General features: G+C 67.1%; 52 protein-coding genes, 2 tRNA genes and 1 other RNA gene (1 of these 55 cut by a window edge). 17 read left to right on the top strand and 38 right to left on the bottom strand.

Going from position 1 to position 55,285, the window contains the following annotated elements; all coding sequences use genetic code 11:
• From dnaK to hrcA, 3 genes are all read right to left on the bottom strand, one after another.
• Positions 1–394 carry the start of a molecular chaperone DnaK gene (gene dnaK, locus AC1Q5A_RS11810; protein ID WP_492700911.1) on the bottom strand. The gene continues 1,523 nt to the left of window position 1, outside the view, so only the first 394 of its 1,917 coding nucleotides appear in the window; the start codon lies at positions 392–394; its stop codon lies beyond the left edge, outside the window.
• A gap of 137 nt (positions 395–531) precedes the next feature.
• Positions 532–1,065, bottom strand: a complete 534-nt coding sequence (gene grpE / locus AC1Q5A_RS11805) for a nucleotide exchange factor GrpE (protein WP_492700910.1) — start codon at positions 1,063–1,065, stop codon at positions 532–534.
• A gap of 79 nt (positions 1,066–1,144) precedes the next feature.
• Complete coding sequence (hrcA, locus tag AC1Q5A_RS11800; RefSeq protein ID WP_492700909.1) at positions 1,145–2,215, bottom strand: heat-inducible transcriptional repressor HrcA; 1,071 nt, start codon at positions 2,213–2,215, stop codon at positions 1,145–1,147.
• Between the two features lie 127 nt (positions 2,216–2,342).
• Here hrcA and recN point away from each other — a divergent pair, with 127 nt between their 5' ends.
• The gene (gene recN, locus AC1Q5A_RS11795; RefSeq protein WP_492700908.1) at positions 2,343–4,016 is read left to right on the top strand and encodes a DNA repair protein RecN; all 1,674 of its coding nucleotides are present in this window, start codon (positions 2,343–2,345) and stop codon (positions 4,014–4,016) included.
• 24 nt (positions 4,017–4,040) lie between these two features.
• Here recN and AC1Q5A_RS11790 read toward each other — a convergent pair whose 3' ends face one another.
• Positions 4,041–4,676: a response regulator gene (locus AC1Q5A_RS11790; RefSeq protein WP_492700907.1), complete on the bottom strand. Its 636-nt coding sequence runs from the start codon at positions 4,674–4,676 to the stop codon at positions 4,041–4,043.
• Positions 4,677–4,770: 94 nt separating this feature from the next.
• Between AC1Q5A_RS11790 and AC1Q5A_RS11785 the strand changes: the two genes are divergently transcribed.
• Positions 4,771–6,366, top strand: coding sequence for an MASE1 domain-containing sensor histidine kinase (locus AC1Q5A_RS11785; RefSeq protein WP_492701004.1), 1,596 nt, complete (start codon positions 4,771–4,773; stop codon positions 6,364–6,366).
• Positions 6,367–6,659: 293 nt separating this feature from the next.
• Here AC1Q5A_RS11785 and fur read toward each other — a convergent pair whose 3' ends face one another.
• Positions 6,660–7,082, bottom strand: a complete 423-nt coding sequence (fur, locus tag AC1Q5A_RS11780) for a ferric iron uptake transcriptional regulator (RefSeq protein WP_068090404.1) — start codon at positions 7,080–7,082, stop codon at positions 6,660–6,662.
• A 77-nt stretch (positions 7,083–7,159) separates the two neighbouring features.
• Between fur and AC1Q5A_RS11775 the strand changes: the two genes are divergently transcribed.
• Entirely contained in the window at positions 7,160–7,618 is a 459-nt protein-coding gene (locus AC1Q5A_RS11775; RefSeq protein WP_492700906.1) for an outer membrane protein assembly factor BamE, read from the top strand.
• 29 nt (positions 7,619–7,647) lie between these two features.
• Here the strand turns inward: AC1Q5A_RS11775 and AC1Q5A_RS11770 are convergent, their stop codons facing one another.
• Together AC1Q5A_RS11770 and AC1Q5A_RS11765 are read right to left on the bottom strand one after the other, a co-directional pair.
• The gene (locus AC1Q5A_RS11770) at positions 7,648–7,926 is read right to left on the bottom strand and encodes an RnfH family protein (RefSeq protein WP_492700905.1); all 279 of its coding nucleotides are present in this window, start codon (positions 7,924–7,926) and stop codon (positions 7,648–7,650) included.
• The gene (locus AC1Q5A_RS11765) at positions 7,919–8,350 is read right to left on the bottom strand and encodes a type II toxin-antitoxin system RatA family toxin (RefSeq protein ID WP_492700904.1); all 432 of its coding nucleotides are present in this window, start codon (positions 8,348–8,350) and stop codon (positions 7,919–7,921) included. Before AC1Q5A_RS11765 ends, AC1Q5A_RS11770 begins: the two co-directional genes overlap by 8 nt.
• Positions 8,351–8,492: 142 nt before the next feature.
• On the opposite strand from AC1Q5A_RS11765, the gene smpB reads away from it, so the two are divergent.
• Both smpB and AC1Q5A_RS11755 read left to right on the top strand, forming a co-directional pair.
• The gene (gene smpB, locus AC1Q5A_RS11760; protein WP_492700903.1) at positions 8,493–8,978 is read left to right on the top strand and encodes an SsrA-binding protein SmpB; all 486 of its coding nucleotides are present in this window, start codon (positions 8,493–8,495) and stop codon (positions 8,976–8,978) included.
• A 209-nt stretch (positions 8,979–9,187) separates the two neighbouring features.
• Positions 9,188–9,760, top strand: a complete 573-nt coding sequence (locus tag AC1Q5A_RS11755; protein ID WP_492700902.1) for a hypothetical protein — start codon at positions 9,188–9,190, stop codon at positions 9,758–9,760.
• Here AC1Q5A_RS11755 and AC1Q5A_RS11750 read toward each other — a convergent pair.
• From AC1Q5A_RS11750 to AC1Q5A_RS11740, 3 genes are all read right to left on the bottom strand, one after another.
• A complete protein-coding gene (locus tag AC1Q5A_RS11750; protein ID WP_492701002.1) occupies positions 9,757–11,406 on the bottom strand; it encodes a type 4 pilus major pilin in 1,650 nt (549 codons plus the stop codon). The genes AC1Q5A_RS11755 and AC1Q5A_RS11750 overlap by 4 nt on opposite strands.
• Before the next feature lie 200 nt (positions 11,407–11,606).
• Positions 11,607–11,843 carry a hypothetical protein gene (locus tag AC1Q5A_RS11745; RefSeq protein WP_492700901.1) on the bottom strand — a complete coding sequence of 79 codons (237 nt, stop codon included), beginning with the start codon at positions 11,841–11,843 and terminating at the stop codon, positions 11,607–11,609.
• A gap of 1 nt (position 11,844) precedes the next feature.
• Positions 11,845–12,171, bottom strand: a complete 327-nt coding sequence (locus AC1Q5A_RS11740) for a conjugal transfer protein TraD (protein ID WP_492700900.1) — start codon at positions 12,169–12,171, stop codon at positions 11,845–11,847.
• A gap of 273 nt (positions 12,172–12,444) precedes the next feature.
• Between AC1Q5A_RS11740 and mobQ the strand changes: the two genes are divergently transcribed.
• Positions 12,445–14,265: a MobQ family relaxase gene (gene mobQ / locus AC1Q5A_RS11735; RefSeq protein WP_492700899.1), complete on the top strand. Its 1,821-nt coding sequence runs from the start codon at positions 12,445–12,447 to the stop codon at positions 14,263–14,265.
• 67 nt (positions 14,266–14,332) lie between these two features.
• Here the strand turns inward: mobQ and AC1Q5A_RS11730 are convergent, their stop codons facing one another.
• The 4 genes from AC1Q5A_RS11730 to ssrA all read right to left on the bottom strand — a co-directional run bounded on the left by AC1Q5A_RS11730 (position 14,333) and on the right by ssrA (position 18,367).
• On the bottom strand, positions 14,333–14,521 hold the full coding sequence (locus tag AC1Q5A_RS11730; protein WP_492700898.1) for a hypothetical protein: 189 nt from the start codon (positions 14,519–14,521) through the stop codon (positions 14,333–14,335).
• A 186-nt stretch (positions 14,522–14,707) separates the two neighbouring features.
• Entirely contained in the window at positions 14,708–15,580 is an 873-nt protein-coding gene (locus AC1Q5A_RS11725; RefSeq protein WP_492700897.1) for a hypothetical protein, read from the bottom strand.
• A 544-nt stretch (positions 15,581–16,124) separates the two neighbouring features.
• Positions 16,125–17,984 (bottom strand): site-specific integrase, encoded by a 1,860-nt coding sequence (locus tag AC1Q5A_RS11720; protein ID WP_492700896.1) that lies wholly within the window; start codon positions 17,982–17,984, stop codon positions 16,125–16,127.
• A gap of 28 nt (positions 17,985–18,012) precedes the next feature.
• Positions 18,013–18,367: a transfer-messenger RNA gene (gene ssrA / locus AC1Q5A_RS11715) on the bottom strand.
• Positions 18,368–18,567: 200 nt separating this feature from the next.
• Here ssrA and AC1Q5A_RS11710 point away from each other — a divergent pair.
• Both AC1Q5A_RS11710 and AC1Q5A_RS11705 read left to right on the top strand, forming a co-directional pair.
• A complete protein-coding gene (locus AC1Q5A_RS11710) occupies positions 18,568–18,891 on the top strand; it encodes a c-type cytochrome (RefSeq protein WP_492700895.1) in 324 nt (107 codons plus the stop codon).
• Between the two features lie 19 nt (positions 18,892–18,910).
• A complete protein-coding gene (locus AC1Q5A_RS11705) occupies positions 18,911–19,264 on the top strand; it encodes a c-type cytochrome (protein WP_492700894.1) in 354 nt (117 codons plus the stop codon).
• Positions 19,265–19,330: 66 nt separating this feature from the next.
• On the opposite strand, the gene AC1Q5A_RS11700 is transcribed toward AC1Q5A_RS11705, so the two are convergent.
• Entirely contained in the window at positions 19,331–19,939 is a 609-nt protein-coding gene (locus AC1Q5A_RS11700) for an NfuA family Fe-S biogenesis protein (protein WP_492700893.1), read from the bottom strand.
• A 150-nt stretch (positions 19,940–20,089) separates the two neighbouring features.
• On the opposite strand from AC1Q5A_RS11700, the gene AC1Q5A_RS11695 reads away from it, so the two are divergent.
• A complete protein-coding gene (locus AC1Q5A_RS11695) occupies positions 20,090–20,431 on the top strand; it encodes a 4a-hydroxytetrahydrobiopterin dehydratase (protein ID WP_492700892.1) in 342 nt (113 codons plus the stop codon).
• Here AC1Q5A_RS11695 and AC1Q5A_RS11690 read toward each other — a convergent pair whose 3' ends face one another.
• On the bottom strand, positions 20,432–21,430 hold the full coding sequence (locus AC1Q5A_RS11690) for an RluA family pseudouridine synthase (protein WP_189339666.1): 999 nt from the start codon (positions 21,428–21,430) through the stop codon (positions 20,432–20,434). It lies immediately after the preceding gene.
• A 336-nt stretch (positions 21,431–21,766) separates the two neighbouring features.
• On the opposite strand from AC1Q5A_RS11690, the gene AC1Q5A_RS11685 reads away from it, so the two are divergent.
• On the top strand, positions 21,767–24,892 hold the full coding sequence (locus AC1Q5A_RS11685; protein WP_492700891.1) for a ribonuclease E/G: 3,126 nt from the start codon (positions 21,767–21,769) through the stop codon (positions 24,890–24,892).
• 96 nt (positions 24,893–24,988) lie between these two features.
• Here AC1Q5A_RS11685 and AC1Q5A_RS11680 read toward each other — a convergent pair whose 3' ends face one another.
• From AC1Q5A_RS11680 to tpiA, 5 genes are all read right to left on the bottom strand, one after another.
• On the bottom strand, positions 24,989–25,642 hold the full coding sequence (locus AC1Q5A_RS11680) for a response regulator (protein WP_492700890.1): 654 nt from the start codon (positions 25,640–25,642) through the stop codon (positions 24,989–24,991).
• 178 nt (positions 25,643–25,820) lie between these two features.
• Entirely contained in the window at positions 25,821–26,057 is a 237-nt protein-coding gene (locus tag AC1Q5A_RS11675) for a hypothetical protein (RefSeq protein ID WP_492700889.1), read from the bottom strand.
• Positions 26,058–26,322: 265 nt separating this feature from the next.
• Positions 26,323–26,407, bottom strand: a tRNA-Leu gene (locus AC1Q5A_RS11670).
• Positions 26,408–26,418: 11 nt separating this feature from the next.
• Positions 26,419–26,880 carry a preprotein translocase subunit SecG gene (gene secG / locus AC1Q5A_RS11665; RefSeq protein WP_492700888.1) on the bottom strand — a complete coding sequence of 154 codons (462 nt, stop codon included), beginning with the start codon at positions 26,878–26,880 and terminating at the stop codon, positions 26,419–26,421.
• A gap of 7 nt (positions 26,881–26,887) precedes the next feature.
• Positions 26,888–27,655: a triose-phosphate isomerase gene (gene tpiA / locus AC1Q5A_RS11660; RefSeq protein ID WP_492700887.1), complete on the bottom strand. Its 768-nt coding sequence runs from the start codon at positions 27,653–27,655 to the stop codon at positions 26,888–26,890.
• Between the two features lie 125 nt (positions 27,656–27,780).
• Here tpiA and AC1Q5A_RS11655 point away from each other — a divergent pair, with 125 nt between their 5' ends.
• Positions 27,781–28,590, top strand: a complete 810-nt coding sequence (locus AC1Q5A_RS11655) for an SDR family NAD(P)-dependent oxidoreductase (RefSeq protein WP_492700886.1) — start codon at positions 27,781–27,783, stop codon at positions 28,588–28,590.
• A 304-nt stretch (positions 28,591–28,894) separates the two neighbouring features.
• On the opposite strand, the gene AC1Q5A_RS11650 is transcribed toward AC1Q5A_RS11655, so the two are convergent.
• The 4 genes from AC1Q5A_RS11650 to orn all read right to left on the bottom strand — a co-directional run bounded on the left by AC1Q5A_RS11650 (position 28,895) and on the right by orn (position 32,841).
• On the bottom strand, positions 28,895–29,830 hold the full coding sequence (locus AC1Q5A_RS11650) for an isopenicillin N synthase family dioxygenase (protein ID WP_492700885.1): 936 nt from the start codon (positions 29,828–29,830) through the stop codon (positions 28,895–28,897).
• A gap of 100 nt (positions 29,831–29,930) precedes the next feature.
• Positions 29,931–31,283 carry a phosphoglucosamine mutase gene (gene glmM / locus AC1Q5A_RS11645; RefSeq protein ID WP_492700884.1) on the bottom strand — a complete coding sequence of 451 codons (1,353 nt, stop codon included), beginning with the start codon at positions 31,281–31,283 and terminating at the stop codon, positions 29,931–29,933.
• Positions 31,284–31,332: 49 nt separating this feature from the next.
• A complete protein-coding gene (gene folP, locus AC1Q5A_RS11640) occupies positions 31,333–32,247 on the bottom strand; it encodes a dihydropteroate synthase (RefSeq protein ID WP_492700883.1) in 915 nt (304 codons plus the stop codon).
• Positions 32,248–32,274: 27 nt separating this feature from the next.
• Positions 32,275–32,841, bottom strand: a complete 567-nt coding sequence (gene orn, locus AC1Q5A_RS11635; protein ID WP_492700882.1) for an oligoribonuclease — start codon at positions 32,839–32,841, stop codon at positions 32,275–32,277.
• Positions 32,842–32,898: 57 nt separating this feature from the next.
• Between orn and sbcB the strand changes: the two genes are divergently transcribed.
• Both sbcB and AC1Q5A_RS11625 read left to right on the top strand, forming a co-directional pair.
• Positions 32,899–34,353: an exodeoxyribonuclease I gene (gene sbcB, locus AC1Q5A_RS11630; protein WP_492700881.1), complete on the top strand. Its 1,455-nt coding sequence runs from the start codon at positions 32,899–32,901 to the stop codon at positions 34,351–34,353.
• Between the two features lie 80 nt (positions 34,354–34,433).
• Entirely contained in the window at positions 34,434–35,120 is a 687-nt protein-coding gene (locus tag AC1Q5A_RS11625; RefSeq protein ID WP_492700880.1) for a DUF2461 domain-containing protein, read from the top strand.
• On the opposite strand, the gene AC1Q5A_RS11620 is transcribed toward AC1Q5A_RS11625, so the two are convergent.
• A complete protein-coding gene (locus AC1Q5A_RS11620; protein ID WP_492700879.1) occupies positions 35,117–36,418 on the bottom strand; it encodes an MFS transporter in 1,302 nt (433 codons plus the stop codon). The genes AC1Q5A_RS11625 and AC1Q5A_RS11620 overlap by 4 nt on opposite strands.
• A gap of 179 nt (positions 36,419–36,597) precedes the next feature.
• On the opposite strand from AC1Q5A_RS11620, the gene aqpZ reads away from it, so the two are divergent.
• Complete coding sequence (gene aqpZ, locus AC1Q5A_RS11615) at positions 36,598–37,299, top strand: aquaporin Z (RefSeq protein ID WP_492700878.1); 702 nt, start codon at positions 36,598–36,600, stop codon at positions 37,297–37,299.
• A gap of 38 nt (positions 37,300–37,337) precedes the next feature.
• Here aqpZ and epmA read toward each other — a convergent pair whose 3' ends face one another.
• Genes epmA through rnk form a run of 3 tightly spaced genes read right to left on the bottom strand, consistent with a single transcriptional unit; the run spans position 37,338 to position 41,182 of the window.
• Positions 37,338–38,294 (bottom strand): EF-P lysine aminoacylase EpmA, encoded by a 957-nt coding sequence (epmA, locus tag AC1Q5A_RS11610; protein ID WP_492700877.1) that lies wholly within the window; start codon positions 38,292–38,294, stop codon positions 37,338–37,340.
• Entirely contained in the window at positions 38,294–40,720 is a 2,427-nt protein-coding gene (gene ligA / locus AC1Q5A_RS11605) for an NAD-dependent DNA ligase LigA (RefSeq protein WP_492700876.1), read from the bottom strand. Before ligA ends, epmA begins: the two co-directional genes overlap by 1 nt.
• A gap of 54 nt (positions 40,721–40,774) precedes the next feature.
• Positions 40,775–41,182 (bottom strand): nucleoside diphosphate kinase regulator, encoded by a 408-nt coding sequence (gene rnk / locus AC1Q5A_RS11600; protein WP_492700875.1) that lies wholly within the window; start codon positions 41,180–41,182, stop codon positions 40,775–40,777.
• A gap of 183 nt (positions 41,183–41,365) precedes the next feature.
• Between rnk and AC1Q5A_RS11595 the strand changes: the two genes are divergently transcribed.
• Both AC1Q5A_RS11595 and AC1Q5A_RS11590 read left to right on the top strand, forming a co-directional pair.
• On the top strand, positions 41,366–42,835 hold the full coding sequence (locus tag AC1Q5A_RS11595; protein WP_492700874.1) for an MFS transporter: 1,470 nt from the start codon (positions 41,366–41,368) through the stop codon (positions 42,833–42,835).
• Between the two features lie 80 nt (positions 42,836–42,915).
• Complete coding sequence (locus tag AC1Q5A_RS11590) at positions 42,916–44,103, top strand: cation:proton antiporter (protein ID WP_492700873.1); 1,188 nt, start codon at positions 42,916–42,918, stop codon at positions 44,101–44,103.
• A gap of 64 nt (positions 44,104–44,167) precedes the next feature.
• Here the strand turns inward: AC1Q5A_RS11590 and AC1Q5A_RS11585 are convergent, their stop codons facing one another.
• Positions 44,168–46,837, bottom strand: coding sequence for a TonB-dependent receptor plug domain-containing protein (locus AC1Q5A_RS11585; RefSeq protein WP_492700872.1), 2,670 nt, complete (start codon positions 46,835–46,837; stop codon positions 44,168–44,170).
• Between the two features lie 408 nt (positions 46,838–47,245).
• Here AC1Q5A_RS11585 and AC1Q5A_RS11580 point away from each other — a divergent pair, with 408 nt between their 5' ends.
• Positions 47,246–48,532 (top strand): NRAMP family divalent metal transporter, encoded by a 1,287-nt coding sequence (locus AC1Q5A_RS11580; RefSeq protein WP_492700871.1) that lies wholly within the window; start codon positions 47,246–47,248, stop codon positions 48,530–48,532.
• Between the two features lie 117 nt (positions 48,533–48,649).
• Here the strand turns inward: AC1Q5A_RS11580 and AC1Q5A_RS11575 are convergent, their stop codons facing one another.
• The 8 genes from AC1Q5A_RS11575 to lolA form a co-directional block, all read right to left on the bottom strand.
• Positions 48,650–49,354, bottom strand: coding sequence for an aspartate/glutamate racemase family protein (locus tag AC1Q5A_RS11575; RefSeq protein WP_492700870.1), 705 nt, complete (start codon positions 49,352–49,354; stop codon positions 48,650–48,652).
• A 112-nt stretch (positions 49,355–49,466) separates the two neighbouring features.
• Positions 49,467–49,556, bottom strand: a tRNA-Ser gene (locus AC1Q5A_RS11570).
• Between the two features lie 214 nt (positions 49,557–49,770).
• Positions 49,771–50,154 (bottom strand): LrgA, encoded by a 384-nt coding sequence (locus tag AC1Q5A_RS11565; RefSeq protein WP_492700869.1) that lies wholly within the window; start codon positions 50,152–50,154, stop codon positions 49,771–49,773.
• A complete protein-coding gene (gene serS, locus AC1Q5A_RS11560) occupies positions 50,151–51,431 on the bottom strand; it encodes a serine--tRNA ligase (RefSeq protein ID WP_492700868.1) in 1,281 nt (426 codons plus the stop codon). Before serS ends, AC1Q5A_RS11565 begins: the two co-directional genes overlap by 4 nt.
• A gap of 164 nt (positions 51,432–51,595) precedes the next feature.
• Entirely contained in the window at positions 51,596–52,174 is a 579-nt protein-coding gene (locus tag AC1Q5A_RS11555; protein ID WP_492700867.1) for a hypothetical protein, read from the bottom strand.
• Between the two features lie 108 nt (positions 52,175–52,282).
• On the bottom strand, positions 52,283–53,620 hold the full coding sequence (locus tag AC1Q5A_RS11550) for a replication-associated recombination protein A (protein WP_492700866.1): 1,338 nt from the start codon (positions 53,618–53,620) through the stop codon (positions 52,283–52,285).
• 108 nt (positions 53,621–53,728) lie between these two features.
• Positions 53,729–54,421 (bottom strand): YoaK family protein, encoded by a 693-nt coding sequence (locus tag AC1Q5A_RS11545; protein ID WP_492700865.1) that lies wholly within the window; start codon positions 54,419–54,421, stop codon positions 53,729–53,731.
• A 7-nt stretch (positions 54,422–54,428) separates the two neighbouring features.
• Complete coding sequence (gene lolA / locus AC1Q5A_RS11540; protein ID WP_492700864.1) at positions 54,429–55,094, bottom strand: outer membrane lipoprotein periplasmic chaperone LolA; 666 nt, start codon at positions 55,092–55,094, stop codon at positions 54,429–54,431.
• Between the last annotated feature and the right edge of the window lie 191 nt (positions 55,095–55,285).

Genomic DNA, 55,285 nt, shown 5'->3' with positions numbered 1-55,285 from the left:
GATAGTCCTCGGCGGTCTTCTTCATCTTCATCAGCACCTTGGCGGAAATCTCCTGCGGCGCCATCTTCTTGCCGTCGGAGGTCTGCACCCAGGCGTCGCCGTTGTCGTGGGCGATCACGCCATAGGGAACGATGTGCAGGTCTTTCTGCACCTCGGCATCGGTGAACTTGCGGCCGATCAGGCGCTTCACCGCATAGAAGGTGTTCTTCGGGTTGGTCACGCTCTGGCGCTTGGCCGAGGCGCCCACCAGCACTTCGCCGTCCTTGGTGAAGGCGACGATGGACGGCGTGGTGCGATCGCCTTCCGAGTTCTCGATGACCTTGGTCGTGCTGCCGTCCATCACGGCCACGCAGGAGTTGGTGGTGCCCAGGTCGATGCCGATGATCTTGCCCATGTGTGTGCTCTCCGAATTTTTCTTGCGGCCCCCGCGGCCGCGATGGTTTCCAGATGGGGGTCTGCCCGGACGATTCAATGCCGGCAAGGCCTCCCTATGCGATTTCCTGCGCTGAACCGGCGCGCCGGTTCGGCGCTTCAGTCCTTGGCTACCGCGACCAGCGCCGGACGCAGCAGGCGGTCATTCAGCACGTAGCCTTTCTGCAGCACATTGACCACGGTACCCGGTGCCTGGCCTGGCGCCTCGACCATGCTCACGGCGTGATGACGCTCCGGATCCAGCGGCTGGCCCAGCGGATCGACCTGCGACATGCCATGGCTCTCGGCTACCTTCAGCAACGCTTTCAGGGTAAGGCCAAGGCCCTCGCGGATCGACGCCACGTCGCCGCCTTCGATGTTCAGCCCGCTTTCCAGTCCGTCATATACCGGCAGCAGTTCGCTCAGCAGCTTCTCGTTGGCGAAGCGGCGGGCCTGCTCCAGGTCGCGATGCAGGCGGCGGCGCTGGTTCTCCAGCTCGGCCTTTTCGCGCAGCACGGTCTCGCGCAACTCGGCATTGCTCGTTTCCAGCTCGGCCATGCGCGCCCGCAGGTTCTCCAGCTCGGGAGTCGTCGACTCGGTGGACTGGTCCCGGACCGGCGCCTCGCCCGGCGACTGCGGATCGTTGTTCTGCATGCATCACTCCAAAAGAAAAGTTCATGGCCGGCAGCGAGTCCGACCGTCCCGATTTGCGAAAAACCGCCTCCCGCTGCGGTTATAGGGTCGTGGCGGCGCGATTCAAGGCGTCGCTGAGCAATCCGGCGGTGGCCTGCACCACCGGGATCACCCGCTCGTAGGCCATCCGGGTCGGGCCGATCACGCCGACCGCGCCGAGTACGCGACCCTGCGCGCCGTAACTGGCGGTGACCACGCTGCAGCCGTCGAGGGCGGTGAAGCCGGATTCCTCGCCGATGAACAGCCGTACGCCCGGCGCCCGGGCGCAGACTTCCATCAACTGCAGTAGCTCGTTCTTCTGCTGGAACGCCTCGAACAGGTCGCGCAGGCGCTGCAGGTCGGCCAGCTCGGAGTAGCCCATCAGGTTGGTCTGCCCGCTGACCAGCACGTCCGCTCCGCCCGGGCCATTGGCCGATGGTGCGAACGAGGCGGTAGCCAGTTCCACCGTGCTGGCCAGCAGCTGGTTCAACTCGCTGCCGGCCCTGCGTACCTCGGCCAGCAGACCGGCGCGGATGTCGTCCACGCGCAGACCGGCGAAGTGGCTGTTCAGATAGTTCGCCGCCTGCTCCAGCTCGCGGCCGTCGAGCGGCCGGGCCAGTTGCACGATGCGGTTCTGCACCTGGTTGTCGCTGAACACCAGGATCACTAGCACCCGCGCATCCGGCAGTGCCACGAAATCGATGTGCCGCAACGGGAAATCGGCCTGGCGCGGGACCGTGACCACGCCGGCGAAATGGGTCATCGCCGACAGCAGGGTGGACACGTTGCCGAGCAGGTCGCGCGTGGTGGTCGGCCCCGGCGGCAGCTCGCGCTGCAGGCGGGCCATCTCCGCACGCGGCAGCGGCTGCAACTCGATCAGGCTGTCGACGAACAGGCGCAGGCCGCGGGGCGTGGGCACCCGGCCGGCCGAGGTATGCGGCGAGGCGACCAGGCCGGCGTCCTCCAGGTCGGCCATGATGTTGCGGATCGTGGCCGGACTCACGTCCAGACCGGACGAACGCGACAGCGTGCGCGAGCCGACCGGCTCGCCGTCGACCAGGTACTGGGCGATCAGCGTGCGCAACAGGCGGCGGGCGCGGGCGTCGAGGTCGTGGCCATGCGGATTGATCATGCGTCTGTAGCGGTCCTTGAGACCTGACAGAAATAAGGTCTGCGCGCGCGGCTTGCAAGTGAAACGTGCCTGCGTGCACGGCCACGGGCTCCCGCTACAATCCGGTCATCCCACCATCCGCCTGCCCATGCTCACTTCGCTCTACGTCCGCCATTTTGCCGTTGTCGAAGCCGCCGAAGTCGCATTCGGCCCCGGCCTGACCGTGGTCAGCGGCGAAACCGGCGCCGGCAAGTCGCTGCTGGTCGACGCGCTGATGCTGCTGGCCGGCGCCCGCGCCGACAGCGGCATGGTCCGCGCCGGCAGCGACCGCGCCGAGCTGGCCGCCGAATTCGACCTGGCCGGGCTGCCGGAAGCGCGCCAGTGGCTGCAGCGCGAGGAACTGGACGAGGACGGCGGCTGCCAGCTGCGCCGGGTGATCCGCGCCGAAGGCAGCTCCAAGGCCTGGATCAACGGTCGCCCCGCCAACACGCGCCAGCTCGGCGAACTGGCCGCGCTGCTGGTCGAGATCCACGGCCAGCACGAGCACCAGGCGCTGCTGTCGCGCCCGCACCAGTTGGCCCTGCTCGATGCCTATGCCGGCCACGACGAACTGCTGGCGCGGGTGCACGACAGCGCGGTGCAGTGGCGCGAGCTCGGTGCGCGCATGCGCAAGCTCAGCGGCGGCGACGATCGCGACCGGCGCATCGAGATGCTGCGCCACGAGCTCGGCGAGCTGGAGCAATGGGCGCTGCCACCGGCCGCGCTGGACGAACTGGAGGCCAGCCACAGGCGCCTTGCCAACGCCGGCCGGCTGGCCGAAGGCGCGGGCGGGGTGGTCGAGCTGCTCGACGGCGACAGCGAGTTCGCGCTGCGCCGCGCACTCGGCCGCGCCCATGCCGAACTGGGCAAGCTCGCGGCGATCGACGACAAGCTGACCCCCTTGCTGGAACTGCTCGACAACGCCGGCATCGAACTCGGCGAAGCCGCCGACGGCCTGGTGCACTACGCGCAGGATGTCGATCTCGACCCCGAACGCTATGCGGAAGTGGACCAGCACCTGGCGCGCCTGCACGAGCTGTCGCGCCGGCACCGGCTGCCGCTGGCCGAGCTGCACGACCGGCTCGGCGCCCTGCGCCTCGAACTGGCCGAACTCGAAGGCGCCGGCGATGCGCTGGAAAAGCTGGCTGCGCAACGCCAACGCCTGCAGCGCGATTACACGGTCGCGTCGACGCAGCTGAGCGAGGCCCGTGCCGGCGCCGCCGCCCGACTCGGCGACGAGGTGAGCGCGCTGATGGCCGAGCTGGGCATGGCCGGTGGCGTGCTGCGCATCGAACTGGAAGCGGTCGACGGCGACGAGCCGGATCCGCAGGGCGGCGAACGCTGCGAGCTGCTGGTCAGCGCCAACCCGGGGCAACCGCCGCGGCCGCTGCGCAAGGTGGCTTCCGGCGGCGAACTGGCGCGCATCAGCCTGGCGATCGAGGTGGCCACCCTGGGCAAGGACACCGTCGGCAGCATGATCTTCGACGAGGTCGACACCGGCATCGGCGGTGCGGTCGCCGAAGTGGTCGGCCAGAAACTGCGTGCGCTGGGCACCAGACGCCAGGTGCTGTGCGTCACCCACCTTCCGCAGGTGGCGGCACAGGGCCACGCGCATCTCAGGGTCAGCAAGCACAGCGACAGCGATTCCACCCGCACGCGGATCGAAAGCCTCGACGCCAGCGGCCGCCGCGACGAGCTGGCGCGCATGCTGGGCGGCGTGGAGATCACCCGCGAGACGCGGGCGCACGCGAAGCAGATGCTGGAGCGGGCGCAGACCGCCTGAGCGCGGCAACCCGCCCGGCCTGGATCAGCCCGCCGTCGCCAGCATCCCGCGCTCGCTCGCCATCCGGTACAGATCCAGTTCCGAACCCGCGGCCAGCTTGCCCATCAGGCTGGCGCGATGGATGTAGACGGTTTTCTGGCCGATGCCCAGTTCCGCCGCCACCTGCTTCGGCGTGCGGCCGCCGGCCAGCAGCAGGAACACCTCGCGCTCGCGCGCCGTCAACCGGTTGATCGGATCCAGTGCCGCGTTCGGCTGCTCGGCGCGACGCTGGCGCAGGTCGGAGCTGAGGAAACACTCGCCCTGCATCACCGCGCGCAGGCCAGCCACCAGTTCCTCCGGTGCGACGCCCTTGGTCACGTAGCCGCTGGCCCCCCGACGCAACGCCTCGGACACGTACGGCTCACCGTCGTGCATGCTCAGCACCACCACATGCGTCTGTGCATGCACGCTGAGCAGGTGTTCGATCAGCGGCAGTCCGCTGCCGTCGGGCAGGGACAGGTCCAGCGCCACGAGGTCGGGATGCCAGTGGTTGACCGCTTCCACCGCGTCATCGGCGTTGCGGCATTCGGCCACCACGTCGAGATCCGCTTCCATCTCGATCAGCCGCTTGAAGCCCTCGCGCACGATGGCATGGTCGTCGACCAGAACAATGCTGCACATCCCCCTACTCTACACAGGGATTGCGTTCCGCGCCCGGCATCCCCGCCGACAGGGGAAACGGCCCCCCGGCGGATCACGCATGTACCATCCGCGCATGCGCCTGAACCCCCTCCGCCTACCCGACTCCGGCCCCCTGCTTGCCGCCGGCTACCTGCTGCTGTGGCTGTTGCTGTGGCCAACCGTACAGCCTTACTGGGCGCTGCCCTACGGCCTGCGCTTCGGCGCCCTCCTGCTCACCCCGGTGCGCTGCTGGGGCTGGCTGCTCGGCGTCGAGCTGGCTGCAATCGCCGGCATCGGTCTGGCTCACGGGCTGCCCCAGGGCTGGGCCGGTTTCGCCGTCGGCGAGCTGCCCGAGCCGCTGGTGATGGCGGCCGCCCTGTGGCTGTTGCGGCGGCTCGACCTGCACGCCAACCTGCACAGTCCGCAGGACGTGACCCGGCTGCTGCTTTCAGCGGCACTGGTGGTGACGGTGACCACGGTCGTCGACGCCGTCCTGCTGGCCCTGGTCAGCGCGTCGGGTTTGCCCGACCTGATGGTCCGCGTGCTTGGCGAGGAACTGCTCAGCCATTACCTGGGCATCCTGCTGGTTGTCCCGCTGATGATCATGCTGCTGCGCACCCGGGTGGAACAACGGGTGCTGGCCGGCCTGCTCATGGACGGCGTGCTGGTGATGCTGCCGTCGATGGCGATCCTGCTGGTGCTGTCCGAGCGGGCCGCCCCGCAACCGCAGTTCGCCCGCGTGCTGTCGCTGGCGCCGGTGCTGTTCTTCGCGTTCCGCCACGGCTGGCGCGGCGCCAGCCTGGCCATGCTCATCACCAGCCTCGGCATGACCCTGGCCGACGAACACCTGGGGCACGCGCCGTCCACGGCCGCGGCCTATCTGTTCCTGGCCGTGGCGGGAACCGGTGCGCTGATGCTCGGCTCCGCCACCGACGCCCTGCGCCGGAGCAGCGAGCGGGTCGCCGAGCAGAACGTCTACCTCGGCGCGGTCAATCGCCGGCTCGACCAGCTCGCCCACCAGTTGCGCGATGCCGCCCGCGGCAACCTGCAGGCGGAGGAAAACCAGCGCCGGCACCTGGCGGCGGAGCTGCATGACGAGCTGGGGCAGAACATCACCGCGATCCAGACTCATGTGAAACTGGCCCAGACGCGCCTGTACCAGGCCGGCATGGAAGACATCAGCACCTCGATCAACACCATCCTGGCCCATATGCGGCGCGCCCTGCACCGTCTGCTGGACGATCTGCGACCCGCCGTACTGGACGAGTTCGGCCTGCTGCGCGCGCTCGACGAAGGTCCGATCCGCGACCTGCTGAACGCCGCCGGGATGGTCTACCACACCGAGTTGCACGGCGATCCGCGCCCACTCGACGACGATATCCGCACCGCGATCTACCGGCTGGTCCAGGAAAGCGCGACCAATGCCGTCAAGCACGCCAAGGCCAGCGAGTTCCGGCTGCGCCTGCGGATCGGCGAGCGCCAGGGCATCGCGGTAGCCCTGCTCGACCTGCGCGATGACGGTACCGGCCTGCCCAGCCGGCTGCCACGCGGCGGCCGCGGCCTGCAGGGCATGCGCGACCGGGTCACCTCGCTCGGCGGCCAGTTCCGCCTGCGTCCCTCACCTGCCGGCGTGCATCTGCGGATTTTGCTGCGCAGCAACAGCCGGCCCGAAGGGCAGCGCCAACCCTAGGAATTTTTCCGATACCGGAGAAGTAAAGGGCTCGTTAGGATGGCCTATCGATGTGGGGGAGCCACCATCGCAAGATGGTGGATCAGGGTCTCCGTGGGGACGGGGCCTCTGAAAAGCGGCAGGAAGCCGTTTCGCCGCTACCTGGCGGGGAACATGGGCATACGCGAGCCATTCGCCTATGCCAACCGACAGGTAGGGGAGCAAGCCGCGGGTGGACAGGAGTCCTCCCCGCGGCTTTTTTACGCGCGCAACCTGCGACCCGCATCGTCAAGGCCGGACGATGCGGAGGCCAGTCAGCTCTTGCGCTGACGGTGTTTCGGACGTACGTACAGCACCAGGCTGTGATCCTCGATCACATAACCGTGCCGCGCGGCGATCTCGTGCTGCAGGCGCTCGATCTCCTCGCTGACGAACTCGATCACTTTCCCGCTGTCCACATCGATCATGTGGTCGTGGTGCTTGCCGCGATCGAGTTCGTAGACGGCCTGGCCGCCTTCGAAGTTGTGCTTGACGACGATGCCTGCCGCCTCGAACTGGATCAGCACGCGGTACACCGTCGCCAGGCCGATGTCTTCCTGGTGGGCAAGCAGCTTCTTGTAGACATCTTCGGCGGTGAGGTGATGTCCCTCCTCCTCGTCGAAGATCTGCAGGATGCGCATCCGCGGATGGGTCACCTTGAGGCCGACCCGGCGCAGCTCTTTGGTTTCCTGTTCCATAGATCCACTCCCCGCACACGGCGTTTTCAGGCCGGTAGTGTATCATCCGACACCTTCACGATCCGGACGCAACACGCATGCAAAAGCTGATCACCCTGCTGGTTTTCGCCATGCTGGCGCTCTCCATCACCGGCTGTCACCTCGTCTACACGCCCGATGTGCAGCAAGGCAACCTGCTCGACAAGAAAACGGTGGATCAGCTCAAGCCCGGCATGACCAAGCACCAGGTGCTGGTGCTGATGGGAACCCCCTCGGTCAGCACGCCGTTCGAGCGGAGCCGCTGGGACTACGTCTCCACCCAGTCGCACCGCGGCGGTCCGGTCAAGGTGCGCACCTTCACGCTGACCTTCAACAACGACACGCTGGTGCGTACCGAAGGCGATTTCTTTGCGCAGGATGCCCAGCAGCTGGTCAAGGAAAGCAAGAAGTACAACGCCGGCTACCCTGCCACCGAGACCCAGGGCGACAAGAGCACATCCCCGGGCGACAAGAAGAACGACGGCGGCTTGGGCCAGGGCAGCCAGGACGGCCACTGATCGGACAGTGGATGCGCCGTCCTGCCCGCTCAGCGGGCGCGACGGCGGCGCGCCTCCATCGGATCGAGCATGAGCGGGCGGTAGATCTCGACCCGGTCGCCCTGCTGCACGATCCGATCCGGTGGCACCTTGCGCCCGAAGATGCCAAGGCGCGAAGGGTCGATCGCCCCGCCTGGAACCAGCGCGGCCAAACCCGCCGCATCGATCGCCTGCATCACTGTGCTGCCTTCGGCCAGGTCGATCTGGTGCACGACCGCACGCCCGGCTCCTGCGGAGACCACCTCGACGCGGATCGTGCGCTCAGCCATGGACCCGCTCGGCCTCGCGGCAGAAATCGTCCACCATGCGTCCGGCCAGCCCCTGAAAACCCAGCTTCAAGGCAGCGCCGCCGAGCCGGCCGGCGTAATCGAAATCCAGCGCAAACGCGACCTTGCAACCGGCATCGCCCAGCGGGATGAAATCCCACACGCCTTCCAGGCTGCGGAACGGGCCGTCGACCAGATCCATCTGCAGGCGGCGCGGCGGGTCGACCGTGTTGCGCGTGGTGAAGCTCTGGTGGAACCCGGCAAACTTGAGATCCAGCCGCGCCACCAGCACGTTGTCACGGCGATCGAGAACCGCGGCACCGGCGCACCAGGAGAATCGCTTTGGGTATGCTTCCACATCATTGACCAGGTCGAACATCTGCGCCGGCGAATACTTCACCAGTGCGCTGCGACGAATTTCGATCACGGCAACCTCTTGGGCTTGTGCATTCATCCATGAATGCGAAGATCAAGTGAGCGTCCTTCCCTGGACGCACTCTCAACAAAAGCGTCGCTCCGATGGGGGCAACGGGCAATGCGGCCGCCCAGAGGCCCGAAGTTTAGCGGACATGGCCAAGAACAAGGACAACAAGGGCAGCGGCACCATCGCGCTCAACAAGCGCGCACGCTTCGAGTACCACATCGACCAGCGCTTCGAGGCCGGCGTGGCGCTGCAGGGCTGGGAGCTGAAGGCGCTGCGCGCCGGCCGGATCAACTTCGGCGACGGCTATGCGGTCGTGCTGAAAAACGAGATCTTCCTGGTCGGCGCCTCGATCCCGCCGCTGATCAGCGCCTCCACCCATGTCGTCGCCGAGGACCGGCGTACCCGCAAGCTGCTGCTGCATCGCAAGGAGATCGACCAGCTGGTCGGCGCGGTCGAGCGCAAGGGCTATACCCTGGTGCCCACCGCGATGTACTGGAAAGGCAACAAGGTGAAAGTCGAGATCGGACTTGCCCGCGGCAAGCAGGAACACGACAAGCGCGACACCGAGAAGCAGCGCGACTGGCAGATCGAAAAACAACGCACCATGCGTTCGCACAACCGCACGGCCTGATCCGCTGCGGCCGCGCCATGAAAAACCCCCGATCGCTCGGGGGTTTGGTGTTGGTGGAGGTGGCGGGAGCCCTAAAGTTCCCACGTAACGCTCTGAAATCTAAGGCAAACGCCTCATTTTTCGGTGCAGAAAACGATACCCAAAACGATACCTCCCTAGGCTAACAGCGTGCGGACGCTGGGCGCCAGTCCTCAACGAGGACTGGCGTCATGGTCAACAGCACGAAGTGGTTTGCGGCCTTGGTTGGCTTGCTGCTTTGGGGCGCGGGTTCTATTCCCGCTTTCGGAGTCGAACCGTTGACGGCAGACATGCGCGCACTGCCGTTCTCGCAACTGGACATTTTCACCAGCCAGCCGGGCGAGAGTGAGCGGGCGTTTCTGCTGCGCATTGCCCCCACGCTTCAAGCGTTCACCGCAAAAACGGGGCACGAAGCGTGCGGTGTCATCGCCACCGACGGACACGGCATGTTCGGGGTCGTGTTGGGAACGAACGAGAGCCAAATCGGTTGCCTGGCCGGCGAGGCCGGCGTGGTCGAAGGCATGACGCCTACGGGCGAAACCATCCACAGCCACCCCGCGGGCTCCGTCTTTCACTTGACCCGCGCCGACCGAATGCTGGCGTGGGCCACGCATGCCGCCGACCCTGGCGCGCGCACGTTTGAAGCGTCCCCGAACGGCTTTTCAGACACCGATTACGCCAGCGGGCCGGGCTACCTCGTGACCAGCGGGCGGCTCTTGTATCAGAGCCACCCCAAGCAGTTGGAAGTGGTGGGCGCGCTTTAAGGGCAAGTCCAGTAAGCAGAGGTCTGCCCTGCTGGCACACCGTTGCCCGCAAACCGGCCAAGGCTCGTGGCGGAAGAGGAAACGGTGTCACCAACGCACCCACATATCCACTGATCGAAGCCTTTGGCTGCGTTATACCGGTGAAGCCAGATCGAATTTCCAGCCGGCGTGTTCATGCCCAAACAGCCATCGGTGGTGTTGCTGCACACTCCATTGGGGCCGTGGGCTGCCCAGGTGGCGCCGGTGGTGGCGTCGGTGGTGGCGTCTCGACACTGCCAGTTGCTCGGAGCGGCGGGTGGGGCTGGGGCCGGTGCTGGGGCTGGGGCTGGGGCTGGGGCTGGGGCTGGGGCCGGGGCCGGGGCCGGGGCCGGGGCCGGGGCCGGGGCCGGGGCCGGGGCCGGGGCCGGGGCCGGGGCCGGCGCTGGCGGAGGTGGCGGTGGCGGGGCCGCGCACGTGTTGACGTCGTTGGTCGTGAGCCCCGTGTCCGTCCAGGCCGAGTAACTCACGGGGTTGGTCGTGTAGGCCCCGGTGGGCGCCGGGCACGAATAGGACGTCGTGGCCGTGCGCGACTGCTGCGCCGTCCAGGTGTGCGAGCCCGAATAGGTGGGCGGGCACGGCGCCGATCGCGTGGTGGGGTCCCACTGATACTGCGTCGTCGAGGTGGGACCTGGCGCCGAGCACACCGGCGCGCACGCCGTGGTGGCGTCGGGTGACCAGGCGCTCCAGCTGCCGTAACTTGTGGTGTAGGCGCCGGTGGGAGCCGGACAACTGTAGGTGACCGAGCGGGACTGGCTCTGCGAGAAGGTGCTGGCGCCGGCGGGCGTCACCTGGCCAAAGGGGCAACCGGTCGTCTGGCTGTGGGTTTCCGTGGTCGGTTTAGGCGCCACGCACGCAGGTGCGCAGGTGGCCGACACACTTGGGCTGTAGGCGCTCCAGGGCCCGTAGGTGGTGGTGTAGCCGCCCGTGGGCGCCGGACAACTGTAGGTGACCGCTTGGGTGCTGGTCTGAGTAAAGCCCGAGGCGCCCGAGGACGTCACCTGACCCAGCGGACAGGTTGCGAATTGGGTCGTGTTCGCGGTGGTATTCGCCGGTGGCGAACAGATGGGGGCACAGGTGTTGCTGACCGTGGTCCAGGGCGTCCAGGTGGGCGGCCCGTAGGCACCCAAGCACACGGAGTCGTGCTGTTGCGTCACACCGTTGACCGAATACGGCGCCACGCTGGAAATCTGGCCGGGTGGACATTGGACGGCCTGCGTCGACGGTGGCGACGGCACACATTCCGTCAGTGTTGGCGGCGCCCCTGCTGTCTTGGCGGCCAGGAACTGGACGGTGGCGGTGGCGGTGGCGGAGCACAGCAACCCGATCGCGGAGGTTTGGACCGCATGCCCCCGCATGATCGAAGATCCGTTGATGGTGACGTCCTTCCACCCTCGCGCCGCTGCGGCGACAAAACGCGGGCAGCCGTCGGCGGGGACGCCCTCAAACGTCAAGGCGAAGCCATTGGCGAGCCCGGCCAGCTGCACCGAGCCACCCCACGGATTGACGGGATTCCTGGCGGAATTCAGAGCGCCTTTGGGGTATAGCCCATCGCGCAGGGCGCTGGTGTTGCTGAGCATGTCGAAGGTCGAGGACGCGGCGTAAGCCATTCGAACGCGCTGACCCAGCAGCGAGGCCAGCGCAGAGGCGTCGGCGGCGTCCGCGGCCACGCGGGTGTTCCGATAGGCGACGTATGCGGTGCCTGCGACTGCCGCTCCCAAAGCAGCGGTGATGATGATCCCCAGCAGGCCGAAGCCTTGTTGCTGGGCTGGCAAGGCTTGACTGACGGCGGCAGGCAGGGGGCGGCGGATCATGGCTGATCTTCCTTATGGATACGGGTGCGCTGGGCGAGCCAGCGGGCATGAAGGACGGCGAAGATCGGGTGGGCCGAGAAGTCCACGGGTTTGGTGGGCGGCGCGCCGACGCCAAACACAAGGTGGAGCAACGCGGCGTTGAGGTCGCGTTCCCACCGCTCGTGAGCGCACTGCGCGATCCAATCTTGATAGACCGGATCGGACAGCCATGCGGGCGGTGGGTTGTTGGACATGTCACTTGCCCTTGGCCGCGGCGCGCTCTGCCTGACGGGCTTCCAGGTGCTGAATGCCTTGCTCACGCACTTGCGCCCGCCACTCGGCGTTGTTGATTCGCGCGCGAGCGTCCAGAAGCATGCCAACCAGAGTGCCCTCGTCGTCCAGGTGGCCGCAGTCGGCCGCGATGACCAGACCGCCCAGGAGGATTTTTCGATGGGCGTCCTCGCGACGCGCCAGCGCACGTGCCTTGGCCTTGGCCTTTTCCGTGCGAAGCATTTCCCGCGCTTTGAGTTGGGCCAGGCGGTCCGTGGCGCGGGTGATTTGATCGGTGATGCTGGACGACATGGGGCACCTGGAGGAGTGGGGTTTCTCCAGGACTACCATCAGGCGGAAATTGCGCAAGCCCTTGACCATGCATAGAAACCTGCTTGCATGGAGGTGAGGGCCGCAGGCCGCCACGAGTTCTATTGCCCGAAGCGAAGCGAAGGAACAGCAAGAGCGCACTTAGGCAAACCCTGCGGGTTTGCGTGCGGTCAGGGCTTCGCCCCGACACCCCCGCCGTCAAGCCGGCGCCCCCCATGCTAGGCCCCCGAGGGCCGTCGCCAAAAACCCCGAACCATGGCCATCTACCACGCCCACATTTCCACGATCAGCCGCAGCGCCGGGCACTCTGCCACGGCGGCGGCTGCGTATCGTGCGGGCATTGCGCTGACGGACCAGCGCACGGGTGACCGGCACGACTACACCCGGCGCGGTGGCGTGGTGGACACCCTCATGGTGGCCCCCGTCGGCGCGCCCGCGTGGGCGCATGATCCGGCGCACCTGTGGAACGCGGCCGAGGCCGCGGAGAACCGCAAGAACAGCACCGTGGCGCGCGAGTTTGAAGTGTCGTTGCCGACCGAGTTGTCCGACCCGCAGCGCCGGGCGCTGGTCCAGGATCTGGCGCAGACCTTGGTCGACCGCTATGGGTTCGCCATTCAGGCCAGCACGCACGCGCCGCATAGCGGCAAGGGCGACGATCGAAATCACCATGTCCACATGCTCGCCACGACCCGCCGCATGGGGCCAGAGGGGCTTACGGAAAAGACGCGGGAACTCGACGGCGGCCCGCGTGGGCGGGACGAAATCAACGCGGTGCGCGAACTCATCGCCGTGCGGATCAATCATCACCTGGCGATGGCGGGACAAGCCGCACGCGTGGACCATCGCAGCCTGGCCGATCAAGCGGCGGCGGCGGAGACCAAGGGCGATCTGACCCAGGCCGTCCTCCTGACCCGCGAACCCACGCAGCACGAAGGCAAAGCCACGACGGCCGCCAAGGGGCGCGGCCGTGTGCTCGACCGGGCGCAGTTCAACAACCAGGTGCGCCAAGACAACCGCGACGCCCTAGCCCGCTTCCTACGCGACGCGCAGGCAGATGGCCGGCTCCACCAGGCCCCGCACGGCCAACATGCCCAGGCGCAGAAAGACGTGGCGACTCGCAAGCCCCGGCAGTCGCCCTCTGGTCCCCTGACCCCGGTCGGGGTGGAGGGCTACGCACGCACAGTCAACGGCAAGACCGTCAGCGTTGGCGGTTACGTCCGGCAGCAACGCTCCGCCGCCAAGCCCGCCCCGGCGGGCGGCGGTGCGGCTCTTCCGCGTGGCGTCAGCCACGCCCCACCCAGCGGCCGCACCAGCGGTGCGGCCTTGGCCAAGGCGCCCAACGTTGGCAAGACCAAGGAGCAGCGGCACGAAGAGCAACGGCAAGCGGAAGAGGCGCAGCAACTCGCACAATCTGGGCGCTGGCAGGACCAGGCGCTGGCCGACTACATCGCCTCGCTTGAAGCCTTGGGCCGGCGCCTGGCCGACTGGCAGCAGCAGATTCTGCAGAGCCTGATCGATCCGGCGCGCCGCCCAGATCGAACGTCCATCGTGTTCACCGATTGGCTGGCCAAGCGCCACCAAGTGGCGACGGAGATCGGCCGGATTCCGCGCGAGAAGGAGCAGCGTTTGGAAAGACTGGAACAGGCACAGACCAAGGTTGAGCGGCGGCAGAAGCGCGTGGAGCGGGCGGAGACCGCCGATCCGGAGCCTAGTCGCTGGCGCTGGAAGTCACGCGCGGCATGGGCCGAGCGGCGCGAAGAAAGCGCGCACCGCTTGAAGCGAGCCAAGCACCAGCGAGGGCGCGCCCAGCAAGCGGCCAGCCCGGATGTGTTCGCGGAACTCGACCGGCAAAGCAACGCGATGGTGGCTTACCTGGCCGCGCTGGATCGTGACTACACGCCGCCGCTCCCCGCAGAGCCCCCCGCTCCACCGGTGGAACCCACGCTGGCCCCACAGACCATCGTCCAACCTCACGCCTCGCCCGTGGCGCCCCGCGCACGCTTGGGCGACCACTACCAGCGCAAGGACACGCCGAGCCCCCTGCGGCCGCGTCCGCGGCCCCCAGGGCCACGGTGAGCCACCACCCAGCGCCAGACGTGACCGGCGCTGGGTGGTGGCTATGTTCTCAGACCTCGGGCGGCACTTAATTCAGGAACATCACCACGAGAGAGATCAAAAACGCGATGCTGCCAAAAAAACTCAGGCCCCAGCCCAAACCGATTTGTAAAAATCCTCCAACCTGATCCTCCTTACGCACAGCCCATCCCTTCCGGAGCAGCCGCACACCGAAAAACGCCATCAAACCAAAAACCACCGCAAAGAAAATTGCCATGAATTTCTCCTATGGTCAGCGGTTGTAGTTGGGATTGGCGGTCGTGGCGTAGGTAGCCCTTGGCGACATCAAACGCATAATATTTTCCCCTGAGTATGGCCGAGCGCCACAATTCAGGTTACGAAAAATACGGGGTCGGCTTCAAGTCTCAGCGCCAGAACACGGGCAATCAGGTCATGGGGCGCTTCATAGGGCGACCATGCTCCGCTTCTTGGTGGCGACTGCCCGCCGTTCCTCAATCCCATATGCCGTTTCATGGCGGCGCTGGATGTGTTCACCGATCCAGACGACTGACGTCGAGTTCTTGGTGTAGACGAGGCAGTCACGGTCGTTGATCGTGCCGTCGACCAGCAGAGGCCGCGGGCCGTGCTTCAGGAGGTTCACGGCCTCCCGCAAGGACTGGCGAAACTGTGGCAGGCGCAGCGGACTCCCGGACAACCGATGAAGATCCACCACTGGCACCGGCGCGGCGCGGGTGTTGCTCTGGGTGGACAGGTAATCGTGGAGCCACGCAGCCAACTGGTGGCGGCCCAGGGCCAACTTGCGGTCCAGGTCGATCAAGGCCACTTCGTCGGTTAACAGCGTGGCCAGCATGCGGTTGAATCGGACGGTGATAGCGCCTTTGTGCGGCCCTCGCTCAACGCGCGAGGCTTCCCCGAGCAACTGGCCCGAGTAGCGGTGTTTGGTGGTGCGCAACTCGATCAACGCAATCTGTAGTTGCTTCAACTTTGACCACAACCAACGACAGGCAACCGTGGACGTGTCGTGGCGGCCCAGGGCACGCAACAAGTCCGCTTGGCGGATGGTCAGTGGCCGATCGAAGTCGCCACCGCAGTGCTGGCGATGGGCCAGGATCAATGCTTGCCAGATCACGGCATGTTGCTGGGTCAAGGCTGGACCCGTATAGGTCGCTTCAATTCCACAGTTTGGCGCTGTTTCCAACTTGCGGGCTTCGACATGGCCGCTGGCTCGCTCAGCCGCCAAGAACAGGCTCGATCGCAGGAACCCCATGGGGGTCGGGGCCAACTCGTCACGGGCGGGGATGGTCGGGGTGGACACGCGAAACACCGGCAGCGAAGGCACACCGCCCTCCCCAGTGTTTTCTCAAAAATCGGACGATCGTCAAGACGGTGGTCAGGAACTACGCACCGTGATCGCAGGCTACGCACCGTGATCGCAGGCTACAAGGACCGTGATCGCAGGCTACCGGGACCGTGATCGCAGGCTATGGCCCGACCGTGATCGCAGGCTACCGGGACCGTGATCGCAGGCTACGTCGATGCCCGGAAACCGTTGCCCTGCTTGCGTTTCCGGGTGTCCTAGATTCTAGATTCAAAGCTCTAAAGCAGATTCAAGATTAAAGAACGCCCTGGCGGGCGTCCTGATCCATCAGATAGATAAGGCAAAGCCAAGAGCCAAAGCCAAAGCCAGGTTCCTGGCGGGCAAAGCCCGCCTCCTGCTCTTGGCTCTTCCCCGTCCAAGCGAGGGAGTGGGGGCTTGCCCCCACGCTTGGCAAGGCAAAAGCGGTGCGCTGCTTCGCAGCGCGCGGATAGGACGTTCATCATCCGCCGGTGGGCTACCGCCCACAGCGTGGCGCGGAGCGTCAGGCAGGACGGTTGCTGCGCATGGCACGCTTCGCTGCAGCGCGGCGGTGCCTCATCGCCTTTTGCGCCTTGACCAGGTGGGAGGCGAACTGTCCAGGCTGATACGGCACGACGGGCGGCAGGTCAAACACCACGCGAGCCATGTCGTCCGCACGCTCGGGCAAGGTCGGAGGGTTGATGTAGTGCGCGCGCAACACCGATCCGCTGCCGGCATGGCCGGTCAGCCGCGCAATGCGCGCGTCACTCACGCCCGCACGCTCGGCCCAGGTGGTGAACGTTTGCCGGAAGCAGTGAAACACCATGCCGTCATCGATCCCGCAGACGCTGCGCAGATACGTGCGGTTGAACCAGTCGCCGACGGTATCCCCCGGTTTGCTGCCCAGCCCAGGAAACAAGGGGCCGGGACCGACGGAGGCCAGCACATCGGCGCGGTAGTCGAGAAAGCCGGCAGCGAGCAAGGCCGGATGTATCGGCACGAACCGGCGCGCGTTTTTGTTCTTGCCACGGTATCCGTGGGCCGCCAACGCCATGCCCCAAATGCCGTTGATTTGCTCCACGCCATCCGTGCGCAGGGTCGCCAATTCGGAGGCGCGTGCGCCGGTGTAGAGGGCCAGCAGTGGTGCCCAAAAACGCATGGGCGTGGCGCAATGCTCGGTGCGGCGCATGGGGTCAAAGATCACCCGCAGTTCTTCGAGGGTGAAGGCCCGGCGCGAGCGCGTTTCTTCTTGATCACGGGTCAGGACGTGAAGTTTGGCGGCGGGGTTGTGGGCCAACTCGCGCCGATCCACCGCCCAGTTCAGAAACACCCTGACCCTGTCCAGGTGCTTCTCCTGCGTCCGTTCAGCGATGACCGGGGCGCCGAGTTTCTTGGCCTTGGCGACCACCGCGGCGGGCGCCAAGCCCTTGTAGGCTGCTTGCTTCGTCGCGTTGGCGGGCCAGTGGGCGATCGCGTCCAAGAAGCGATCCATGTCCGGCGCGCCGAGGGACGCCAGCGGCTTGTCGCCCACGACCCCCAGCAGCAAGCGCAGGGAGAACGTGGTGTCGGCCACGTTCGACGCAGCGCGCCGTTTCTGCGCGAACTGCGTCAGGAACAGTTCGACGCGCTCGCCCAACATCGCAGCCACCACCGGCGGCGCGTAGAGGCTCGTCGGTGACACGGCGGCCGCAGGTGTTGCCGGGTTGGCACGCACGGCCCGAACGGCTTCCATCGCCATGGCGTGGTCTTCCGGGCCACTGGCAGTGATGGCAAAGCCACCATCGGCGCGCATGTCGAGCGAGTAGCGCGATAGGTCGGAGGCGAACGGTGCCGGCGCGGATGGCTCCCGGTGCCAGGCGCCCGGCCCTTCTATGCGCTTGGGCGGAAATTTCGGCCCGTCCCATTCGAGGAAGGCGAACAACTGTTCCGCACTGCCGTCAGGCCGGGGCCTTTCGGCCCAGCGAACAATGTCTGCCGGCGTGAGGCTATCCATGTGCTTGTTGCCCACCACCGACAGAAAGTGCCTAAGAGCGGGTTCGGCGTGGGGGTGAGAACGGACAAAAGCGGCAATGCGCTCCGCCAGTGTGCGAGCCCGGGCAGGTTCTGTCATTGGGTGTTTCTTGATCGCGGCGAACTGATGGGCCAGAGCATAGCCGAGCCTGGCCGCTTCCAGCCGGGCCGCGTCGCCACGCAGCGGCCCCAAGGACCGAACGAGGAACCGGGAACCGACCACAGCCCGCGCGTGGGCCGGCACCAGGAAGCGCACATAGAGCCCGGATGGGCGGCGGAGGAAGAGAGGTTTCGGCAAAACGATACCCAAAACGATACCTGTCCAAGGGTCGTTTTGAGCATCGTTTTTTGCCGAAAAATGTCGACAAATCATGCATTTGCTGCTAGATTTGTCGACGGACTGGTGGAGGTGGCGGGAGTCGAACCCGCGTCCGAAGGCGTTAAATGCCCGGATCTACATGCTTAGCTCGCCGTTCAATCTCGTTCCGCGACAAGTACGGTGGGCAAAACGCACCGCGGAACCAGCCTGATTGATTTAGCCTAGGACCGCCAGGCGGCAGCGTTCGGCGATCTCATGATAATGACCCTACACCGACGAGCATGAGCACAAGTGGGTTCGGGGCTTACGCCTTAAGCGGCGAGAGCGTAGTTGTCGTCGTTGGCAACTATGAGTTTGCTGCTGGATTAACGAGGAAAGCTGCCCCCTCGGCATGCACCAAGTCATCTCACTACCCCCGTCGAAGCCAGGACACCCCCGGGGAAAACGATCTGACCGCGCCAGTATATGGGGGCATCGATCGCAACGGCAATGGCGCATGCTGAAGACGACCCTATCGGATGCGCGCTGGGCAAACATTGATCAACGTCAAGCCGAGTGTTGTTAGGCCGTTAACGCAACGTCTATACTTGGTGTCTTGCGTGCTCCCGTATCCGTCGCACTCGTGGGAATGATCTCGATGACTCGATTGCCATTGCTTGGCCTGACCGTGGCCACAGCCCTCTTCGCCGCCAGCAACGCCCACGCCGAAGGCGACAAGGCCGCCGGACGCGCCCTGGTCTATACCTGCGCCGGTTGCCATGGCGTGCCCGGTTACACCAATGCCTACCCGCAGTACCCGGTACCGAAGATCGCCGGCCAGAACGAGCTGTACATCGTCAATGCGCTGCACGGCTACCAGAGTGGCGACCGCAAGCACCCGACCATGGGCGCGCAGGCGCAGAGCCTGTCCGGCACGGACATCCAGAACATTGCCGCCTATCTCTCCAGCCTCGCCAAGTAAGTTGCCAAGGATTCCCCGCATGAAACGTGTGCTTACCCTGCTTTCATTCGGCGTCGCGCTGGCGTTCGCCTCCACTTCGCTGCTGGCCAACGGCAGCATCGAGAACGGCAAGCAGAAAGCCGCCGCCTGCTTCGCCTGCCACGGCACCGACGGCAACTCGGTCGACCCGCAGTACCCGCGCCTCGCCGGCCAGTACAACCTCTACCTGCAGCGCGTGCTGCACGAGTACAAGGACGGCCAGCGCGACAACCCGATCATGAAGGGCATGGTGGCCACCTTGTCCGACCAGGACATCGAGGACGTTGCCGCGTACTTCTCCAGCCTGCCGAGCAAGCTCGACACGCTGAAGGACCACGTCAGCGGCAGCAAGTAAGTCCGTCGCAAGCCGCACGCTCGCCAAGGCCCGCTCCCGCGGGCCTTGGCTTTTTTGTGACCGGCGCTAGGCGATCGCCGACTTGCCTTCGGCCTTGCTGTAATACGGCTTCTCGCCGCCGGAATGATCGGTGGCGTCGCGCACCGCGGTGACCTCGGGCACCCGTTCGCGCAAGGTCTTCTCCACACCCTGCTTCAGCGTCACGTCGACCATGCCGCAGCCATGGCAGCCGCCGCCGAACTGCAGCAGTACCGCGCCGTCGGCATCGACCTGCAACAGGCTGACCCGGCCGCCGTGCGAGGCCAGCTTCGGATTGATTTCCGCCTCCAGCACGTAGCGCACACGCTCGATCAGCCCCGCCTCGACGCCGGGCACGTCGCCCTTGATCTTCGGCGCGCGGATATTCAGCTGGCCGCCGGTGGCATTGGGTTCGAAATCGATGCTGGCCTGATCCAGCCAGCTGGCACTGTCGCCATCGACATGGAAGTCGAAGCCGGCGCATTCGATCGTCCATTCCCCGCCGGCAAGGTCCTCCCGCTCGCAGAACTCCAGTTCGCAGTTGGCCGCCGGCGTCCCCGGGGAGGTCACCCGCAGGCGGATGCCCAGTCCATCGATGCCTTGTTGGGAAAGAAGCCGCAAAAAATGCTGCTGCGCGCGCTCGGAAATCTCGATCATGCCTGTTCCACTCTCGCCATACGGGTGCCGGTGAACCTCACCGGTGAATCAGCACCATTTTAGTCCTGTTTTGAAACCGATGCGCGCTTTGACTTTTGCATGCGCAACTCCGACGCTTCGCATCCGACTTTCAGCCCACAGGGAGCTCCCATGAACAGCAACGACCTGGCCACCCGCCATTGCCGGCCGTGCAAAGGCAAGGAACACGCACTGGACGCCACGCAGGTGACCGAGCTGCTGCAGCTGCTGCCCGGCTGGCAATTGCGCCACGACGGTGCGGCCATCATCAAGGATTTCCGTTTCGCCGACTTCCACCACACGCTCGGCTTCATCAATGCGGTGGGTTTCATAGCCAATCAGGAGGACCATCACCCGGACCTCGAGGCCGGCTACGGCCATTGCCAACTGCTGTGGTCGACCCATGACGTGGGCGGCCTGTCACTGAACGATTTCATCTGTGCGGCGCGGGTCGAGGCCCTGCTGGCGCGCTGATCAGAAATCGGTGCGCGACTTCTCCTGCATCCACACCAGCCGCTTGCCCTTCACCGCCAGCACGTCGAGGAAATCCTTGAGGTCGTCGGGCAACGGCGCGGAGAAGCTGTAGGCGCGCCCGTCCAGATCGAAGCTCATGTGCGAGGCATGCAGGAACATCCGGTTCAGGCCCATCTCGCGGTAGCGCTTGTTCATCTCCCGATCGCCGTACTTCGGGTCGCCAGCCAGCGGATGGCCGATGTGCGCAGCATGCACGCGGATCTGGTGGGTGCGACCGGTACCGAGCGTGGCCTGCATCAGCCGGGCGCTGGGGTACTGCTCCATCTCGCGGAAGAACGTCAGCGACGGCTTGCCGCTGTCGGACACCCGCACCATCCGCTCGCCGCCCTGCATCACCGATTTCAGCAGCGGCGCGTTGACGTCGAACTTCGCCTTGGACGGATGGCCGAGCATCAGGCACAGGTACTGCTTGGTGACCTCGCCGGCACGGATCGCCGCCTGCAATCCGGTCAGCCCCGCCCGGGTACGGGCAAATACCAGTACGCCGCTGGTGTCGCGGTCCAGCCGGTGCACCAGTTCCAGATGTTCCTGCGGGCGGGCCGCGCGCAGCAGCTCGATCGCGCCATGGCTGACCCCGCTGCCGCCGTGGCTGGCCACGCCGGCCGGCTTGTCGATCACCAGGAAATGCTTGTCCTCGAAAATGACCGTGTCGGCCAGCCCGGCCACCTGGCCGCTCGGCGGCCCTTCCCGTTCCGGCCGTTCCGCCACCCGTACCGGCGGGATACGCAGGGTATCACCCTCGACGAGACGGGTATCCGGCTTGGCCCGCTTGCCGTTCACACGCACCTGGCCGGTACGCAAAAGCCGGTAAATCATGCTCTTGGGCACGCCCTTGAGCAGATTCACCAGCGCGTTGTCGATGCGCTGGCCGTCCCGCTCCGGGCCGATCTCGACTTGACGTACACCGTGAGGTGCGTCATGGGAAGTTGCCGTCTGCATTGAAAAAAACCTGATGAAATAGGATACTCGGCGGGCGCCACATTCTGCCCGCCGAAGTCTGGATCGGGTCGAGTGCCCGCCCGTAACGTCGGCGAGGATTGCTCCGGTTGCCTTCGGGCGGCCAGTCGCGACTCCCTTTCATCGTAACGGTTCGGGCTGCTGTTTGTCCGATGCGATCGAGGCATCGGGGCGGCAGGCGCGGCTGACCGAATCACCCCGACGCCGGAAACGGTGCCGTTTTTATTGCCGCTTAACCGCAGCGGCGCGATCCCCGGCAGGCCGCCATTGCGGCGCCACCGCGGCACGCGACGCGCGGCCAAGCCGAGGATTACCACCATGAAACGCATGTTGATCAACGCGACTCAGCGTGAAGAGTTGCGCGTGGCCATTGTCGATGGCCAGAACCTGTACGACCTGGACATCGAAATCCCTTCGCGGGAACAGAAAAAGTCCAATATTTACAAGGGTCGAATCACTCGAGTGGAGGCTTCACTCGAAGCCTGCTTCGTCGAGTACGGCGCCGAGCGCCACGGTTTCCTGCCGCTGAAGGAAATCTCCCGCGAGTACTTCACCCCGGGCCTGGACCCGCACAAGGCGAACATCCGCGAACTGGTCAAGGAAGGCCAGGAAGTCGTCGTGCAGGTGGAAAAGGAGGAGCGCGGCAACAAGGGCGCCGCCCTGACCACGTTCATCAGCCTGGCCGGCCGCTACATGGTGCTGATGCCGAACAACCCGAAGGCCGGCGGCGTCTCGCGCCGGATCGAGGGCGAGGACCGGCAGGCACTGAAGGAAGCGCTGGACCACGTGACGGTGCCCGACGATGTCGGCCTGATCGTGCGCACCGCCGGCCTCGGCCGCGATGCCGAAGAGCTGCAGTGGGATCTGGATTACCTGCTGACCCTGTGGAAGTCGATCTCCGAAGCGGCCAGCAAGCAGAAGGCACCGTTCCTGATCTACCAGGAATCGAAGCTGTTCATCCGTGCCCTGCGCGACTATCTGCGCAGCGACATCGGCGAGATCCTGATCGACGAGGAATCGCTGTACAACGATGCCCGCGATTTCATGCAGCAGGTGATGCCCAACGCCCTGCGCAAGCTCAAGCTGTACAAGGACGACACCCCGCTGTTCACCCGCTACCAGATCGAGACGCAGATCGAGAGCGCGTTCGACCGCCAGGTGCGGCTGCCGTCCGGCGGCTCGATCGTGATCGACCAGACCGAAGCGCTGACCGCGATCGACATCAACTCCTCCAAGGCCACCAAGGGCAGCGACATCGAGGAGACCGCGTTCAACACCAACTGCGAGGCGGCGGTGGAGATCGCCCGGCAGTGCCGCATCCGCGATGCCGGCGGCCTGATCGTGATCGACTTCATCGACATGGACAGCCCCAGGCACCAGCGCGAAGTGGAAGACCGTCTGAAGGAGGCGCTGAAACAGGACCGCGCCCGCGTGCAGATCGGCCGCATCTCGCGCTTCGGCCTGCTGGAGATGTCGCGCCAGCGCCTGCGCCCCAGCCTCGGCGAGGCGACCCAGATCGTCTGCCCGCGCTGCGAGGGCCACGGCCACATCCGCGGCGTCGAATCGCTGTCGCTGTCCACCCTGCGCCTGATCGAAGAACACGCGATGAAGGACAACACCGGCCAGGTGCTGGTGCAGGCGCCGAGCAGCGTCGCCAACTTCCTGCTCAACGAGAAGCGCGCCAGCGTGGTCGAGATCGAACTGCGCCACAAGGCGCACGTGGTGATCGTCGCCGACGAGAAGCTGGAAACCCCGCACATCGAGATCCAGCGCATCCGCGAAGCGGACATGGGCGAGCACAGCAAGCCCAGCTACGAGCGCCTGACCGCAGCGGAACCCGCCGAACTGCCGAAGATGGGCCAGGCCCTGGGCAGCGGCGAACAGCCCGCGGTGAGTGGCATCGTGCCGGCCAGCCCGGCCCCGGTGCGTGAGGAAGTCCCCGCGGCCCCGGTTGTTACCGCGCAGCCCGCCATGCGCCGCCAGCCTGCCGCCCCGGCATCGACCCACGGTGCGCCGACCGGCGGCATCATTTCGCGCCTGCTGGGCTGGTTCCGCAGCGCCGAAACGGCGTCGCCGGCCCCGACGCCGGTGGCGAAGCGCGCCGATACCGGCAACGACAGCGGCCAACGCAACCGTCGCGACGAGCGCGGCAATCGCAATGCCAATGGCGCGAACGCCTCGTCGTCGCGCCAGCCGCGCCGCGAAACAGCGCAGCAGCCGTCATCGGCGAAACCGGCGGCGACCCAGCAGCAGGCACGCGGCAACCGCCAGCGCAATAATGAAGCCTCACCGCGGCCCGCACAGCAGGCTCCGGCACAAACCGGCAAGGCAGAGCGCCAGCCCCGACCCGCCAGCGAAAACAATCAGGCACGCGCCGAGCGCAAGCCGAATCCGCCACAGCAGCCCAAGGCCGAACGGCAGCCACGCGCAGCCGCCAATGACGAACGCCCCGCCGCTGCACCGCTGGACGACGCCGCCAAGGAAACCGAGCTGCTGCTCACGCCGCCAGTCACCTCGGCAGTGCCCGCATCCGCCGAAGAAGCGACGGACGCCGACGGCGGCCAGTCGCGCCGCCGGCGTGGCCGTCGGGGTGGCCGCCGCCGTCGCCGTCACGACGAAGGCACCGCGGGCGACGCACCGCTCGACAGCGTGCAGGCCCAGGCGCTCGACGACGAGGATCGCGACGAGGAATCCAGCGTGGCACCGGCAGCCGCCGCCCCGGTCGCTCCCGAAAAATCGCCACGTGAATCGGCACCGCTGACAGCCTCGGCCAACGGCGGCCACACGGCGGCTCCGATCAGCCAGCCCGCGGCTGACAAGCCCGCCGCCACGGTCGACAGCCAGCCACTGGCGGTCGCCGCATCCGTGGCAGCCGTTGCAACGGCATTCAACCTGCCCGTCCTGCCGCCGATTCCCGACCAGGCGAAATCGCCGGCAGCGGACGCCGGACAGGACACGGTCACGATCCACTCCGTCGCCACGTCGGCGCCGGCATCGTCCGATGCGTTGCCGGCGACACCGGCAACGATGACCCACGCTGGCGAAGCTGTGGCGACGATCACGACCGCGGCCGTCATGCCGGCAATCACCATCGCGGCTGAAGCGCCCGCCATCACGCTCGAACGACCGACCCACCACGAAGCGGTGACGGTCGCAGTGCCGCCAGCGACGACAGAGCCGGCAGTTGCGACGACGGCCGAACCGACCGCGGTCACTCTGGCGGTGCCAGCGGACGACCACCACCCCGCGGCTGCCGCGACGGTAACCGACGCCGCAGGTGTGCCCGACGAACCGGCCGATGCCGTCCCGCTGCCGTTGCCCAGGCAGGGTGACCTGCTGGCCGGAGCGACAACGCCGGCAGCGACGGGCGGCGAGGAAGGCAAGTCCGCGTCCGTGCCGCCGCAAGACGAACCCGGCGCGCAGAAGAACGACTCGCTCGGCTGATTCTTCGCCGCACGGCCCCAGGCAGAAAAAAACCGGACGTGCGTCCGGTTTTTTTTCGCTTCAGGCGGTGCCTCCCGCCTGCCATGCCACCCGGGATCAGTTGCCGACGTGATGGTTCGGCGTGTCGATCAGTCCATGCACAGTCATCAGGTGCGCGAGGCTCAGCACGTGATCCACCTGCAGCTTTTCCATCAGCCGCTGCTTGTAGGTGGACACCGTCTTCGGGCTGAGGCTGAGTTGTTCGCCGATGATCGTCAGCGGCTTGCCGCGCACCAGCATCATCGCCACCTCCAGTTCGCGGCTGGACAGCACGTCGAACGGCGAGGCGCTGCCGTCGAGCGTGGCCAGCGCCAGTTGCTGTGCTACGGCCGGCGCGAGGTAACGGCGACCGCCGGCCACCTGCCGCACCGCCGAAACCAGCTCGCCGGCGCTGCAACCCTTGGTCAGGTAACCGAGCGCACCGGCATCGAGCAGCCGCTTGGGAAACCGCGCATCGTCGACCACCGTCACGACGACGATATGCGTGGACATCTTTGATCGGCATACGCGCTCGGTAAGCTCGATACCGCTCATACCAGGCATGTGCACATCCACCAGCGCGATGTCCGGCGCCAGCGTGCGGATCAGGTGCAGGCCCTCTTCGGCACTGCCCGCCTCGCCGGCGACATTGATGTCGGCCTGTTGCTGCAGGATCATCCGGAAGCCGGTGCGAACCAGCTCATGATCGTCCACCAGAACCACGTTGATCACTTGACGCCCTCCCTGGTTGGGCTGCATGAAATTAGGCCGCACAGCGCCCCATTGCAACCAATTCGGCACTTCCGCGGACGAGACGATGCGGCTAGCCGCACGAAGCATCCCCGATGACCCGCAACCGCTGCCAATATCCGCGTCCTGATGCGATGCAACGAACCAACCCGTGCGAAACTCAAGCTGCCTGCCTCACGCCCAGCGGCCCACCGGCGTAACGCGCCAGCACGATCGTGGAAACCGGCCCGGGCATCTCGACGCAAACCTGGCGCCCCATGCGCCGATGCTCGTCGCGAGCCACTTCCCTGGCCAGCGTGATCGCCGGTCCCAGCTGCAGGTCACCGAACAGCTTGACGTTACAGCGGCAGACGTTCCAACTGCCTGCGGCCGTCTGCTTCAGCGAAATAGTCACCATGGCAGCAAGTCCTCCTCATCATGGACGGATCGGCAAGGCGACATGGCGTGCCGTCGACCCAACACCCCATCATCCGCTCCAAGGTGCCACGGGCAGGGGCAAGCGATATGTCGGCACATGCCTACAGCACGTGTACGGAAATCACCGCGCGGTATCAGTACGACCCGCCGCCCTGAGCCAGCGAACACACGGAAACAAGAGAACCGCCCGGAGGCGGTTCTCTTGTTTCCGGCAACTTCGGCGGAATCCATCGAAGCTGCGTATATGGTGCCCAAGGGGGGACTCGAACCCCCACGCCTTGCGGCGCTACCACCTCAAGGTAGTGCGTCTACCAGTTCCGCCACCTGGGCAGGTGTATTGCTCAGTGCTTGACCGGCGGCGCGGGGGCTGCCGGCACCTCGCCCTGACCCTGGGTCGGAGCGGGGGTTGCCGCCGGCTGTGCGGCCGGGACGGCGTTGTTGGTTGCGGCCGGGGCTGCCGGGACTTCCGAGCCGGTCGTCGGTGCGGCCGGAGTCGGCTTGCCAGCAGCGGGATGCTTGTCGGCCAGCGCGCCCATCACGCCCAGATCTTCCGCATTGGTGTGCGGCGCACCATTGCTGTGCAGGTAGATGCCCATGCCGAGGCTGAGCAGGAAGAACAGGCCAGCCAGGACGCCGGTCGCACGGGTCAGGAACGTGGCCGAGCCACGTGCGCCGAACACCGTGGCCGACGCGCCGCCGCCGAAGCCGGAACCGGCGTCGGCACCCGCGCCGTTCTGCAACAGGATCAGCACGATCATCGCCGCTGCAATCAGGATGTAGAACACGCTGAAAATGACGAACATAAGGTTTCTATCGAGCCTGTGGCGCCTGATGCGCCGCGGCGCAGATTCCAAGGAAGTCGGATGCGGCCAGGGAGGCCCCGCCGATCAGACCCCCATCCACGTCCGCCTGCGCGAACAATTCCGCGGCATTGGCCGCCTTGACGCTGCCGCCGTAAAGCAGTCGGGTCAGACGGGCAATCATAACATCTTCTTTTTCCAGTTGGCTACGAATGAAGGCGTGCACCTGCTGCGCCTGCTCCGGGCTTGCGGTATGGCCGGTACCGATGGCCCAGACCGGCTCGTAGGCGATCACCGCCGTATCGAAGCTGGCCACGCCGTTGAGCGCCAGCACGGCCTGCAGCTGCCGCGCGATGGCCGCCTCGGTCTCGCCGGACTGGCGCTGCTCCAGCGTCTCGCCCACGCAGAGGATCGGGGTCAGGCCGCCGGCACGGGCCGCGGCGAACTTGCGCGCCACCAGCGCGTCGCTCTCGCCGTGGTATTGGCGACGCTCGGAATGGCCGACCAGTACCCACTGGGCGCCGACATCGGCGAGCATGGCAGCGGAGACTTCGCCGGTATACGCGCCCTGCCCCTCGTGCTCGCTGACGTCCTGCGCGCCGATGCCGACGCCGGAGTCGGCATGCTGCCAGGCCAGCTCGGCCACATAGGGAAACGGCGGAAACACTGCCACCTCGACGCCATCAGGCATGCCTGCGGCGATGTCGCCCAGCAGGGACTTGGCCATCGAACGGCTGCCGTGCATTTTCCAGTTGCCGGCGACGAGTCTCTTGCGCATGGGCTGCTTCCGCTGCGGTCAAACGGCAAGCTTACCGAGGGCCTCCCGGATGGGCAAACCGACGGACCACTGGCGTCGATTCGCCGGCGCGGTCAAGAATGGCGGCTGGTCCGAAGGAGCTCCGCATGACTGCCTCCCGTCCGCTCAGCCTGGTCACCGGTGGTTCGTCCGGCATCGGCGCGGCGTTTGCCCGGCAACTCGCCGCACTCGGCCACGATCTGGTGCTGACCGCACGGCGCGCCGACCGGCTGGAGGCGCTGGCCGCCGAACTCCGGGAACAACACGTCGCGCAGGTCACCGTACTGCCGTACGACCTGACCGACCCGGCTACGCCGCGGACGCTGTGCGACGAGCTGGAGCGGCGCGGCCTGCAGGTGGACTGGCTGGTCAACAATGCCGGCTACGGCGTGCCGGGCACCTTCGTCGCCAACGACTGGACGACGCATGCGGACTTCCTGCAGGTGCTGCTGACCGCGCCGACCGAACTGGCCTGGCGGCTGCTGCCCGGCATGCGCCAGCGCGGCCACGGCTGCATCATCAACGTCGCCTCGCTGGCCGGGCACGTTCCCGGCCCGGCCGGGCACACCCTGTACGCCGCCAGCAAGGCCTACCTGATCAAGTTCTCGCAGTCGCTCGCGCTGGAGAACCGCGCGGCCGGAGTGAATGTCTGCGCGTTGTGCCCGGGTTTCACCTGGTCGGAATTCCACGATGTCACCCGCACCCGCGACAAGATGAACAAGCTGCCCGGCTTCATGTGGCTGAGTGCGGAAGAGGTGGTGCGCCAGGGCATCGCGGCGGTCGAGCGCGGCGATGCCGTGTACATCCCCGGCCGGGTCAACCGGGCCATCAAGACGATGGTGCAACTGCTGCCGGACCGGCTGGCGCTGTGGCTTTCGGCGCGTGAATCGAAGCGCTACCGGAATACCCGGATCTAGCCGACCCCTGCCGCCTGCGCAAGCGTTGCTCGATCTCGCCACGGCCTCCAACGACATGTCCCTGCTTCCGACCCGGATGCGCCAAGCGAGCAGACCGGAGCCGGCACCCGGCTCAACCACAATTGCGTGCAGGTGGTCGGCGCGGTCGAGCCGCATACCGATTCATCTCCGCTACGCCGCCGTGCCGTATCTCAATCCCCGACGTGCCCGAAGACGCCGCACCAGCTTCTTCCGTCAGCCTATGCCCGGCTGCAACATCGTGCTGCCGCCGCATCGCAACCTGGCCGAAGCGCTGGGCCCGGTTTCAGATCAGCTTGATCTCGCGCAGCCGCTGCAGCAGGTACTCGTGCGAGGTGATCGAGGTATCGTAGCGGCGCGGGTTGTCCGCGGTGACGCACGAATCCAGCGGATCCAGCACCACGTCCGGGTTCGGGTGCAGGAAGAACGGCACCGAATAGCGCGGCTTGCGTGCGTTCTCGTTCCTCGGGTTGACCACGCGGTGCGTGGTGGACGGGAACACGTGGTTGGAGAGCCGCTGCAGCATGTCGCCGATGTTCACCACGATGGCGTCGCCCTCGGTGGTGATCGGCAACCATTCGCCTTCGCGGGTGAGCACTTCCAGCCCTTCCGCGCTGGCGCCGACCAGCAGGGTGATGAAGTTGATGTCCTCGTGCGCGCCGGCGCGCACGTTCGGGATGTTCTCTTCCGTGATCGGCGGGTAGTGGATCGGCCGCAGGATCGAGTTGCCGACGTCGGTCTTGTCCTCGAAGAAGTTCTCCGGCTCGCCGATGTGCAGGGCCAGCGCGCGCAGCACGCGGGTGCCGAGCTGGTCCAGCGCCCGGTACAGGCCGTAGCCGTATTGCCTGAAGTCCGGCACCTCGGCGGGCCAGATGTTCGGCGGCATCACGTCGGCGAATTTCGAATCGCGCGGAATCTCGCGGCCGATGTGCCAGAACTCCTTGAGGTCGGCGTACTGGCTGTCCTTGGCGGTTTCCACCTTGAACGGGGTATAGCCGCGCGCACCGCCGGCGCCGGCGACGTGGTACTTCATCTTGGTTTCGGTGGGCAGCGCGAAGAAGCGCCGGAACACGTCGTACGAGCCGTCGATCAGCTCGCTCGCGATGCCGTGGCCGCTGATGCAGCAGAAACCGAATTCGCGGTAGGCCGCGCCGATCTCGGCGACGAAAGCGTCTCGATCGCTGTCGTAACGGCGGATGTCGAGGGTGGGAACATTCTTCATGGGCTGTAGTCACCGGGTTGGGCGTGCGGGTGATTCATCCGCCACCGCATGAGGCGGGGCACGTCGGGCCAATCCATGGCGACCCGGTACAGCTGCAGGTTCACGATCGTTCGGCTGCGGATTTTACAATCCCGGCGAGCTTCCCCGCCAACTGCCGTACTTCCGCTTCGTCGGCACCCTCGATCGTGACGCGCACCAGCGGCTCGGTGCCGGAAGCGCGCAACACCACCCGGCCGCGGCCGTGCAGGATCTGCTCCACCTCGGCCTGTGCCTGCTTCACCTCGCTGCTGGACAAGGCCTCACGGGCGCCGTCGGCGCGTACGTTGAGCATCACCTGGGGCATCTTCTGCAGGCCCTGCCGCGCCACGGCCAGATCCTCACCGGAGCGCGCCAGCGCTTCCAGCACGGCCAGCGCGGCAATGATGCCGTCGCCGGTGGTGGCACGGTCCAGACACAGGATGTGGCCAGAGGTTTCGCCGCCGAGCATGCCGTGATGCTCCTTCAGCTGCCGCAGCACATAGCGGTCGCCCACGTTGGCGCGGATCAGCGGCACGTCGAGCCCGGCCAGCGCCAGCTGCAGGCCGTAGTTGCTCATCAGGGTACCCACCACCGGCCCGTGCAGCGTCCCCTGCGCATGCCAGCTGCGCGCCAGCACGTACAGGATGTCGTCACCGTCGGCCAGCGCACCGTGCCGGTCGACCAGTTGCACGCGGTCGCCGTCGCCGTCGAACGCGATGCCGATATCGGCGCCATGCTCCAGCACCGCCCGCTGCAAGGCCTGCGGATGGGTCGAGCCGACCTCGCGGTTGATGTTGAAGCCGTCCGGCTTGTCGCCGATGGCGACCACCTCGGCGCCCAGCTCGGCAAACACCTTCGGCGCCACCTGGTAGGTCGCGCCGTGGGCGCAGTCCAGCACCAGCCGAAGCCCGTGCAGGCTGAAATCCTCGGCCACGGTGGACTTGCAGTACTCCGCATAACGGGCCACCGCATCGTCGATCCGGCGCGCCTTGCCGAGCCGTTCGGACGGCACCGTGGCGAACGCGGCGTCGACCTCCTGCTCGATCGCCAGCTCGACCTCGTCGGACAGCTTCTCGCCGTCGGCGGAGAAGAACTTGATGCCGTTGTCGTGATGCGGGTTGTGCGAGGCGCTGATCACGATGCCGGTCTGCGCGCGCATCGAGCGGGTCAGGTAGGCCACCGCCGGCGTCGGCATCGGGCCGAGCAGGCCCACGTCGGCACCGGCCGCGACCAGACCCGATTCCAGCGCGGCCTCGAACATGTAGCCCGAGATGCGGGTGTCCTTGCCGATCAGCACCTTCGGTCGCTTGTTGCCATCACGCGCCAGCACGCTGCCGACGGCGCGCCCGAGCTTCAGCATGAAGTCCGCGCTGATCGGCCATTGGCCGACCAGTCCGCGGATGCCGTCGGTGCCGAAATACTTGCGTTGGGTCATGGGCTGCCTGGTGGCGATGATGAGGGGGAAGGAAAGATGAAGGTGCCGCTCAGTCGTCGTCCGGCCAGCGCGGCATGGCCGGCTTCTCGGCGCGCCGCGGCACGGCATCGACCGCATGCACCGCCCGCCACACCGCCAGCGCATCGACGGTGGCAGCCACGTCGTGCACGCGCACCATGCGCGCGCCGCGCTGCGCGGCGATCAACGCCGCTGCCACGGAACCGACAGTCCGCTCCCCCGGCACCCTTCGGCCAGTCATCTCGCCGATCATCGTCTTGCGCGACAAGCCGATGTATGCGCCGCTGCCGAGGTCGGCGAAGCGTTCCAGCGCGCACAGCAGCGCCAGGTTGTGCTGCAGCGTCTTGCCGAAGCCGAAGCCCGGGTCGACCAGCACCTTGCGCCGGTCGATCCCGGCCAGCTCGCAGGCGAACAGCCGGTCTGCGAGGAAGCGGTGCACTTCGCCCACCACGTCGTCGTAGTGCGGCTCGGCCTGCATGCTGCGCGGTTCGCCCTGCATGTGCATCAGGCACAGCGGCACGCCCAGTTCGGCCGCGGCCTCCATGGCGCCGTCGCGGCGCAGCGCGTACACGTCGTTGATCATGCCGGCGCCGGCGGCCACCGCAGCGCGCATCACCTCGGGCTTGGAGGTGTCGATCGCGATCGGCAGCGTGGTGCGCGCGACCAGTTGCTCGATCACCGGCAGCACCCGGCGCAATTCTTCCTCGACCGGCACGTCGGCTGCGCCGGGGCGGGTCGACTCGCCGCCGACGTCGATCATGTCGGCGCCCTCCTCGGCCAGCGCCAAGCCGTGCGCCACGGCCGCCTCCACGCTGTCGTGCGCGCCACCGTCGGAGAACGAATCGGGAGTGACGTTGAGGATGCCGACCACCCGCGCGCGATCGAGCCGCAACGGGCGCCCGGCACAATCCAGCACCGGCGCAAACGGATCGTTCGACATGCTCATGGCCTCGTCAATGTCCGGAAGCGGCGTTCAGGCTTCGATCCTGCCGCCCAGCTCGCCCATGAAGCGGCGATAATGGCGCAGTTCGGCGATCGAGTCGCGGATGTCCGACAGCGCGGTATGCGCCGATTCCTTGCCGACGCTCTTGGCGATCTCCGGCGCCCAGCGCCGGGCCAGCTCCTTGAGCGTGGAGACATCGAGATTGCGGTAGTGGAAGTAGCGCTCCAGCCGCGGCATCTGCCGGTGCAGGAAGCGGCGGTCCTGGCAGATCGAGTTGCCGCACATCGGCGACTTGCCCGGCGGCACCCATGCGCGCAGGAAATCCACCGTGGCCTGCTCGGCCATCGCGTGGTCGGTTTCCGAGATCAGCACCTGCCGCCACAAGCCCGACTTATGGTGCTGGTTGGAGTTCCAGCTGTCCATCGACTCCAGCCGGTCGATCTCGTGGCGGACCGCGAACACCGGCCCATCGGCCAGCACGTTCAGTTCCTTGTCGGTGACAATCGTGGCGATCTCCAGAATCGAGTCGTTGTCGGTGTCAAGGCCGGTCATCTCCAGATCGATCCAGATCAGGTTGTCTTCGTGGGCTTGGCTCATGGGCTCTCCTTGTGCGCCGGAGTTTATCAGCCTTGCCCGCATGCGATGATCCGCGCCATGCAGACTTTTTTCTGGCACGACTACGAAACCTCCGGCGCCGACCCGCGACGCGACCGCCCGCTGCAGTTCGCCGGCATCCGCACCACCCCGGAACTGGAAATCGTTGGCGAGCCGGTGATGTTCTACGGCAAGCCGCCGCTGGAGATGCCGCCCCACCCCGATGCCTGCCTGATCACCGGGATCACCCCGCAGCAGGCCGAGCGCGAAGGGCTCGGCGAAGCCGAATTCGCCGCCCGCGTACACGAGCAGCTGGCCGCGCCCGGCACCTGCGGCGTGGGCTACAACTCGCTGCGTTTTGACGACGAATTCACCCGCCAGATGCTTTACCGCAACTTCTACGAGCCGTACGGCCGCGAGTGGGAGAATGGCAATTCACGCTGGGACCTGATCGACCTGGTCCGCATGTGCCAGGCGCTGCGGCCCGAAGGCATCGTCTGGCCGGCCCGCGAGGACGGCTCGCCCAGCTTCAAGCTTGAACATCTGGCCAGCGCGAACGGGCTCACCCAGGAGCGCGCCCACGACGCGCTGTCGGACGTCCATGCGCTGATCGAGCTGGCCCGGCTGATTCGCGTGCGCCAGCCGCGGCTGTGGGACTGGTACTACGCCCTGCGGCGCAAGCAGAAGGTGTTCGAACTGCTCGACGTGGTGCACATGACGCCGCTGGTGCACGTTTCCTCGCGCTATCCGGCCAGCCGCCACTGCCTGGCCGTGATCGCGCCGCTGGCACCGCACCCGAGCCGCCCCGGCGAGGTGATCGTGTACGACCTCGCCACCGATCCCGCCACATGGCTGGCGCTGGACGAGGACGAGATCGCCGACCGCATCTTCACCGCGCGCGCCGACCTGCCCGAGGACGTCGAGCGCATCCCGCTGCGCACCGTGCGCGCCAATCACGCCCCGGCGCTGGCGCCGCTGTCGGTGCTGCAGGGCGTGGACCTGGATCGCCTGCAGCTGGACCTGACGCGCTGCCAGGCGCACCGCGACGCGCTGCACGCCGTCGACGGACTGGCGGAAAAACTGCGCCGCGTGTTCCAGCGCGCGGCCGAACTGCCACCGCCGGAAGATCCCGAACTGGCCCTGTACGGCGGCGGCTTCCTGCCTGACGCCGACAAACACCTGCTGGCCCAGGTGCGCGCCACGCCACCGCGCGAGCTGGGCACCCGCGCGTTCCCCTTTCGCGATCCACGCTATCCGGAACTGCTGTTCCGCTACCGCGCGCGCAACTGGCCCGAGACGCTGGATGCCGGGGAACACGCGCGCTGGGAAAGCTTCCGCCAGGCGCGCCTCACCCGCCACACGCCGCTGACCGGACTCACCCTCGACGACTACTTCACCCGCCTCGACGAACTGCGCCGCGATCCGCAGGCACGCGACAAGCTGGCCCTGCTCGATCAGCTGCAGGTCTGGGGCGAACGACTCGCCGCCAGCATCGACAATAATCCCCCCACCTGAGGCGGGCACCACCCGCCTCCGCAGCATTCCGAAAATCCGGCGGGCACTGCCCGCCCTACCGAGTCCTTCGACAACCCGCCATGGCCCAAAGCTATTTCACCCACGCCACCTTCCGCTTCCTGCGCGCACTTGAGCGCAACAACAACCGCGAATGGTTCCACGCGCACAAGGACGACTACGAACGCCATGTGCGCGAGCCGTTCCTGCGGCTGATCACCGACCTGCAGGCGCCGCTGGCAAAGATCAGCCCGCACTACCGCGCCGACCCGCGCAAGAACGGCGGTTCGCTGTACCGCATCTACCGCGACACCCGCTACTCCAACAACAAGCTGCCGTACAAGTCGTGGCAGGGTTCGCACTTCTTCCACCAGCGCCGGCACGAGATCCAGGCGCCCGGGTTCTACCTGCACATCGAGCCAGGCGAATGCTTCGCCGGCGGCGGCATGTGGCACCCGGAGCCGGATGCGCTGAAGCACATCCGCGAGTTCCTGGTCGACAACCCGGCCGCGTGGAAGCGGGCCACGCGGAGCAGGGCGTTTCGCGAGCACTTGCAGCTGGGCGGCGAAGCGCTGACCCGCCCGCCGCGCGGCTACGACCCCGCGCATGAATTGATCGACGACCTCAAGCGCAAGGATTTCATCGCCAGCGCCACCTTCAGCGAGGCGCTGGCCTGCTCCGACGAGATTCTGCCCTGGACGCTGGCCACCTTCAGGCAGGTCGCGCCACTGGTCGACTACCTGTGCGCGGCGCAGGAGCTGGAGTTCTAGCCGACAACCAGCACGCGCTGCCGCGCGGCCAGCAGCCATGCCGCCACGGCGATGCCGATCACGGCGGTGAACGCCACGTAATGCGCCGGTGCGAGCACGCCGAACTGCTTCACCAGCAGGCCGATCAAGGGCGGCGTGAGTCCGCCGAACAGCGCATAGGCGACGTTGTAGGAGAACGACAAGCCGGAGAAACGCACCGCCGGCGGAAATGCCGCCACCATCAGCGCCGGCACCACGCCGACCACGCCCACGGCGAAGCCGGCCAGCGCGTACCACGCGACGAAATGGGTGGCACCGCCCTGCAGGTCCAGATACAGCGCATAGCCGCACGCCAGCAGGCCGACCGCACCAGCGCGCAGTGCGCGCGCACAACCGATGCGGTCGGCCAGCCAGCCGTAGCAGAGACAACCCAGTGCCAGCGCGAACGAAGCCACGCTGTTGCCGAGGAACGCGCGCGCCGGCGCCACATGGAACACCGACTGTGCCAGCGTCGGCGTCATCAGGATCAGCACCACGATCGCCGCGGTGAGCATCCAGGTCACCAGCATCGACAACAGCACGCCGGGCAGGTGCCGTTCGAGCACCTGCCGCAGCGGCAGGCCCGTCGCCAGCTCCTTGCGCGCATGCATCGCCTCGAACACCGGCGTCTCGCTGAGCCAGCGGCGCAGCCATACCGCGAAGAAACCGAATATGCCGCCGACCAGGAACGGCAGTCGCCAGCCATGGTCGAGCACCTCGGCCGGGCTCATCCGGGCGTTGATCGCCGCAGCCATCAGCGAGCCGATCAGGATGCCCACGGTGAGCCCCGAGGTGAGGCTGGCGCAGGCAAAGCCGATCCGCTGCGGCGGCACGTGTTCGGCCACGAACACCCACGCGCCGGGCACCTCGCCGCCCACCGCGATGCCCTGCACCACGCGCAGCAGCAGCAACAGCAGCGGCGCCAACATGCCGACCTGCGCGTACACCGGCAGCAGGCCGATGGCCAGGGTCGGCACCGCCATCAGGAACACGCTGAGCGTGAACATCCGCTTGCGCCCCAGCTTGTCGCCGTAGTGCGCCATCACGATGCCGCCCAGCGGGCGCGCCAGGTAACCCGCGGCGAAGATGCCGAACACCTGCAACTGGGCCAGCCAGGGCGCCGTGCCGGGCGGGAAGAACAGGTGGCTCAGCGGGATCGCGAAGAACACGAACACCACGAAATCGTAGAACTCCAGCGCGCCGCCCAGCGCGGACAGCAGCAAGGTCCTCACGTCGCGCCGGCGCAGGCGGCCCCGGTCGACTATGGACGGCGCATTCATCAACGGACGACCTCAACGGTGGAAGGCGTGCCACCTTACCGCAGATCGCCCCCGCCTTCGTGGCCTCGGGCATGGCAGACGGCACCCGAGGTGTGCTTGACTTGGCGCGCCATGCGCCGCCCCGGCATGCGCATGGACACGCCAGGTATCTCCTTCCCTTCGCAGCAGGAGTTTCCACGATGAGCATGAGCAAGCGTCTCGGTGCCGAATTCTTCGGCACGTTCTGGCTGGTGTTTGGTGGTTGCGGCAGTGCGATCTTCGCGGCAGCGTTCCCGGAACTGGGCATCGGTTTCGCCGGCGTGGCGCTGGCCTTCGGCCTCACCGTGCTGACCATGGTCTACGCGGTCGGCCACATCTCCGGCGGGCATTTCAACCCGGCAGTCACCGTGGGCCTGTGCGCCGGCGGCCGCTTTCCGGCGAAAGACGTGGTGCCGTACGTGGTGATCCAGGTGCTCGGCGCGATCGCCGCCGCTGCCGTCCTGTACATCATCGCCAGCGGCAAGGCGGGTTTCGACGTGGCCGCCGGCAGCTTCGCCGCCAACGGCTACGGCGAGCACTCGCCCGACCACTACTCGCTGTACGCCGCGATCGTGGCCGAGCTGGTGCTCACCGCGTTCTTCCTGATCGTGATCCACGGCGCCACCGACAAGCGCGCGCCGGCCGGTTTCGCCGGCATCGCGATCGGCCTGTCGCTGACCCTCATCCACCTGGTCGGCATCCCGATCACCAATACCTCGGTCAACCCGGCCCGCTCGACCGGCGTGGCACTGTTCCACGGCGGCTGGGCGATCGAGCAGTTGTGGGTGTTCTGGCTGGTGCCGCTGATCGGCGGCGCCCTCGGCGGGTTGATCTACCGCTACCTGCTGGAAAACCGCGACTGATGCACGACAGGACCCCGCCAGACGGCGGGGTCCCCGTTTCAGGCCTCGGAAAACGGGAAAGCCAGCACGTCGGCAATCGCGTCGGTGTCGGCCAGGCACATCAGCAGGCGCTCCACGCCCAGCGCCACGCCGGCGGCGTCGGGCATGGCGTCAAGCACGCCGAGCAGGCGTTCGTCGAGCGGGATCTCGCACAGGCCGCGCGCGCGACGTACCGCGTTGTCGCGCTCGAACCGCGCGCGTTGTTCGGCTGCATCGTTCAACTCGTGGTAGCCGTTGGCCAGTTCGTAGCAGCCCAGGTAAAGCTCGAAACGCTCGGCCAGCGGCGGCTCGCCGGGGCGGATTTTCGCCAGGGCGCACTGGCTGGCCGGGTAGTCGTGGATCACCGTGATGCGGTCGCGCGGGAATGCCGGCTGCAGCTTGTGCGTGATCAGCAGGTCCAGCCAGTCGTCGTGACCGAGGCCTGCCGGGTCGATGCCGGATTCGGCCAGCAGCATGTGGAGCTCATCGATGGCGGCATGCACCGGATCGATCCCCAGCTCGTCGAGGAACAGCTGCCGGTAGCTCGTCAGCAGCACCTCCGCGCGCCGCCCCGTCATCGCCAGCGCGGCCTCGACCAGTTCGATGGTTTCCTGCATCAGCCGGCGATGGTCCCAGCCGACGCGGTACCACTCCAGCATGGTGAATTCGGGATTGTGCCGCCCGCCCGCCTCGCCGTTGCGGAATACCCGGCCCAGCTCGTAGCAGTCGCCGATGCCGGCGGCAAGCAGCCGCTTCAACGGATACTCCGGCGAGGTGCGCAGCCAGCGCTCGCGCGCGCCGGCATCGACGTGGCCGCTGAAGCGCGTGCTGAAGCTTTCGATGTTCGGTTCGGTATTGCCGGCCACGGAAAGGACCGGCGTTTCCACTTCCAGCACGTGGCGTTCGGCGAAATACGCACGGATCAGTGCGTACAGCTGCGCACGCAATCGCAGCGCAGCGAGTGGTTCGATGCCCATCAACCGGCCTCGTGCCCGCTCAGCAGCGCCAGCAGCTGCGCCTCGTCCCACACCGGCACGTCCAGTTCCTGCGCCTTGTCCAGCTTGGAGCCGGCGGCTTCGCCGGCGACCACCACGCTGGTCTTCTTCGACACCGAGCCGGACACCTTGGCGCCAAGCGCTTCGAGCCGGTCCTTCGCCTCGTCGCGGCCGAGCGAGGCCAGCGTGCCGGTGAGCACGAAGGTCTGCCCTGCCAGCGGTGCCGTCGCTGCTTTCGCCGCGTGCGGGATCGCTGCAAGCAGGCGCTGCATCGCTGCCTCGGCCTCGCGCAGTTCGGCCAGCGCGGCCGGGTCGGCCAGGTGGTTCTGCAGGCTGGTCGCCGCCGCCTGCGGCACGCCGGCGGTGATCCAGTGCGCCGGTCCACCAGCCTGCAGGCGGTCGAGCGTGGGGAAATGTTGCGCCAGCAACGTGCAGCTCCTGGGGCCGAGCTTGTTGACATGGGCCATGCCCAGCAGCACGCCCAGGTCCAGGCGCTCGCGCAGCAGCGGCGAGGGCGTGCCTTCGTCGCTGAACGCGATGCCGGCTTCGAGCAGCGCATCGACGACCCGCTCGTTGCCCGCCTGCGCGAAGAAGCCGGCGATCGAAGTGGCCACTTCACTGCCCACGTCCGGCAGCACGCGCAGCACGGCGGCAGGCATGCTGCGCACGAAGTCGAGCCGACCGAGCCAGGCCGCCAGCGTCTTCGCCGTGCTTTCGCCGATGTGCATGATGCCCAGCGCGAACAGGAAACGCGCCAGGGTGGTATGCCTGCTGGCCTCGATCCCGGCCACCAGGTTTTCCGCCCACCTGGTCGCCACCTTGCCGGCCTTGACGGTTTCCGGGGTAGTCCCATCGCGCTCGTCGATGCGGCGCTTCATCTCGACGAAATCGTCCACGCCCAGGCCGTACAGGTCGGCCGGCGAGTGCACGATGTCGAGTTCCACCAGCGCCTCGGCGAAGCGTTCGCCCAGGCCCTCGATGTCCATCGCGCGGCGCGAGGCGAAGTGGATCAGCGCCTCCTTGCGCTGCGCGGCGCAGATCAGTCCGCCGGAGCAGCGCCACGCGGCAGCGCCCTCCTCGCGCAGCAGTTCGGAGCCGCACACCGGGCAGCGCGCAGGCATGTGCCAGGGACGCGTATGCGGCGGCCGCAGCTCGGGCATCACGCGCACCACCTCCGGGATCACGTCGCCGGCGCGGCGCACGATCACGGTGTCGCCCACGCGCACGTCCAGCCGCGCCACCTGGTCGGCGTTGTGCAGGGTGGCGTTGGTGACGGTGACGCCGGCCACCTGCACCGGCGCCAGCCGCGCCACCGGCGTGGCGGCGCCGGTACGGCCGATCTGGATCTCGATCGCCTCGACGATGGTGGTCTGCTCCTGCGCCGGGAACTTGTGCGCAATGGCCCAGCGCGGCGCGCGCGAGACGAAGCCCATCTCGCGCTGGCCGGCGTAGTCGTCCAGCTTGTAGACCACGCCGTCGATGTCGTAGGGCAGGCTGTCGCGCTTGGCGCCGATGCGGCGGTAGTAGGCGATCAACCCGTCGAAGCCGCGCGCGGTGTCCACTTCCGGCGACACGGGGAAACCCCACTCGCGCAGCTGACGCAGCGTGGCCGAATGGGTCGGCGGCAGCTCGCCGCCCTCGACCTCACCGACCGCGTAGGCGAAAAAACTGAGACGACGCTTCGCGGTGACCGCCGGGTCGAGCTGGCGCAGCGAACCGGCCGCGCCGTTGCGCGGGTTCGCCAGCGGCTTCTCGCCATGCTTGCGGGCGTACTCGTTGAACGCCTCGAAATCCTTGTGCAGCATGATCACCTCGCCGCGCACTTCCAGCACGTCGGGCCAACCCTTGCCTCGTAATTTCAGCGAACCATCCTCATTTTTTCCGCTGCGCAAGCGCAACGGAATGGCCCGCACCGTGCGCAGGTTGGCGGTCACGTCCTCGCCGGTCTCGCCGTCGCCGCGGGTGGCGCCCTGCACGAACACGCCGTGCTCGTAGCGCAGGCTGATCGCCAGGCCGTCCAGTTTCGGCTCAACCGAAAAGATCGGCTCGCGCCGCTTCAGCGTCTGCTCGATGCGCCGCTCGAACTCGGCCACCTCGCGGAAACGCTCACGCTCGGTGTCGCCGTCCTGCTCGAACGCGTTGCCCAGCGACAGCATCGGGATCGCATGGCGCACCTCGGCAAAGCCGCCCTGCGCCCGAGCGCCGACCTTGCGTGTGGGCGAATCGGGCGAGGCCAGCGCGGAGTATTCGGCCTCCAGCCCCTCCAGTTCGCGCATCAGCCGGTCGTACTCGGCGTCGGTGATGTCCGGGTCGTCGAGCACGTGGTAGCGGTAGTTGGCCTGTTCGATCTGCACCCGCAGCGCGGCGGCGCGGGCGACAGACTCGGCCGGGGCCGGGCGTTCGGTCATGCGGGTCTCCTCGTGAACCCCCCGCAGTTTAACGATACCGGCGCGTGATGCGGTTCAGCGGTGGAAGTGCCCTGCCGCTTCCGGCTGGTAGGCGATTTCCAGCACCTTCAGGCGGCGCTTGCGGCCGTCCGGCGTGGGCCAGTCGATCTGCTGGCCGCGCGCCAGTCCGAGCAGGGCGCTGCCCACCGGCGCCAGGATGGACACGGTGCCCGGCGCACCCGCGGCCGCCGGGTAGACCAGGGTCAGGGTCAGTTGCTCGCCGTTGCTTTCGTCCTGGAAGGTGACGATGGAGTTCATCGTCACGATATGCGCCGGCATCGCCGCCGGCTCGAGCACGTCGGCACGATCCAGTTCCGCACGCAGTGCATCGAGTTTGGCCGCCTCGGCGGCCGGCAGACGCTCCAGCAGCGCTTCGATGCGCTCCATGTCGATGCGGGAAACAGTGATCGTTGGCTTGCTCATGAGCTTTTCCTGATACTCGCGGCTCCTGCCGCACAAAAGCACACGCCGGAACGAAGCCGCCCCGGCGCGTGTGGTTATCAATGGCCGTGATGCCTATCTGGGCATGACTGGCAGTAAAACAAGACGCACTGTGCGGATAGCACCGGCGAAAATCAAGCTGTCGTAGCAGCTACCATCCCGGCAATGGCTCCCCTCACCGCCACGGACATCCAAGCCGGCGCCCCCGCGCCAACGGCGGAGGTTGCCGATCCACGTGAAATGTCCTCGCGCGAGCGCTACCGCGGGCTGCTGTGGCTGGTCGCCGCCGCGTTCTTCATGCAGGCGCTGGATTCCACCGTGGTCAACACCGCGGTGCCGGCGATGGCCGAGGCGCTCGCAGTGACGCCGCTCGGCATGCGCACCGCGCTGACCAGCTACGTGCTGACCCTGGCGATCCTGATTCCGGCCAGCCCATGGCTGTGCGACCGCTTCGGCACGCGGCGGGTGTTCGGTGCGGCGATCGTGGTGTTCGGCCTGGGCTCGCTGCTGTGCGGTATCGCGCAGACGCTGCCGCAGCTGGTCGCCGCGCGCGTGGTGCAGGGTATCGGCGGCGCCGCGCTGATGCCGGTGGGCCGTTACGTGCTGGTGCGCAGCATCGACAAGCGCGAGTTCGTGCGGGCGATGAGCACGGTGGCCACGTTCGGCCTGCTCGGTTCGGTGCTGGGGCCGCTGCTGGGCGGCGCGATCGTGGAGTTCACCTCGTGGCGGCTGATCTTCCTGATCAACGTGCCGGTGGCGATCGCCGGCGTGTGGATGAACCAGCGCGACATGCCCGACTATCGGCTCGACCATGCCAACCGCTTCGACCTGCCCGGCTTCCTGCTGTTCGCGGCCGCCTCCGCGCTGCTGCTGACCGCCTCGGAACTGGCTGGCGGCAGCCCGGTGCCGTGGTCGGGCATGGGTCTGTACACGCTGGCGGCCGTGCTGCTCGGCGCGCTCTACGTCTGGCACAGCCGGCGCACCGCACACCCGGTGGCGGACCTCGGTCTGCTCAGGGTGCGCAGCGTATGGGTGTCGCTGGCCGGCGGCATCTTCACCCGGCTCGGCATCTCCGGCATGTTCCTGCTGCTGATGCTGTTCCTGCAGATCGGCTGCGACTGGTCGCCGCTGATGGCCGGCCTGATGATGGTGCCGCAGGCGCTGGGCTCGATCGCGGCCAAGTGGGTGGTGCACCGGGCGCTGGTCCACTACGGCTATCGCCGCCTGCTGCTCGGCAACACGCTGATCGTGGCCTTGCTGCTGGCGATGTTCGCCCTGCTCGGTCCGGGCTCGCCGGTGTGGCTGATCGCGACGCTCACCTTCTGCTACGGCGCCTTCGCGGGCCTGCAGTACACCACCATGAACACGCTGATCTACGTCGACGTGGATATCCGGCATGCCTCGATGGTCTCTTCGATGGCCTCGACCGCGCAGTACCTGGCGATGAGCTTCGGCATCGCGCTGTCCACCTTGCTGATGCAGGCGCTGCTGCAGGGCCATGCGCACGAGGATTACGTGGTGGCGTTCCGCTGGACGGTGCTACTGCTGGCGCTGATCACCGCCGCGGCCAGCCGCGTGTTCGGCCGGCTGCGGCCGGACCGCGCCGCCCCCGCCAGTACCGTTCCGACGCCCTGATCCCGCGCGGCCTTCATGGCACAGGCGTGGACGCCTGCATGTAGCATGCAGTCCTTGCCGCAAGCCCGGAGCCGCGACGCATGCACCACGCCAGCGACATCCTGTTCACCCTGTTCGTCGTGTTCGTCGCTGCCCAGCTCGGTGGCGAGATCGCGCAGCGGCTGAAGCTGCCCGGCGTGGTCGGCGAGATCGCCGCCGGCTGCGCGATCGGTCCCTCGCTGCTGGGCTGGATCACGCCCGCGCAGGTCGCCACCGGCACCCCGCTCGACGTGCTGGCCGAGATCGGGGTGATCCTGCTGCTGTTCGCAGTGGGCCTGGAAACGCGGCTGGAGGACCTGAAAAAGGTCGGCAAGGTGGCGTTCGCGGTCGGCGTGGTCGGCGTGCTGGTGCCATTCGGCATGGGCAGCGCGTGGGCCCACGGCAACGGCTTCGACTGGGACCGCTCGCTGTTCGTGGCGGCCGCGTTCGTGGCCACCTCGGCCGGCATCACCGCGCGCGTGCTGCAGGAATTGAACGCGCTGCAGCGCATCGAGAGCAAGGTGATCCTGGGCGCCGCGGTGATCGACGACATCCTGGCCATGCTGCTGCTCGGCGTGGTGGTGTCGCTGCAGGGCGGCGGCAGCATCGAGGCCTCGCAGCTGCTGGTGGTGCTGGCCGGCGCGGTCGGTTTCATCGCGGTGATCGGCTGGGGCGGCGCGCGGGTGATGCGCTGGAACTCCAGCTGGCTGGACAAGCCGCTGAACCCGCATTCGCCGCTGATGATCGTGCTGGCGCTGTGCCTGGGGCTGGCCTGGCTGTCCACCCGCTTCGGCCTGGCCGCGATCATCGGCGCGTTCCTGGCCGGCATGATCGCCTCGGAAACGCGCCAGCAGCACACCCTGGAAAAGCAGACCCGGCCGCTGCTGGCCCTGCTCACCCCGTTCTTCTTCGTGGTCACCGGCAGCAAGGTCGACCTGCACGAGCTGGCCGGTGCCGACGCGCTGTGGATGCTGGCCGTGGTCACCGCGATCGCGATCGTCTCCAAGCTGGCCGGTGGCTGGCTCGGCTCGCTCACGCTGGGCACGCGCAGTGCCACCATCATCGGCTTCGGCATGGTGCCGCGCGGCGAGGTGGGCATCGTGGTCGCCACCCTGGGCCTGGCCGCCGGCGTATTCGACAACCGCATCTACGCGATCATCGTGGCGATGTCGCTGCTCACTGCGATGGTGACGCCACCGGTGCTGGCGTGGCTGCTGCGACGTACGCCGGAGAACGCGCCGCCGCGCTGATCGGCTCCGGCCCGGAAAGACGAAACGCCCCGGACGGGGCGTTTCGCGCGACGGATCGGACGGCTCAGAAGTTGGCCGTCACCCGCGCATACCAGAAGGCACCGTTGAAGCCGAACGGCGAGGTGAGCGCGTACTTGACGCCGAGGTACTGCAACGTGGCGTTCTGCTCCTTGCCGGGGTAGGTGTCGAACACGTTGTTGCCGCCGATGGCCACCGTGAAGGTGTCGTTGAACTTGTAGCGCGCCTCCAGGTCCAGCAGCGTCTTGCCGCCGTAGTGGTTCACGTCGTCCGGCGGATTGTTGCTGCCGAACAGGCCGACCGTGGTGCTCCAGCCGCCGTAGTGGTTGATCCGCGCGATGGCGTCGAACTGGTGCAGCCCGTAGTCGAAGCTCAGCACGGAGCGGGTCTTCGGCACCTGGTGCTCGAGGTCGTACACGAAATCGTTGTTGAGCGTGTCCGGCTTGACCTTGACCACATCCTGCTTGTTGCGGTTGTAGCGGAAGTCGACGTTGAGCGTGCCGTCGCCCAGCTGGTGGCGCGTGTCGAGCACGAAGTCGATGCCGCTGACGTGGGAGCCGAACGCATTGCCGAAGTAGCTGGCGTCGCTGCCGAGCAGCAGTGGCGCGTTCGGGTAGCCGCCGGCGGTAAGCTGGTCGACGGTGGCCTGGGTCACGGTCTTGCTGACCAGGCCGATGCGGTTGGCGATCCTGATCCGGTAGTAGTCCAGGGTCGTGGTGATGTTGTCGGTCGGCGTCCACACGGCACCCACCGACAGGCTCTTCGACGTCTCGGTCTGCAGCGGCGTCGAGCCGAGCGCGCGCGCCACCGGGTTGTTCACCGGATAGGTGCCGCTGGGGATCAGGCCGCCCTGGGCGTTCGCCGTGGTGGTGACGTTGAGCGTATGCGCCTGGCCCGGGGTCGGCGTGCGGAAGCCGGTGTTGAACGTGCCGCGCAGTGCGAACGTGTCGGTGAACGCGTAGCGGCTGGACACCTTGTACACCACCTTGGAGCCGTAGCCGTTCGCATGCTCGTAGCGCACCGCGGCGGCGCCCGACCACTTGTCGGTGAGGTTCGTCTCGGCGTCGAAGTAGGCGGAGTAGCTGTTCTGCGTGAACCGCCCGGCCGCATCGGTCGGGAAGCCCTGGAAGGCGTCCGACCCCACGCCGAACACCGACGCGGTCGGCCCCACCTGGGTCGAGCCGGGGTCGCCCTGGTGGATGATGTAGGTTTCCTGGCGCCACTGCGCACCGAAGGCGAGCGTGAGCGGCGAGTTGTCGAATGAACGGACGAAGTCCGCGCCGGCGTCCTGCTCGCGCTGGGTCAGCTTGCCGGGACGGAAGCTGGTGGGCGAAAGGCTGCCCAGGCTCGGGTTGATCGAGCCCTGCAGCCGGTAGTCGACCTCGTTGCTGCCGGTGCGGTAGTGCGTATCCCACTGGAAGTTGCTCTGCCCGCCGCCACGTACGCCGCCGACCAGCTGGTGGTCGGCGATGTCGGCGCCGAACATCGGGCTGTAGCCGCCGGGAAACAGCTTGTAGATCGGGTTGAGCAGCTCCCAGCCGCTCGGGCTCGCGGAGTTGGCCGTGAGGTAGTTCGCCGGGTTGCCGCCGCCGGCGGTGATGCTGTCCACCAGCGACTGCGGTGCGTTCGCCGGCGTCAGGGTGCCGTTGGCGTAGCTGACCAGGGTGGAGCGGCCGGAGATACCGTACTGCGGCGGCAGCACCGGTTTGCGGTAGAAGAAGCTGGACAGCACCTTCTTGTCCATGAAGTTGCCGTAGCCGTAGAGCTGCACGTCGTCGGCCAGCGGCAGGCCCGCGTTGACGAACAGCTTGTTCGACTTGGTCTGCGGGTCGCCCCAGCGCTGGCCGAGGCCGTTGTACGGCACCAGGTTCGCACCCACCACGGCCGCCACGGCCGCCGCGCCCCCTTGCGGAACGCCACGCGAGGTGGGATCGGTGGTTTCGCGCTCGGCGCTCACGTGCACGAAGCCGTCGGTGCCGAGCCGGAAACCCGCGTCGGCGTCGTAGCGTCGCAGGTCGCCGTCGCCCTTGTCGTACTTGCCCAGCTCCGCGCTGAGCGTCACGCCCTTGGGCGCCTTCTTCAGGATCACGTTGACCACGCCGGCGATCGCGTCGGAGCCGTACAGCACCGAGGCACCGTCGCGCAGCACCTCGACGCGCTCGATCGCGTTGGACGGGAATACCGAGAAATCGACCGCCTGCGCGCCCTGATTGAACGTGCCGAGCGGATCGATCTGCAGGTTGACCAGCGCCGAACGATGGAAGCGCACGCCATCCACCAGCACCAGGGTCTGGTCGGGCGACAGGTTGCGCAGCGACACCGGCCGCACGAACGCCGTGCCGTCGGCGATCGGGAAGCGCTGGGTGGTCAGCGACGGCACGATGTTGGTCAGCGTGTCGGTCAGGTCCGCCGAAGGCTGCTCCGCGATCTGCTTGCCGCTGAACGCGTCGATCGGCGAAATGGATGCGGTCGGCGACAGGCCGGCCCGGTGCGTGCCGGTCACCACCACCTCTTGCAGGTTGGTGGTCGTCTTGCTGTTTGCAGCGTTGCTCTTCCCCTGTGCCTTGGTTGCCTGGCCAGTAGTGGACTGCCCTCCTCCTCCATCCACCGCACCCGGCTCCTGCGCCTGCGCCGACCATGCCACCAGTGCCGCGGCTGCAAGTGCCGTGCGCACCGCACGCAAAAGCACCACGTTGACACCTGTTTGTTTAAGCATCTGCTGTTCCCCTTGAATTAGCCCCATCGGCCCAGCGTCGCAACCTACTCCTGCTCGACCCGCTAGAAAAGACTCGTTAAGGTTTCGATGAGCGCCATTCGCAAAAACGGCATGGTGCGGAGGGAGTAAACCGCAATATCACGCGAATGCGTGGAAATTTGCGGGGTGGCGGAGACCAGGCGCCCGGCGGCGTTTTGTTTGGGCGATGGGCAAATTCGATGGCTTACCGAGTCCATGCGTCTGCCGACAATCAACCGTCCTTCGCATCCACGCGATCATCGTGGCGATGCCGCTGTGTACATCCCGGCCCGTGAATTTCGTTGCGATACCTCGTTACACGCGGCGTTCACGAGTGTTGCATCATCCCCTGCCACACCCCGGGCGGGGTCACACAGCGGAAACAGCAGCATGGCCGCACACGAAAACACCGAAGACGGCGGTCAGGAAGCCCCGCCATGGAAAGATCTCGGTGCCGGCCTGATCACCGGCGCGGCCGACGACGACCCCAGCGGCATCGCCACCTACTCGCAGGTGGGCGCAGCGTTCGGCTACGGCATGCTGTGGTGCGTGTTTCTGACCATGCCGCTGATGATCGCGATCCAGGCGATCAGCGCCGGCATCGGCCGCGTCACCGGCCACGGCCTGATGGACGGCATGCGCCTGCACTACCCGCGCAAGCTGGTGTATGGGCTGCTGGCGCTGATCTTCGTCGCCAACGTGATCAACCTGGCGGCCGACATCGGCGCCATGGGCGCGTCGCTGAAACTGTTGGTCGGCGGCCCCGCCCTGCTCTACGCGGCGCTTTTCGCCGTGCTGTCGCTGCTGCTGCAGGTGTTCATTCCGTTCACCCGCTACGCGCCGATCCTCAAGCTGCTCACCCTGAGCCTGTTCGCCTACGTGGCCACCGTGCTGGTGATCGACGTGCCCTGGCGCGCCGTGCTGAGGAGCATCGTGCTGCCGCCGATCCGCTGGAACGCCGCCTACGCCGTGGGCCTGGTCGCCCTGCTCGGCACCACCATCAGCCCTTATCTGTTTTGCTGGCAGGCCTCCGAGGAAGTGGAGGAGATCGAGACGAGCGAACGACGCAAGCCACTGCAGGACGCGCCGCAACAGGCACCGAGCGCCCTGCGCCGGATCGGCATCGACACCACGGTGGGGATGATCTTCTCCAACCTGATCGCGTTCTTCATCATCCTCACCGCCGCCGTGGTGCTGCATGCGCACGGCAAGACCGACATCCAGTCCTCCGCCCAGGCCGCCGAAGCGCTGCGGCCGCTGGCCGGCGAGCTGGCGTTCGCGCTGTTCGCCGCCGGCATCATCGGCACCGGCCTGCTCGCCGTGCCGGTGCTGACCGGCGCCACCGCCTACGCCGCCGCCGGCGCGTTCGGCCGGCGCAGCGGGCTCGAACACAAGCCGCACGAAGCCAGGTTCTTCTACGGCGTGCTGATCGGCTCCGCCCTGCTCGGCATCGCGCTCAACCTCACCCCGCTCGACCCGATCAAGGCGCTGTACTGGAGCGCGGTGGTCAACGGCGTCGCCGCCGTGCCGCTGATGGTCGCGATGATGCTGATGGGCTCCAGCAACAAGGTCATGGGTGAATTCACCATGCCGTGGCCGCTGAAACTGTTCGGCTGGCTGGCTACCGTCGCGATGGGGGTAGCGGTGGTGGGGATGTTCGTGACGTGGGGGAAGTGAATCCGACCCCGCTTTCGGCAACCCCGTTTTTTGGCAGGAATGACGAGCAAGAGGTCGATTGGTCAGACCTTTCCGAAACCGGCCGGGGTGGCCCTCGTCGCAACAATCAGCAGCGGACTAGGCTGCCCCACCCTCGAGAGACCAGCGCACGGCATCAGCTGCGTGGATCGCCGTCGTGTCAAACAGCGGCACGCAGGTGTCCGTCGGTCGAACCAGGAGGGAGATCTCGGTACACCCAAGGATGATGGCCTGTGCCCCGTTGCTGACCAGGCGGTCGATGATGTCCACGAATTCCCTGCGCGATTCTCCACGCACCATGCCCAGGCAAAGTTCGTCGTAGATCACCGTGTGCACCACGGCCCGATCCTCTTCGCCGGGGACAAGGACCTTGAGTCCGTGGCTTTTCTCCAGGCGCTCCCGATAGAAATCCTGCTCCATGGTGAAGCGAGTTCCCAGCAAGCCGATGCTGGTCAACCCGGCAGCCTTGATCGCTGCGGCAGTGGGATCGGCGATATGCAACAAGGGAATGGAGACGGCCGACTGCACTTGTGCAGCCACCTTGTGCATGGTGTTGGTGCAGATCACCAGGCCTTCCGCTCCCGCCCGTTCCAATGCGGATGCGGCTTGTGCCAGGACCTCACCGGCCTTTTCCCACTCGCCGGCATGCTGCAATTGCTCGATCTCGTGGAAATCGACGCTGAAGAGAACCAGCTTGGCAGAGTGCAACCCGCCGAGTTGCTGTTTGACCGCCTCGTTGATCTGCCGGTAGTAAGGGACGGTGGACTCCCAACTCATGCCACCAATCAATCCCAGTGTTCTCACTTGCGCAGCCTCCTCGATGACCTGTGGCGCTGACTCCTGCAATAGGAGGCGGACATTCAGCAGCCAGACGCCGCAAGGCGGAAGCCGTGAAGCGGACTGACCGCGTGGTTAGTGGCGGAGAGAGTGGGATTCGAACCCACGGTAGGCTTGCACCTACGGCAGTTTTCAAGACTGCTGCCTTAAACCACTCGGCCATCTCTCCGTTGTGACTTTCGCCTTGGCGTGCTGCGCACGCCGCTACGGCAGTTTTGTTCCGGGCATCCTGCCCTCCACCCCTTCGGGGCCAGCGGCTACGCCGCTGTCCGCTTCGGCCTCCTGCCTACGCGTCAAGACTGCTGCCTTAAACCACTCGACCATCTCTCCGTGGAACCTTCCACGCATGGCAGCCTTGCGCTGCCAATGACGCGGCGAGTCTATCAGGAACCCAGCGGCGGACGGCCGTTGCCGCCCTTCTTCGACAACGCCACCAGGCACCCCACCAGGATCGCCACCGGGATCAGCGCGCCGAGCAGCGGGAACAGCAGCACCGGCTCGCGCATCACCATCGGCACCAGCTGGGTGGCGCTGGCGAAGGCGATGATGATGAGGCGCCAGCGGCGGCTGTGGCGGGCGAACCAGAAGCTGGCAAGGACGAGGGCCAGCGCGACCACCGAGAGGTCGAGGTCGAGCGTGGGCAGTTGCCACACGCTCTCGAAGCCGAGGCGGGTGCCGATCACGCTGGCCAGCACGATCAGCAGGAAGAAGCTGGTGTAGAACTCCACCCTGCCCCAGCTGCTGCGCGCGGGTGCCGGGGTGTTCATGCGATGCAGTCCAGGCCGGCCATGTACGGGCGCAGTGCCGCGGGCACGGTGATCGAACCGTCGGCGTTCTGGTTGTTTTCCATCACCGCGATCAGGGCGCGGCCGATGGCGAGGCCGGAGCCGTTGAGCGTGTGCACCAGTTCGGGTTTGCCGCTGTCGGCGTTGCGCACGCGGGCCTGCAGGCGGCGCGCCTGGAAGTCTTCGCAGTTGGAGCAGCTGGAGATTTCGCGGTAGGTCTGCTGGCTGGGCAGCCACACTTCGAGGTCGTAGGTCTTGACCGCGGTGAAGCCCATGTCGCCGCTGCACAACAGCATCTTGCGGTACGGCAGGCCGAGTTTCTGCAGCACCTTCTCGGCGTGGCCGACCATCTCCTCCAGTTGCGCGTGCGACTGGTCGGCGCGGGCGATCTGCACCATCTCGACCTTCTCGAACTGGTGCTGGCGGATCATGCCGCGGGTGTCGCGGCCGTAGCTGCCGGCCTCGGCGCGGAAGCACAGTGTCTGGGCGGTCATGCGCAGCGGCAGCGCGTCGGCGTCCTGGATGGTGTCGCGCATCAGGTTGGTCAACGAGACTTCGGCGGTGGGGATCAGGTAGCGCTTCGCCCCGCCAACGTCGGTGGCGAACAGGTCTTCCTCGAACTTCGGCAACTGGCCGGTGCCCTGCATGCTGTCCGCGTTGACGAGCACCGGCACGTTGCACTCGAGGTAGCCGTGCTCGGCGGTGTGCAGGTCGAGCATGAACTGGCCCAGCGCGCGGTGCAGGTGGGCGAGCTGGCCGCGCAGCACGGTGAAGCGCGCGCCGGACAGCTTGGCGCCGGCGTCGCCGTCGAGCCAGCCGTGGCGCGTGCCGAGTTCGACGTGGTCCTTGACCTCGAAGGCGAAATCGCGCGGCGCGCCCCAGCGGCTTACTTCGACGTTGTCGTGTTCGTCCCTGCCGACCGGCACCGACGCGTCCGGAATGTTCGGAATGCCCAGCGCGATATCGGCGAGCTTCGCCTGCACTTCCGCCAACGCCTGCTCATTCGCCTTGAGCCGGTCGCCGATGCCGGCGACTTCGGCCATCAGCGGCGCCACGTCCTCGCCTTTGGCCTTGGCCTGGCCGATCGCCTTGGAGCGGGTGTTGCGCAGGTTCTGCAGTTCCTGCGTCTCCATCGCCAGCTGCTTGCGGCTGCTCTCCAGCGCCTCCACGGCGGCCACGTCCAGCGTGTAGCCACGGGTTTCGGCGAGGCGTGCCGCGGTTTCGGCGAGGCGCGAACGCAGCAGGGCGGGATCCAGCATGATCGAGGTCCGGGTGAAGGCTTGAACTGCGAATTATCGCTGGGGGTGGTGGTGCCCGCAATGTGAGTTCGGATGGCGTGAGGGGCTTCACCCCACCCCGGCCCTCCCCTACTGCACGTAGGGGAGGGGCAAACCGGCTCCGCAAAGTTAGGAAATGCGGCGGTTCAGCGGGCCAGCCTGCGTTCGCTGCGGCCCAGCCACCATGCCATCGCAGCGCCGGCAAGCAGCCAGCCGACGAGTTGCTCGACCAGCGCGGCCAGGGTGAAGTCGAGCGGGAAGCGGTACCAGTTCCAGTACGGCAGCATCGTGCTCAGCCAGGCGAAGACGGCCGCGGCAGCGGCCACGACGATGCGCCGCCGGAAACCCAGGCCGGCAAGGCCGATGACGAAGGCCAGCGCCAGCGCGGCAAGCGTATCGGACGCCCATTGCCGCCCGATCTGCGGCCCCATCTGCATCATGTCGTCGCCTTGCGGCAGATAGACCACCCAGGCGTACGGCGAGGTCGCGGCCTTGGCCGAGTAAGCCTTGACCACCGCCGCGTCGCCCATCTGCTTCGGATCCAGCGACGGCAGGATGTAGACGCCCGGCTGGTCGCCGAGTCCTTCATGCAGGCTGCTCAACACGACGTTTTCGTTGGTCGGCATACGGATGCCGACATTGCCCAGCCCCAGCGCCATGTGCGCCAGCACGCCCCACACAAAGACCACGATGCCACCGATCAGACCTGCCACGAGTACGCGCATGGTTCACCCTCCCCGGTTGGTGGGGCGAATCTAGGCCGTGGGTCGCGACGACGGCAAGGGGGCGTGCAACACCGCCGCATAAGGGAAGCGCATCGCCCGCGCGGGCGGCTACGCCTTGCGGGCCTTGGCGCGGGCGGCGCGCAGGGTGAGCAGTTTTTCGCGCAGCTGCAGTTCCAGGCCGCGCTCGACCGGTTCGTAGAAGACGCTGCCGGCGAGCGCCTCGGGCAGGCACTGCTGGTCGAGCGCGATGCCGCCTTCGGCGTCGTGGTCGTACTGGTAGCCCTTGCCGTAGCCGAGGCCTTTCATCAGCTTGGTGGGCGCGTTGCGCAGGTGCATCGGCACTTCCAGCGTGCCGCCTTCGCGCACCGCGTCGCGGGCCTTGTTGTAGGCCATGTAGGCGGCATTGCTCTTGGGCGAGATGGCCAGCCAGATCGCCAGCTGGGCCAGGCCGAGTTCGCCCTCGGGGCTGCCCAGGCGTTCGTAGGTATCCCACGCGTCCAGCGCCATGCGCCAGGCGCGCGGCTCGGCCAGGCCGACGTCTTCCACCGCCATGCGGGTCATCCGCCGGGCCAGATACAGCGGGTCGACGCCACCGTCGAGCATGCGGCACAGCCAGTACACCGCCGCATCGGGGTCGGACGAGCGCACCGACTTGTGCAGCGCCGAGATCTGGTCATAGAACTGCTCGCCCTGCTTGTCGAAGCGACGCGTGCGATCGGCCAGCACCTGGGCCAGGGTGGCTTCGTCGATCGTGCGGTCGTCGGCCAGCTCGGCGGCGATTTCCAGCAGGGTCAGCGCGCGGCGCACGTCGCCGTCGGCGGCCTGGGCGATCGAGTCGAGCGACTCGTCGGAAACCTGCAGCTGCAGTTCGCCAAGGCCGCGCTCGCTGTCGTTCAAGGCGCGCTTCAGCGCGGCGATGATGTCGTCGGTCGAGACCGGCTCCAGCACGTGCACGCGGCAGCGCGACAGCAGCGCGGAGTTCAGCTCGAACGAGGGGTTCTCGGTGGTGGCGCCGATGAAGATGATCACGCCGCGCTCGATGTGCGGCAGGAACGCATCCTGCTGGGTCTTGTTGAAGCGGTGCACCTCGTCCACGAACAGCACGGTGCGCCGGCCCTGGGCGAAGTTCACCTCGGCTTCGGCCAGCGCCTTGCGCACGTCCGGCAGGCCGGACAGCACGGCGGAGATCGCGCGGAAATCCGCGTCGGCGTAGCGCGCCACCAGCAGCGCCAGGGTGGTCTTGCCGCAACCGGGCGGGCCCCACAGCACCATCGAGTGGATCCTGCCGGCCTCCAGTGCGCGGCGCAGCGCCTTGTCCGGGCCGACCAGGCGCTGCTGGCCGACGATTTCGTCGAGGCTGCGCGGACGCATGCGCTCGGCCAGCGGCTTGAGCGCGTCGGGCTCGGCGAACAGGCCGGCGCCGGGTGTGGGGACGGGACGGGGCATGCCCGCATGATACGTCATGCCGCCGTTGCCCCAGGGCGTGGCCGGGCGGCTATCCGGGTCAGTCGGCACATGCCGGGCCGGCGCCGACGGCCGCGACCCGCGCGACGGTCACACCTCGTCCGGGCGGATTCCCACCGTCATCGTGTACTGGCGGTAGATGCCGTAGCCCATGCCGCATAGCCCGGTGAGCGTGGCCGGGATCAGCAGGGTGTGCTCGCCGAACACGCGGAACAGCATCGCGCCCACCCCGCTGCCGAAGGCGAAAGTGCCGACCACCAGCAGGCAGACGCGGATGCGCAAGGTATCCACCTCCAGCCCGCGCAGGCGCTGGCCGATGTAGATGCCCAGGTCGGTGAACATGCCCGAGACATGGGTAGTGCGGAATACCATGCCGCTGTAGGTACTGGCCATGCCGTTCTGCAGCCCGGCCGCCATCGCGGCCAGGTCCAGGCCGTACGAGCTGCCGGCGTCCAGCAGCGGCACCGCGGCGAACAGCAGCAGCGACTCCAGCACCAGCGCCACCCCGTAGCGCCGGCCGAGCTTCAGCGTGTGCTGCTGCACGATCAGGCCGCTGAGCAACGCGCCGACCACGAAGGCACTGATCGAGAGCAGCCAGTGCCACGCCTCGCCGCCGTCACCGGTGCCCACCGCGATGCCGAGCAGGCTGGTGGACCCGGTGAGGTTGGTGATCGACTGGTGGCGGAAACCCATGTAGCCGGCGGCATTGACCATGCCGGCGATGAAGGCGAGCAGGCCGCCGCCGATCCAGGCCCAGCGCGGCAACTTGCGCAGCACGGTCATGGCGACATCAGTCCTTCAGCGGCTGCACGTCGATCACCGGCGCGTCGCCGATCACGTCGGCGCCCTTCGGCGGCACGAAATTGAAGGTGGCCGGCGGGATCGGCGCGTTGCGCTGCCAGCCGGAGAAGCGGATCTCGGTGGTGGAGCCGAGCTGGTCGCGGAACGTCATGCGGGCCAGGCCGTTCGCGTCGAAGCCGAGGTCGGCGTGGTCGAACTGCGGGTCCTTGCCGGTGGAACTGAGCCGCAGCCAGACCAGGCCGTCGTGCTCGCCCTGCTCGACCACCTTGAAATCCTTGTCCATCTGCTTGAGGTCGGTCAGCACGGTGAGCGGGCTGTGCGCCTCCTCGCTCGACTGGATGCGCACGGTGACCTGCTCCAGTTCCGGGTCGTACATCCACACCCGGCTGCCGTCGGCCACGATGGTCTGCTTGTACGGCGCCAGCGTGTCCCAGCGGAACTGACGCGGCGCCTGCAGCGCCAGCGTGCCGGAGCTGTTCTTGCTGGTGTGGCCGTTGATGTCGGTGAGGGTCTGGCTGAAGTGGCCGGTCAGCGAATGCAGGCCGGTGGCGAAGGCGTCCAGCCGCGCCCGTGCCGGCCCGGTGGCGGCCCGCGCCACGGTACCCAGCGACAGTGCCAGCACGATGGCGGACAGGGCGAGCATGAAGCGTTTCATCGGATTCCCCGGAACGTGATGATGGCGGTGGATTGTGGAGCGTATCGGCTTAACGGATCCGTAGGGCGGGCACCGCCCGCCGCTTTTGCCCCGCCGGAGAGGCGAGCAGAAGCCGGCGGGCAGTGCCCGCCCTATGTATGGACTCGCCCCTGGTGTCAACCGCTGCGTGGGCAAGAAAGCACGGGCTGCAT

This window comes from Rhodanobacter sp. GW835-FHT13D09 (genome assembly GCF_058793995.1).
The sequence above is the reverse complement of the archived record's forward strand: the minus strand, read 5'-3'. Positions and strand labels throughout refer to the sequence as shown.

Bases quoted from the DNA above. Each gene is read 5' to 3' on its own strand.
- grpE (WP_492700910.1), bottom strand. From the start codon at position 1,065: ATGCAGAACAACGATCCGCAGTCGCCGGGCGAGGCGCCGGTCCGGGAC.
- hrcA (WP_492700909.1), bottom strand. From the start codon at position 2,215: ATGATCAATCCGCATGGCCACGACCTCGACGCCCGCGCCCGCCGCCTG.
- recN (WP_492700908.1), top strand. From the start codon at position 2,343: ATGCTCACTTCGCTCTACGTCCGCCATTTTGCCGTTGTCGAAGCCGCC.
- AC1Q5A_RS11790 (WP_492700907.1), bottom strand. From the start codon at position 4,676: ATGTGCAGCATTGTTCTGGTCGACGACCATGCCATCGTGCGCGAGGGC.
- AC1Q5A_RS11785 (WP_492701004.1), top strand. From the start codon at position 4,771: ATGCGCCTGAACCCCCTCCGCCTACCCGACTCCGGCCCCCTGCTTGCC.
- fur (WP_068090404.1), bottom strand. From the start codon at position 7,082: ATGGAACAGGAAACCAAAGAGCTGCGCCGGGTCGGCCTCAAGGTGACC.
- AC1Q5A_RS11775 (WP_492700906.1), top strand. From the start codon at position 7,160: ATGCAAAAGCTGATCACCCTGCTGGTTTTCGCCATGCTGGCGCTCTCC.
- AC1Q5A_RS11770 (WP_492700905.1), bottom strand. From the start codon at position 7,926: ATGGCTGAGCGCACGATCCGCGTCGAGGTGGTCTCCGCAGGAGCCGGG.
- smpB (WP_492700903.1), top strand. From the start codon at position 8,493: ATGGCCAAGAACAAGGACAACAAGGGCAGCGGCACCATCGCGCTCAAC.
- AC1Q5A_RS11755 (WP_492700902.1), top strand. From the start codon at position 9,188: ATGGTCAACAGCACGAAGTGGTTTGCGGCCTTGGTTGGCTTGCTGCTT.
- AC1Q5A_RS11750 (WP_492701002.1), bottom strand. From the start codon at position 11,406: ATGGCTTACGCCGCGTCCTCGACCTTCGACATGCTCAGCAACACCAGC.
- AC1Q5A_RS11745 (WP_492700901.1), bottom strand. From the start codon at position 11,843: ATGTCCAACAACCCACCGCCCGCATGGCTGTCCGATCCGGTCTATCAA.
- AC1Q5A_RS11740 (WP_492700900.1), bottom strand. From the start codon at position 12,171: ATGTCGTCCAGCATCACCGATCAAATCACCCGCGCCACGGACCGCCTG.
- mobQ (WP_492700899.1), top strand. From the start codon at position 12,445: ATGGCCATCTACCACGCCCACATTTCCACGATCAGCCGCAGCGCCGGG.
- AC1Q5A_RS11730 (WP_492700898.1), bottom strand. From the start codon at position 14,521: ATGGCAATTTTCTTTGCGGTGGTTTTTGGTTTGATGGCGTTTTTCGGT.
- AC1Q5A_RS11720 (WP_492700896.1), bottom strand. From the start codon at position 17,984: ATGATTTGTCGACATTTTTCGGCAAAAAACGATGCTCAAAACGACCCT.
- AC1Q5A_RS11710 (WP_492700895.1), top strand. From the start codon at position 18,568: ATGACTCGATTGCCATTGCTTGGCCTGACCGTGGCCACAGCCCTCTTC.
- AC1Q5A_RS11705 (WP_492700894.1), top strand. From the start codon at position 18,911: ATGAAACGTGTGCTTACCCTGCTTTCATTCGGCGTCGCGCTGGCGTTC.
- AC1Q5A_RS11700 (WP_492700893.1), bottom strand. From the start codon at position 19,939: ATGATCGAGATTTCCGAGCGCGCGCAGCAGCATTTTTTGCGGCTTCTT.
- AC1Q5A_RS11695 (WP_492700892.1), top strand. From the start codon at position 20,090: ATGAACAGCAACGACCTGGCCACCCGCCATTGCCGGCCGTGCAAAGGC.
- AC1Q5A_RS11690 (WP_189339666.1), bottom strand. From the start codon at position 21,430: ATGCAGACGGCAACTTCCCATGACGCACCTCACGGTGTACGTCAAGTC.
- AC1Q5A_RS11685 (WP_492700891.1), top strand. From the start codon at position 21,767: ATGAAACGCATGTTGATCAACGCGACTCAGCGTGAAGAGTTGCGCGTG.
- AC1Q5A_RS11675 (WP_492700889.1), bottom strand. From the start codon at position 26,057: ATGGTGACTATTTCGCTGAAGCAGACGGCCGCAGGCAGTTGGAACGTC.
- secG (WP_492700888.1), bottom strand. From the start codon at position 26,880: ATGTTCGTCATTTTCAGCGTGTTCTACATCCTGATTGCAGCGGCGATG.
- tpiA (WP_492700887.1), bottom strand. From the start codon at position 27,655: ATGCGCAAGAGACTCGTCGCCGGCAACTGGAAAATGCACGGCAGCCGT.
- AC1Q5A_RS11655 (WP_492700886.1), top strand. From the start codon at position 27,781: ATGACTGCCTCCCGTCCGCTCAGCCTGGTCACCGGTGGTTCGTCCGGC.
- AC1Q5A_RS11650 (WP_492700885.1), bottom strand. From the start codon at position 29,830: ATGAAGAATGTTCCCACCCTCGACATCCGCCGTTACGACAGCGATCGA.
- glmM (WP_492700884.1), bottom strand. From the start codon at position 31,283: ATGACCCAACGCAAGTATTTCGGCACCGACGGCATCCGCGGACTGGTC.
- folP (WP_492700883.1), bottom strand. From the start codon at position 32,247: ATGAGCATGTCGAACGATCCGTTTGCGCCGGTGCTGGATTGTGCCGGG.
- orn (WP_492700882.1), bottom strand. From the start codon at position 32,841: ATGAGCCAAGCCCACGAAGACAACCTGATCTGGATCGATCTGGAGATG.
- sbcB (WP_492700881.1), top strand. From the start codon at position 32,899: ATGCAGACTTTTTTCTGGCACGACTACGAAACCTCCGGCGCCGACCCG.
- AC1Q5A_RS11625 (WP_492700880.1), top strand. From the start codon at position 34,434: ATGGCCCAAAGCTATTTCACCCACGCCACCTTCCGCTTCCTGCGCGCA.
- AC1Q5A_RS11620 (WP_492700879.1), bottom strand. From the start codon at position 36,418: ATGAATGCGCCGTCCATAGTCGACCGGGGCCGCCTGCGCCGGCGCGAC.
- aqpZ (WP_492700878.1), top strand. From the start codon at position 36,598: ATGAGCATGAGCAAGCGTCTCGGTGCCGAATTCTTCGGCACGTTCTGG.
- epmA (WP_492700877.1), bottom strand. From the start codon at position 38,294: ATGGGCATCGAACCACTCGCTGCGCTGCGATTGCGTGCGCAGCTGTAC.
- ligA (WP_492700876.1), bottom strand. From the start codon at position 40,720: ATGACCGAACGCCCGGCCCCGGCCGAGTCTGTCGCCCGCGCCGCCGCG.
- rnk (WP_492700875.1), bottom strand. From the start codon at position 41,182: ATGAGCAAGCCAACGATCACTGTTTCCCGCATCGACATGGAGCGCATC.
- AC1Q5A_RS11595 (WP_492700874.1), top strand. From the start codon at position 41,366: ATGGCTCCCCTCACCGCCACGGACATCCAAGCCGGCGCCCCCGCGCCA.
- AC1Q5A_RS11590 (WP_492700873.1), top strand. From the start codon at position 42,916: ATGCACCACGCCAGCGACATCCTGTTCACCCTGTTCGTCGTGTTCGTC.
- AC1Q5A_RS11585 (WP_492700872.1), bottom strand. From the start codon at position 46,837: ATGCTTAAACAAACAGGTGTCAACGTGGTGCTTTTGCGTGCGGTGCGC.
- AC1Q5A_RS11580 (WP_492700871.1), top strand. From the start codon at position 47,246: ATGGCCGCACACGAAAACACCGAAGACGGCGGTCAGGAAGCCCCGCCA.
- AC1Q5A_RS11565 (WP_492700869.1), bottom strand. From the start codon at position 50,154: ATGAACACCCCGGCACCCGCGCGCAGCAGCTGGGGCAGGGTGGAGTTC.
- serS (WP_492700868.1), bottom strand. From the start codon at position 51,431: ATGCTGGATCCCGCCCTGCTGCGTTCGCGCCTCGCCGAAACCGCGGCA.
- AC1Q5A_RS11555 (WP_492700867.1), bottom strand. From the start codon at position 52,174: ATGCGCGTACTCGTGGCAGGTCTGATCGGTGGCATCGTGGTCTTTGTG.
- AC1Q5A_RS11550 (WP_492700866.1), bottom strand. From the start codon at position 53,620: ATGCCCCGTCCCGTCCCCACACCCGGCGCCGGCCTGTTCGCCGAGCCC.
- AC1Q5A_RS11545 (WP_492700865.1), bottom strand. From the start codon at position 54,421: ATGACCGTGCTGCGCAAGTTGCCGCGCTGGGCCTGGATCGGCGGCGGC.
- lolA (WP_492700864.1), bottom strand. From the start codon at position 55,094: ATGAAACGCTTCATGCTCGCCCTGTCCGCCATCGTGCTGGCACTGTCG.